The sequence below is a fragment of the Neobacillus sp. 114 genome, from assembly GCF_030127045.1.
Taxonomy (GTDB): Bacteria; Bacillota; Bacilli; order Bacillales; family Cytobacillaceae; genus Neobacillus; species Neobacillus rhizophilus.
On record NZ_CP126144.1, the window covers coordinates 3,043,014 to 3,100,684 of the forward strand.

The 57,671-nt window shown below is 41.9% G+C and carries 50 protein-coding genes (2 of these 50 cut by a window edge); 6 read left to right on the forward strand and 44 right to left on the reverse strand.

The window, feature by feature from the left end; translation table 11 throughout:
* The 4 genes from QNN06_RS14920 to QNN06_RS14935 all read right to left on the reverse strand — a co-directional run.
* Window positions 1-37 carry the start of an amidohydrolase gene (locus QNN06_RS14920; RefSeq protein WP_284037804.1) on the reverse strand. It extends 1,553 nt beyond the left edge of the window, so only the first 37 of its 1,590 coding nucleotides appear in the window; the start codon lies at window positions 35-37; its stop codon lies off the left edge, out of view.
* A gap of 126 nt (window positions 38-163) precedes the next feature.
* Window positions 164-940 carry a DODA-type extradiol aromatic ring-opening family dioxygenase gene (locus tag QNN06_RS14925; RefSeq protein ID WP_284037805.1) on the reverse strand — a complete coding sequence of 259 codons (777 nt, stop codon included), beginning with the start codon at window positions 938-940 and terminating at the stop codon, window positions 164-166.
* A gap of 17 nt (window positions 941-957) precedes the next feature.
* Window positions 958-1,389, reverse strand: coding sequence for a DoxX family protein (locus QNN06_RS14930; protein WP_284037806.1), 432 nt, complete (start codon window positions 1,387-1,389; stop codon window positions 958-960).
* Between the two features lie 24 nt (window positions 1,390-1,413).
* Window positions 1,414-2,067 carry an alpha/beta hydrolase gene (locus QNN06_RS14935; protein WP_349654938.1) on the reverse strand — a complete coding sequence of 218 codons (654 nt, stop codon included), beginning with the start codon at window positions 2,065-2,067 and terminating at the stop codon, window positions 1,414-1,416.
* Window positions 2,068-2,324: 257 nt separating this feature from the next.
* On the opposite strand from QNN06_RS14935, the gene QNN06_RS14940 reads away from it, so the two are divergent.
* On the forward strand, window positions 2,325-2,864 hold the full coding sequence (locus QNN06_RS14940) for a helix-turn-helix domain-containing protein (RefSeq protein WP_213115608.1): 540 nt from the start codon (window positions 2,325-2,327) through the stop codon (window positions 2,862-2,864).
* A gap of 58 nt (window positions 2,865-2,922) precedes the next feature.
* Here the strand turns inward: QNN06_RS14940 and QNN06_RS14945 are convergent, their stop codons facing one another.
* The 10 genes from QNN06_RS14945 to proB form a co-directional block, all read right to left on the reverse strand.
* Window positions 2,923-3,774 (reverse strand): fumarylacetoacetate hydrolase family protein, encoded by an 852-nt coding sequence (locus QNN06_RS14945; RefSeq protein WP_284037808.1) that lies wholly within the window; start codon window positions 3,772-3,774, stop codon window positions 2,923-2,925.
* 65 nt (window positions 3,775-3,839) lie between these two features.
* Complete coding sequence (locus tag QNN06_RS14950) at window positions 3,840-4,616, reverse strand: alpha/beta fold hydrolase (RefSeq protein ID WP_284037809.1); 777 nt, start codon at window positions 4,614-4,616, stop codon at window positions 3,840-3,842.
* A gap of 109 nt (window positions 4,617-4,725) precedes the next feature.
* Window positions 4,726-4,977: a hypothetical protein gene (locus tag QNN06_RS14955; RefSeq protein WP_217034653.1), complete on the reverse strand. Its 252-nt coding sequence runs from the start codon at window positions 4,975-4,977 to the stop codon at window positions 4,726-4,728.
* 237 nt (window positions 4,978-5,214) lie between these two features.
* Window positions 5,215-5,496, reverse strand: coding sequence for a DUF1292 domain-containing protein (locus QNN06_RS14960; RefSeq protein ID WP_213115604.1), 282 nt, complete (start codon window positions 5,494-5,496; stop codon window positions 5,215-5,217).
* Window positions 5,497-5,565: 69 nt separating this feature from the next.
* Window positions 5,566-6,939: a nucleoside recognition domain-containing protein gene (locus tag QNN06_RS14965; RefSeq protein WP_284037810.1), complete on the reverse strand. Its 1,374-nt coding sequence runs from the start codon at window positions 6,937-6,939 to the stop codon at window positions 5,566-5,568.
* Window positions 6,940-7,632 carry a FeoB small GTPase domain-containing protein gene (locus tag QNN06_RS14970; protein WP_213115602.1) on the reverse strand — a complete coding sequence of 231 codons (693 nt, stop codon included), beginning with the start codon at window positions 7,630-7,632 and terminating at the stop codon, window positions 6,940-6,942.
* Complete coding sequence (locus QNN06_RS14975) at window positions 7,622-7,876, reverse strand: FeoA family protein (RefSeq protein ID WP_213115601.1); 255 nt, start codon at window positions 7,874-7,876, stop codon at window positions 7,622-7,624. The genes QNN06_RS14970 and QNN06_RS14975 overlap by 11 nt, the downstream gene beginning before the upstream one ends.
* Window positions 7,877-8,014: 138 nt before the next feature.
* Window positions 8,015-10,282 carry an ATP-dependent DNA helicase gene (locus tag QNN06_RS14980; protein WP_284037811.1) on the reverse strand — a complete coding sequence of 756 codons (2,268 nt, stop codon included), beginning with the start codon at window positions 10,280-10,282 and terminating at the stop codon, window positions 8,015-8,017.
* Between the two features lie 1,263 nt (window positions 10,283-11,545).
* Window positions 11,546-12,787, reverse strand: a complete 1,242-nt coding sequence (locus tag QNN06_RS14985; protein ID WP_284037812.1) for a glutamate-5-semialdehyde dehydrogenase — start codon at window positions 12,785-12,787, stop codon at window positions 11,546-11,548.
* Between the two features lie 5 nt (window positions 12,788-12,792).
* Complete coding sequence (gene proB / locus QNN06_RS14990) at window positions 12,793-13,905, reverse strand: glutamate 5-kinase (protein WP_284037813.1); 1,113 nt, start codon at window positions 13,903-13,905, stop codon at window positions 12,793-12,795.
* 448 nt (window positions 13,906-14,353) lie between these two features.
* Between proB and QNN06_RS14995 the strand changes: the two genes are divergently transcribed.
* Window positions 14,354-15,592 (forward strand): MFS transporter, encoded by a 1,239-nt coding sequence (locus tag QNN06_RS14995; protein WP_284037814.1) that lies wholly within the window; start codon window positions 14,354-14,356, stop codon window positions 15,590-15,592.
* Between the two features lie 37 nt (window positions 15,593-15,629).
* Here the strand turns inward: QNN06_RS14995 and QNN06_RS15000 are convergent, their stop codons facing one another.
* The 11 genes from QNN06_RS15000 to QNN06_RS15050 all read right to left on the reverse strand — a co-directional run bounded on the left by QNN06_RS15000 (window position 15,630) and on the right by QNN06_RS15050 (window position 29,672).
* A complete protein-coding gene (locus QNN06_RS15000) occupies window positions 15,630-17,360 on the reverse strand; it encodes an AMP-binding protein (protein WP_284037815.1) in 1,731 nt (576 codons plus the stop codon).
* 43 nt (window positions 17,361-17,403) lie between these two features.
* Entirely contained in the window at window positions 17,404-18,960 is a 1,557-nt protein-coding gene (locus QNN06_RS15005) for an acyl-CoA carboxylase subunit beta (RefSeq protein ID WP_284037816.1), read from the reverse strand.
* Window positions 18,961-19,088: 128 nt separating this feature from the next.
* A complete protein-coding gene (locus QNN06_RS15010; RefSeq protein ID WP_284037817.1) occupies window positions 19,089-20,663 on the reverse strand; it encodes an ABC transporter substrate-binding protein in 1,575 nt (524 codons plus the stop codon).
* Window positions 20,664-20,729: 66 nt separating this feature from the next.
* Window positions 20,730-22,217, reverse strand: a complete 1,488-nt coding sequence (locus QNN06_RS15015) for an acyl-CoA carboxylase subunit beta (RefSeq protein ID WP_284037928.1) — start codon at window positions 22,215-22,217, stop codon at window positions 20,730-20,732.
* A gap of 120 nt (window positions 22,218-22,337) precedes the next feature.
* Complete coding sequence (locus QNN06_RS15020; protein WP_284037818.1) at window positions 22,338-23,951, reverse strand: AMP-binding protein; 1,614 nt, start codon at window positions 23,949-23,951, stop codon at window positions 22,338-22,340.
* 60 nt (window positions 23,952-24,011) lie between these two features.
* Complete coding sequence (locus QNN06_RS15025; protein ID WP_284037819.1) at window positions 24,012-24,980, reverse strand: ABC transporter ATP-binding protein; 969 nt, start codon at window positions 24,978-24,980, stop codon at window positions 24,012-24,014.
* Window positions 24,973-25,986, reverse strand: a complete 1,014-nt coding sequence (locus QNN06_RS15030) for an ABC transporter ATP-binding protein (protein WP_284037820.1) — start codon at window positions 25,984-25,986, stop codon at window positions 24,973-24,975. Before QNN06_RS15030 ends, QNN06_RS15025 begins: the two co-directional genes overlap by 8 nt.
* Window positions 25,987-25,998: 12 nt before the next feature.
* Window positions 25,999-26,838, reverse strand: a complete 840-nt coding sequence (locus tag QNN06_RS15035) for an ABC transporter permease (RefSeq protein ID WP_284037821.1) — start codon at window positions 26,836-26,838, stop codon at window positions 25,999-26,001.
* Between the two features lie 15 nt (window positions 26,839-26,853).
* Window positions 26,854-27,801 carry an ABC transporter permease gene (locus QNN06_RS15040; RefSeq protein ID WP_284037822.1) on the reverse strand — a complete coding sequence of 316 codons (948 nt, stop codon included), beginning with the start codon at window positions 27,799-27,801 and terminating at the stop codon, window positions 26,854-26,856.
* Window positions 27,802-27,825: 24 nt separating this feature from the next.
* Window positions 27,826-29,388, reverse strand: coding sequence for an ABC transporter substrate-binding protein (locus QNN06_RS15045; RefSeq protein ID WP_284037823.1), 1,563 nt, complete (start codon window positions 29,386-29,388; stop codon window positions 27,826-27,828).
* A 71-nt stretch (window positions 29,389-29,459) separates the two neighbouring features.
* Window positions 29,460-29,672 carry an acetyl-CoA carboxylase biotin carboxyl carrier protein subunit gene (locus tag QNN06_RS15050; RefSeq protein ID WP_213115590.1) on the reverse strand — a complete coding sequence of 71 codons (213 nt, stop codon included), beginning with the start codon at window positions 29,670-29,672 and terminating at the stop codon, window positions 29,460-29,462.
* A 260-nt stretch (window positions 29,673-29,932) separates the two neighbouring features.
* Here QNN06_RS15050 and QNN06_RS15055 point away from each other — a divergent pair, with 260 nt between their 5' ends.
* Together QNN06_RS15055 and QNN06_RS15060 are read left to right on the forward strand one after the other, a co-directional pair.
* On the forward strand, window positions 29,933-31,891 hold the full coding sequence (locus QNN06_RS15055; protein ID WP_284037824.1) for a helix-turn-helix domain-containing protein: 1,959 nt from the start codon (window positions 29,933-29,935) through the stop codon (window positions 31,889-31,891).
* A 92-nt stretch (window positions 31,892-31,983) separates the two neighbouring features.
* On the forward strand, window positions 31,984-32,421 hold the full coding sequence (locus QNN06_RS15060; protein WP_213115588.1) for an Rrf2 family transcriptional regulator: 438 nt from the start codon (window positions 31,984-31,986) through the stop codon (window positions 32,419-32,421).
* Between the two features lie 43 nt (window positions 32,422-32,464).
* Here QNN06_RS15060 and QNN06_RS15065 read toward each other — a convergent pair whose 3' ends face one another.
* The 11 genes from QNN06_RS15065 to QNN06_RS15115 all read right to left on the reverse strand — a co-directional run bounded on the left by QNN06_RS15065 (window position 32,465) and on the right by QNN06_RS15115 (window position 46,782).
* On the reverse strand, window positions 32,465-33,820 hold the full coding sequence (locus QNN06_RS15065; RefSeq protein ID WP_217034672.1) for an aspartate aminotransferase family protein: 1,356 nt from the start codon (window positions 33,818-33,820) through the stop codon (window positions 32,465-32,467).
* 34 nt (window positions 33,821-33,854) lie between these two features.
* Complete coding sequence (locus tag QNN06_RS15070; protein ID WP_213115586.1) at window positions 33,855-35,321, reverse strand: CoA-acylating methylmalonate-semialdehyde dehydrogenase; 1,467 nt, start codon at window positions 35,319-35,321, stop codon at window positions 33,855-33,857.
* A gap of 154 nt (window positions 35,322-35,475) precedes the next feature.
* Window positions 35,476-37,092, reverse strand: coding sequence for a PucR family transcriptional regulator (locus QNN06_RS15075; RefSeq protein WP_284037825.1), 1,617 nt, complete (start codon window positions 37,090-37,092; stop codon window positions 35,476-35,478).
* Between the two features lie 76 nt (window positions 37,093-37,168).
* Window positions 37,169-37,387, reverse strand: a complete 219-nt coding sequence (locus tag QNN06_RS15080) for a hypothetical protein (protein WP_284037826.1) — start codon at window positions 37,385-37,387, stop codon at window positions 37,169-37,171.
* A gap of 11 nt (window positions 37,388-37,398) precedes the next feature.
* Window positions 37,399-38,874, reverse strand: a complete 1,476-nt coding sequence (locus QNN06_RS15085) for an NCS1 family transporter (protein ID WP_284037827.1) — start codon at window positions 38,872-38,874, stop codon at window positions 37,399-37,401.
* A 125-nt stretch (window positions 38,875-38,999) separates the two neighbouring features.
* On the reverse strand, window positions 39,000-40,418 hold the full coding sequence (hydA, locus tag QNN06_RS15090) for a dihydropyrimidinase (protein ID WP_284037828.1): 1,419 nt from the start codon (window positions 40,416-40,418) through the stop codon (window positions 39,000-39,002).
* 22 nt (window positions 40,419-40,440) lie between these two features.
* Window positions 40,441-41,727 carry an NAD-dependent dihydropyrimidine dehydrogenase subunit PreA gene (gene preA / locus QNN06_RS15095; RefSeq protein WP_284037829.1) on the reverse strand — a complete coding sequence of 429 codons (1,287 nt, stop codon included), beginning with the start codon at window positions 41,725-41,727 and terminating at the stop codon, window positions 40,441-40,443.
* Window positions 41,728-41,772: 45 nt separating this feature from the next.
* Window positions 41,773-43,140 carry an NAD(P)-dependent oxidoreductase gene (locus tag QNN06_RS15100; RefSeq protein ID WP_284037830.1) on the reverse strand — a complete coding sequence of 456 codons (1,368 nt, stop codon included), beginning with the start codon at window positions 43,138-43,140 and terminating at the stop codon, window positions 41,773-41,775.
* A gap of 377 nt (window positions 43,141-43,517) precedes the next feature.
* The gene (locus tag QNN06_RS15105) at window positions 43,518-44,327 is read right to left on the reverse strand and encodes a uroporphyrinogen-III synthase (RefSeq protein ID WP_217034682.1); all 810 of its coding nucleotides are present in this window, start codon (window positions 44,325-44,327) and stop codon (window positions 43,518-43,520) included.
* A 13-nt stretch (window positions 44,328-44,340) separates the two neighbouring features.
* Window positions 44,341-45,108: a cobalamin-binding protein gene (locus QNN06_RS15110; protein ID WP_213115580.1), complete on the reverse strand. Its 768-nt coding sequence runs from the start codon at window positions 45,106-45,108 to the stop codon at window positions 44,341-44,343.
* A gap of 93 nt (window positions 45,109-45,201) precedes the next feature.
* Window positions 45,202-46,782: a DHA2 family efflux MFS transporter permease subunit gene (locus QNN06_RS15115; RefSeq protein WP_213115579.1), complete on the reverse strand. Its 1,581-nt coding sequence runs from the start codon at window positions 46,780-46,782 to the stop codon at window positions 45,202-45,204.
* Between the two features lie 187 nt (window positions 46,783-46,969).
* Here QNN06_RS15115 and QNN06_RS15120 point away from each other — a divergent pair, with 187 nt between their 5' ends.
* Complete coding sequence (locus tag QNN06_RS15120) at window positions 46,970-47,869, forward strand: TetR/AcrR family transcriptional regulator (RefSeq protein ID WP_213115578.1); 900 nt, start codon at window positions 46,970-46,972, stop codon at window positions 47,867-47,869.
* Window positions 47,870-47,923: 54 nt separating this feature from the next.
* Here QNN06_RS15120 and QNN06_RS15125 read toward each other — a convergent pair whose 3' ends face one another.
* The 4 genes from QNN06_RS15125 to QNN06_RS15140 all read right to left on the reverse strand — a co-directional run bounded on the left by QNN06_RS15125 (window position 47,924) and on the right by QNN06_RS15140 (window position 50,838).
* Window positions 47,924-48,412: a PaaI family thioesterase gene (locus QNN06_RS15125; protein WP_213115577.1), complete on the reverse strand. Its 489-nt coding sequence runs from the start codon at window positions 48,410-48,412 to the stop codon at window positions 47,924-47,926.
* A 12-nt stretch (window positions 48,413-48,424) separates the two neighbouring features.
* Complete coding sequence (locus QNN06_RS15130; RefSeq protein ID WP_284037831.1) at window positions 48,425-49,576, reverse strand: lactate 2-monooxygenase; 1,152 nt, start codon at window positions 49,574-49,576, stop codon at window positions 48,425-48,427.
* Window positions 49,577-49,787: 211 nt separating this feature from the next.
* Window positions 49,788-50,477, reverse strand: coding sequence for an LrgB family protein (locus QNN06_RS15135; RefSeq protein ID WP_213115575.1), 690 nt, complete (start codon window positions 50,475-50,477; stop codon window positions 49,788-49,790).
* The gene (locus QNN06_RS15140; RefSeq protein WP_213115574.1) at window positions 50,461-50,838 is read right to left on the reverse strand and encodes a CidA/LrgA family protein; all 378 of its coding nucleotides are present in this window, start codon (window positions 50,836-50,838) and stop codon (window positions 50,461-50,463) included. Before QNN06_RS15140 ends, QNN06_RS15135 begins: the two co-directional genes overlap by 17 nt.
* A 251-nt stretch (window positions 50,839-51,089) precedes the next feature.
* Between QNN06_RS15140 and pepF the strand changes: the two genes are divergently transcribed.
* On the forward strand, window positions 51,090-52,907 hold the full coding sequence (gene pepF / locus QNN06_RS15145; protein WP_284037832.1) for an oligoendopeptidase F: 1,818 nt from the start codon (window positions 51,090-51,092) through the stop codon (window positions 52,905-52,907).
* A 347-nt stretch (window positions 52,908-53,254) separates the two neighbouring features.
* Here the strand turns inward: pepF and QNN06_RS15150 are convergent, their stop codons facing one another.
* The 4 genes from QNN06_RS15150 to QNN06_RS15165 form a co-directional block, all read right to left on the reverse strand.
* Complete coding sequence (locus QNN06_RS15150) at window positions 53,255-55,006, reverse strand: bifunctional metallophosphatase/5'-nucleotidase (RefSeq protein WP_284037833.1); 1,752 nt, start codon at window positions 55,004-55,006, stop codon at window positions 53,255-53,257.
* A 147-nt stretch (window positions 55,007-55,153) separates the two neighbouring features.
* Complete coding sequence (locus QNN06_RS15155) at window positions 55,154-56,149, reverse strand: VanW family protein (RefSeq protein ID WP_284037834.1); 996 nt, start codon at window positions 56,147-56,149, stop codon at window positions 55,154-55,156.
* Window positions 56,150-56,464: 315 nt separating this feature from the next.
* Window positions 56,465-57,394: a thermonuclease family protein gene (locus QNN06_RS15160; protein ID WP_249366380.1), complete on the reverse strand. Its 930-nt coding sequence runs from the start codon at window positions 57,392-57,394 to the stop codon at window positions 56,465-56,467.
* Window positions 57,395-57,551: 157 nt separating this feature from the next.
* Window positions 57,552-57,671, reverse strand: the 3' portion of a protein-coding gene (locus QNN06_RS15165; protein WP_213115570.1) for a proline dehydrogenase family protein. 867 nt of this gene lie beyond the right edge of the window; 120 of the gene's 987 nt are visible here — the last part of the coding sequence; its start codon lies beyond the right edge, outside the window — the gene reads right to left on this strand; the stop codon is at window positions 57,552-57,554.

Consider the following 57,671-nt stretch of genomic DNA (forward strand, 5'->3'; position numbering starts at 1 on the left):
TATAGATTTTTCCGTTCGTGAAAATTGTCTTCGCCATACAGACACTCCTCCAAAAAACTGATATGTATACCTTTCTATATAATACCAAAGCCGACAGTGCAATGGACTAAATGTATAGTCATTTCACTGTCGGCTTGTTAAATGTATTTGAATCTATAAATAATTATCCAAATTGCCAAACACTATGTGTCAAGTTTCCATATCGGAAGCTGCGGTGCAGCAAGGCTGCTTTTTTCGCATTGTCGGCGGCACCCATCGCGTAAAACAGCGGGATAAAGTGTTCTCTTCCATATGGGGGAACGGCATATTCCGCATTTGGAGCTAAGGTATCATATTGGAATAATGAGTCTAGGTCCCAATGGTTCAGATGGTAGGCAAGCCAGTCTTCAAATTCGAGCGCCCATTGGTCCACTCCGCTATCGGCCCAATTGACGGCTCTTAAGTTATGCGATGTTCCCCCGCTGGCAATGATTAAGATATCTTTTTCTCTTAACCCGGTCAAGGTTTTGCCGATTTTATACTGTTCTTCAGGCAACAGTTGTGAATTGACCGACATCGCAATAACTGGAATATCAGCGTCCGGATACAGCATCCGAAGGACAACCCATGAACCATGATCGAGACCGCGCTGCATTTCAGTTTCAAACGGTACCTCATTTGCAGCAAACAAATCCATTATTTCTTTCGAAAGTACATGATTTCCCTGTGCAGGATATTGAATCGTATATAATTCAGGAGGAAATCCTCCAAAATCATAAATGGTACTGTATTGTTCAACATCGCTTACTTTTTGCAGACGGGATTCCCAATGGGCTGAAAAAATGACAATAGCTTTAGGACGAGGAAGATTTTTTCCTAATTGATTTAAAAACTGTGTGTATTCATTGTTTTCAATCGCCAATAATGGCGCGCCATGTGCGATAAATAATGATGGAAGCATTATTATTCCTCCTTTAATTAAGCAGCTTTACTAATATTATTGTCTTTCTTTTCTTTATTGAATAATAATTGGTCGAGAGCGAACAACTTGCTGTTATTGATGGCAATTAATAAAGACATGGCCAGAAAAGCAAGTTCTAATTCATAACCGGCACCTTGACCATTTCCCAAAAAGCCACCTGCTAATTTTACTTTAAAAATGGCACCAGCCATTAACAATACAAATAATGCGGAAACGATTCTGCTTCCAAATCCGACAATTAAGGCGATACCCCCAACTATTTCAATAAGACCAACCGCATAGGCCATGAAACCTGGCAGCCCGATACTTGCAAACCAACCTGCAATATTTTCGATTCCGCCTTGAAATTTAACAAATCCATGGATAAAGAACGTCACACCTAAAACTATACGTAAGATCAATGTACTTACTTCATATTTTTTCAACATTTTCTCATCTCTCCTATTATTTTTTTATTTTTCTAGTTTGTTGATTAACCATTGTGTAAAGTCTTGTTGATTCTTTAATGAAACAGTATGTCCTGCTGGATACGAATGGAAAGCAACTTTTGCACCCAGACTTCTAAAGTATTCATCGTTTTCAACACCCCATTGGTATGGAAGAATCTGGTCGAATTCACCGTGGGAAATAAAAAGCGATAGTTCCTCTACCGGGTTCTTTTCATATTCTTCTTTCACAAATCTAGGAATGTACCCACTTAAAGCGGCAATGCCTTTAATACGGTTTCCCAGTTTAATTGCGAGGGACATCGAAAGAATTGCTCCCTGACTAAAACCGGCCAAATAGAGTTGATTTGGATCTACCGGATATTCCGCCAAAACATCATCAATAAAATTGGAGATCATCCCTACTGTCTCATCAAAAACATGGCGGTCCGGTTTTCCAAAGCCTTCAATCGTAAAAAACGCGAAGCCAGGTGGCTGCACTAGCGGACCACGGATACTAAAAATGAAAAATTTCTCTTCCAAACCGGCAACCAATGGCAGTAAATCTTGTTCATTACTGCCCATTCCATGCATCAAAAATAAGGCAGGATAGGATTTATCGGGATCAACTTGCTCAGGCTTAAGAAGTGAGTAAGTCAATGATGATTTCAATGCTATCACCCTTTCTATAAAAATAAATTATTGATATCTATAGGTTATCTATAGACGTAAATACTAATCCCAAAGAATTGAGAGTCGTGGTATTTAAATAATAAACAAAGATTCATATTAGAAAACTTTAATACAAAAAAATAAACGTGTTTCTTAATATGAACTTTTGTTATTTATAAGATAACAACGGATGTGTGGATTGTCAATTAATTTTTTGCTAATATATAAATAAGTTCTATATAAGAGAACATTAGAGGTGAAAAAATTTGGATATTGGATCGAAAATACGCGCCATCCGAAACAGGAAAAAAATAACGATTGCCCAAATGTGTGATGGCACTGGTCTTTCAAAAGGATTTATTAGCAATGTTGAAAATAATAACACCTCTCCATCGATCAATACTTTGCAAACGATTGCTAATTATCTAGAGGTCCCATTACCGTATTTATTGTTAGAAAAAAAACAGCACATGCGGGTTGTCAAAAAAAGTGAGCGTACCTATTCCACTTTTAATGAGTTGAAAATTGAGCATATCGCGTCCATTGGAGGGTTAAGGCTAATGAGTGTGGAGTTTCCACCCGGAGCGTCTATGGGGGAGGCGAATGCCCATGAGGGTGAAGAGTCTCATCTAGTCTTGGAAGGCAAGGTCCTTGCTGAACAAGGCGAAGATTCCTACATGTTAGAGGAAGGCGATTCCTTTAGCTGGAATGCGAGTGTCCCGCATTTTGTTAAAAATATAGGAGAGCAAAAAGCAGTCATCCTGATTGCAACTTATACTGACTCTGAACATAATCGCATTTTTTAAAAAAGAAACCTCAGGATCATAAAATCTTGAGGTTTGCTTTTTCTGTAATATAAATGGATTAAGCTATGACGTTCCTTAATGTCCCAATATTCTCAATCGTGACTTCCATTTCATCACCAGGTTTCAACCATATCTGCTCATTCTCCGGCAAACCTAAAATGACTCCTTCAGGTGTTCCAGTGAAAATTAAATCTCCAGGTTTCAAGGTCATATGCTTGGATATGTAACTTACAATTTTCGCACAATTAAATATCATATGTTTTGTATTGGATGATTGGCGGACTTCACCGTTTACCTTACATTCAATGTTTAAATTGAATGGATCAATCTCTTCAGCTGGGACAACATACGGTCCTATCGGAGCAAATCCGTCTGGCGATTTCCCAATCAGCCACTGGCCGGTTAAAAATTGCAGGTCACGGACAGATAGATCATTTCCTGCTGTATAGCCGAAAACATAGGATAGAGCTTCCTCTTCTGATACATCCTTTGCCTCTTTCCCTATCACCATAACAAGCTCAGCTTCGAAATCAAATTTTTCCCCAACTTTAGGCAGTGGGATATTTTCACTGTGTGCTGCTAAAGCATTGTTAAATTTACTAAATAAAACAGGGTTCTCAGGTACATTTACCAGCTTTGCTTCCTCTACGTGACTTTGATAATTCAGGCCCACACATATAATTTTTTCCGGGTTCAGTAATGGCGGTAGAAATTCGATTTCTGCCTCACTTAAGTAGTTTTCTGAGCCCGTGTTATTAATGATTTCTTTTACAAGTGACAGTCCGTTTTCATTTTTCACTAATTCTTCGAGATTTAAATCAAGCCCAGCTTTATTCAGGTCAAGGATGCCCTTGTCTGTCTTCACACCAAGCCTGACTTCATTGTCTTTTTTAAAGGTTAGTAATTTCATACGTAACTCCTCTCTCCTGAAAAAATATATATCTAACTTTAAGTATTAACGAATTGTCGAAATTGTCAAGAAAATGTCGTGATAACTTTTATAAGCTCATTTGGAGTTTCGTACATACTCATATGTCCGGCGTTTTGTATTTCAGCGTGCTTGATGTTTGTTCTTGTAACCGAAAAAGTTTTTTCAACTGGGATTATTTGATCCTGTTCTCCCGCAATTAATAGGACAGGTACCTCGGTATTTTGTAATACATGATTGCGGTCTGGGCGATTTCTCATTGCTAAAAGTGTATCCATTGCCCCTTGTGGTGAAGTGGTGTAGCCAATTTGTTTTGCTTTTTCTACATAGCTTTCATTTAGATTTTTCGGTGAGAAAAGCTTCGGAACCAACCCATCAATAAAAGTACGAATGCCTTCGTCCTTTATTTTTGCAACGCCTGCCTCTCTTCCCTTTTTCGCTTCATCTGAATCCGGAAAGGCAGTAGAGTGTACAAGGGAGAATCCATTTAAATAGGAATTAAATTTTTCCGCAAAGGCAACGGTTATGTATCCGCCTAGGGAGTGGCCGAACATCGATACCTTCTCAATGTTTAACGTATCTAATAATTCTTTTATTTTTTCTGCGAGGTCGTCTATTGAAAATCCAGGCCTTAGTGGTGAAGATTGCCCATGCCCTGGCAAATCAGGAGCGATGACACGATTATGGTTGGCCAACTCAGGAATTACTTTTTCCCAATACTGAGAACTACCGCAGAAACCGTGCAGAAGTACAACAGGATTCCCAGCGCCTTCGTCTATGTATGCTAGTGTGGAATCATTTAATTGATGCTTTTTTATATTCATTATTTTCACCTGTCCTTTTTGTATTTTTATACCATTAAATATTCTGGATTGTCAGCTAATTTCCTACCCATGTAAAATAAAAAAGAGAGAGATTTTATCCCTCTCCATTCTAGCTAATATGTTCTTCAGTACCTTCACTTGGACTTAATAAAGCTCTTTTATTTTGAATTTTTGTCAGGTTTGATCTTTTAAGAAGATAGTTCATATGGTCAACGGGCATCGCCCCATAACCCTTTCCTTCCCCCAGTGTAAATTGAACGGTTACTCCATTATTTGAAATGACCGTTAATAAATCTGCGGAGTTAAAGAAACCTTGTGCACTTTGAGAAATTTGAAACTTGGCACCTTCTTCAATAGGCATTTCGTCTCTCCTTTGAATCTTAATCTCCCTAACATTATGCCAAGTATTTTTTTATTCATACATATATTTTCCAAAAACAGATACTGTCTTTGGATATGTATTTATTTGTACGGAACTATTAGTTTAATTCTTGATTCGGGGAGTTATAACCATTTCATAACGACTGAACAAAGCATAAAACCTTGCTAAGGTCGTTATAAACTAAGATAACTACCTAACAAGGCTTTTACTCAAAAATTACTCTTCATCTTCTTCCGCTTCCATCATTTCCTCAAAAGCGGCGACAACCTTATCAAATTCCTCGTCACTCTCAATGGCTGAAAAATCGCCATCTTCATCAACCTTTAAGAAAAAGATATCAATATCTTCTTCACCAGCCTCAAGGATATCCTCTACAAATCCAACAGCCACATAATCGGTTCCCTCAAGCGTCATGACTCCGAGAACTTCAACTTCCTGCCCCTCTTCATTTTCATCATCACTGATTGTAAAAATTTCGCCTACTTCAACTTTAGTCATCGTAAATTCCTCCCAATAGAAAAATCCATCCTTATTCATTATCTCATTAAGGATGGATTTTAAACAGCATTATATTAAGCCAAGCATTCTGACAGTTTGTGTAATAACGAATGGGACAAAAATAGCAATAACTGTTGGGATAAGAAACGATAAGAAAGTCCATTTTTTACTTTTCGTTTCCTTATATACATTTAACAGCGTTGTACCGCAAGGATAATGCAGTAAAGAGAATAACATCATATTTAAAGCCGTCAGCCAGGTCCAGCCGTGGTCCACTAAAATCTTTTTTAAAGCAACTAGACTATCAACCTCTGTTAAGGAACCGGTGGATAAATAGCCCATCAGTAAAATTGGAAAGACAATTTCATTGGCCGGCAGTCCGAGGATAAAGGCCATCATGATATAGCCATCAAGTCCAAGCAGCTTTCCAAATGGATCTAAAAACTGTACGGCATACATTAAGATGCTGGTGTCACCTATATAAATATTGGCAAAAACCCAGGTTAGGATTGCTGCTGGAGCGGCTACTTTCACTGCTCTTACCAAAACTGCCCAGGATTTTGTCACCGAGGAACGAATAACTGTATCAAAAATTTTCGGCTTGCGGTATGGTGGCAGCTCCAATGTGTAATGTGTTGGAACCCCCTTTAAAGCCGTTTTGGATAAAACCCAAGAGACAAAAAAAGTAACAATAACCCCAAACATAACAATTCCTATCAGGACCCCAGTTGTTACAAGGGATTTCACTCCTCCCGTATAACTGGCTGCCATAAACAAGGAGGACAGAACAATCAGCGTTCCCCAGCGCCCATTACAAGGAACAAAATTATTAGTCAGGATAGCGAGCATCCGCTCCCGGGGAGATTCTATGATTCTCGTAGAAATAACCGCTGCCGCGTTACAGCCGAATCCCATTGCCATTGTAAGTGACTGTTTTCCATGCGCCCCAACACTTTTAAATAACCGATCCATATTAAAGGCAACGCGCGGCAGGTAGCCGTAATTCTCCAGTAAAGCAAACGTTGGAAAGAAAATGGCCATCGGCGGCAGCATTACGCTGATTACCCAAGTTGTGCCTCGGTATAAGCCAAGTACCAGAACCCCATTCACCCATGCAGGGGCATGAATAAGTGTAAAAAAGCTAGTTATATATTTTTCAAGCGAGCCAAAAAACTCTGCCAGCATCGCAGAAGGTATGTTGGCCCCTGCTATCGTGATATAAAAAACCAGACCAAGCATGGCAATCATGATCGGAAACCCAAGGATCGGGGAGGTGAAAATGGCATCCAATTTTTCAGTCCTAAGGTCTCGATCGGATTTGGTATAAGAAACACCTTCCCGGCATAATTGATGGCTTCGATCATAAAGCCGCTGAACAATATCGTCCCTCATTTTTGCCGTCGACAGCTGCTGAGCCTCGCTATAAAGCTCTTGAATACCCATTTACCTCACCCCTTCTGGTACAAAACGTTTATTTAGTTCGTTCAATAGGGCCTCATCCCCATCAAGCAAACGTAATGACACCCAGCGCGACGAAATGCGGTCGCCAACCATCTCCCGGACTTTTGGTTCAATTTTTCGAATTTGTTCCTCGATTTCGTCCGAGTACTTCATTTGTGCCGGATGGCATTCAATTGCACCAGTAATAATGCGGTCAATTGTATCCAAAAGCAGCGGAAAACCGATTTTATTACGGGCAGAAATTTTTATCACTGGTACTCCCAAACGGTTCATCAGCAATTTTTCATTAATCTTGATGCCTTGTTTTTCCGCTTCATCAATCAAATTAATACAAATAACTACATTCTTGGTCATTTCCAATACCTGCAGGGCGAGATTCAAATTCCTCTCAAGTGAAGTGGCATCTAAGACTACCAGAGTAACATCCGGCTTTTCAAAGACGATGAAATTTCTGGCCACTTCTTCATCCTTGGAATTGGAAAAAAGCGAATACGTTCCCGGCAAGTCAACCAATTGAAACACTTTATCCTTAAACGGGACACTTCCCTGTGCCATTGAGACAGTTTTCCCAGCCCAGTTTCCTGTATGCTGTCTAAGACCAGTCAAGGCATTGAACAATGTGCTTTTACCAGTATTCGGATTACCGGCCAAAGCAATTCGGTATTCATTTCCCACTGGAAACCAACTCCCCTTCAATTTTCGCACTTTCCTCTTTGCGAAGGGCAATGGTCGTTTGACTGACTCGAAAAGCAATCGGGTCGCCTAACGGGCTTTTCCGAACAACCTCAACCAATGCACCCGCAACAAACCCTAAATCTAATAATCTTCTTCGCATGACACCATCTAGATTTATAGAAGTAATTTTTATAATATTCCCTTTTTCACCATTAACCAACTTTACAAGTTTTGGCTCATCCATCACTCTTGCACCGCCTTCAAAGTTTTTACCTCGTGCAACTTTTTGTTAATTATATGATAAAGATTCTAATTTTGTCATCAAATTTGCAAAAATTCCGCAATAAAAAAAGCACCTCTTCCATTACTGGCAAAAAGTGCTTTAAATAATCGTATACGTAAGCCATTCTTCCGGCATGAGAGCTTGATATTTCCGCTGAAGAAACCGGTCATCAACAAGGACGATGGTACCCTGGTCCGTTTCTGAGCGAATCAGCCTGCCGCCTGCCTGCAAGACCTTGTTCATCCCAGGGATAACATAGGCATAATCATAGCCATTTTTATTTTTTTTGAAAAAATGATCCTTGATGAGATTCCGTTCAAAACATAGCTGCGGCAGCCCAACACCTACAACGACCACCCCATTTAACCGGTCTCCTTTTAAATCAATGCCTTCGGAAAAAATACCGCCAAGGACTGCAAAGCCTACTAATGTTTGCTGTAAATCTGGTTTAAATTCAGCTAAGAATTCTTCTTTTTGTGCTTCCGTCATCCCCGTTGACTGCAGAAGTAATTTTGCTTCTTCATTGAGCTGTCCAAACTGTTCATAAACCGTCATCATGTATTGATAGGAAGGAAAGAAAATTAGATAATTCCCCTGTTGGTTTCGTGTTAATGAATGTATTAATGAAGCAATTTCACCCGCCGTTTGTTCCCGGTCGTTGTATCTTGTCGATAAAGGTTTAACATAAACCTCAGACTGTTCCTTGGAAAATGGGGATTTGACTGACAGCTTATAGTCCTCTGCTTCGCCACCAAGTATGTCCTGATAATAGGACATGGGTTCAAGTGTTGCCGAAAAGAATACTTTTGAGCGAAATCCTTTTCCCATTTGCTTAAGTAAGTTTGAAGGGTCGATGCAAAAAAGCTTGACCATTATGTCGTTTTTATTCTTCTCCCCATAGATGATATAATTTTCATCCAGTAGGTTTAGGATTTTCAGGAAAGATTGAACTTGAAAGTATGCATCTAATAACGTTGGGTTGCTTCCTGCTGCCAAAACCTTTTCCGCTTCTGATACGAATAATTCCAGTAGTTCTGAAAGAGGTTCTTCCAGCTTTTCCAACACAAATTCAGTCTTATTTTCTTTTTTCAAAGCAATAAACCAGGCATTTATTTTATGGGCTATTTCATAGACAGGTCTATTCAGTTCTTTGAATTCACGTTTTAGTTGCAGAAACATGTCCTTATTAATAGAAGCCGAAAACATTTCCCGGCCGCGGTCAACCAAATTATGGGCCTCGTCCACCAATATTGCCGTGGATTTCTTTTGCTCTTCATACAATCTTTTTAAAGACACTTGGGGATCAAAGATATAATTATAGTCGCAAATGATGGCATCTGCTGCATAGGCAAGGTCAATCGAAAACTCAAATGGACAAACCGTATGTTTGCGAGCATATGCTTCAATAACATTGCGGGTCATTTCGTTTTCATTCATTAAAATATCGAGAATGGCACCATTAATCCGGTCATAATAGCCATTGGCAAACTCGCAATATTCCTTCTGGCAGTTGGTTTCTTCTTTAAAACAAACTTTGTCCTTCGCGGTAATCGTGACATTTTTCATACATAGTCCACATGAGTGCATTTGTGCGAACGCCTCTTCTGCCGTCGTTCGGGTAATCGTTTTTGCCGTTAAATAGAATATCCGGTCAGTATGTCTTTCACTAATAGCCTTTATGGCTGGAAAAAGTGTTGAAATGGTTTTGCCGATTCCGGTGGGAGCCTTGGCAAATAGATTTTTCCTTTCTGCAATGGTTTTGTAAACAGCACCAGCTAATTTCCGCTGGCCATCCCGGTAAGATGGGAATGGGAACCGCAACTCTTTGCTGGTTTCATTCCTCTTTGAACTGTGTTTTGCCTGCCAACTTGCAAAGGGTGCATAGCTTTTTATAACGTCGAAGACAAATGTCTCTAGATCCTCTGCCGAGTACTTTTGTTTAATATGTTTCTTTTCTTCGGTATCAACCTGGACATATGTAAGCTGAACATCAATTTCCGTTAGCTGGTGATCCTTCGCATACATATAGGCATACATTTTAGCCTGTGCCCAGTGGACTGGATACCCATCATCTTCAAGTTCATTAATGGGATGGGAAAATGATTTAATTTCATCGATGGTTACCTGTTCGCCATAGAAAAGCAGCCCATCGCAGCGTCCATCAATAACATAATAAAGTCCTTCGAAAGGAATCTCGGCCCGAAGATAGACTTCCTTCTGGTCACCTTCCTTATAGGTCTTTTGTATTTTTTGATGGGCTCTCGTCCCCTCTAAAAGCGTTGATGTCGAACGAAACCGCGAATCAATGCTACCGCTGCGAAAGACATATTCAACGAGGGTTCTAACTGATATACGGATTTCTTCCACGGAATCACCGGCCTTTAAATAACAGAATGTACGTTTGTACTTCCAATTATAACAAAAGTGGTTTCATGTAAACATTGTTGGTTTGTAACATAGGATTAATAATTTGAAATATGGAAGAGTTGAGGGAATATAAACACTTGAGTGAAATAATAAATTGAAGGGTCTATTATCAAGAAAGGTTAGCATACTTCTTTTGGATAAAAATTTTATAAGTTCAGTTGCTTTAAAAAGTTATATACGAAACCTGTATTGATGCCCGAAACCAGGAATCTAATAAGGTTAGGGTCGCCAAAAACCTGTATTGGCAACCAAACTCAGTGATTCCCACAAGTTAGGGTCGCCAATAGCTTGTATTGGTGCCCGAAACCAAGAATCCAATCAAGTTAGGTCGCCAATAATTTGTATTGGCGACCGAAACCAGTGATTCTATCAAGTTAGGGTCGCCAATAGCTTATATTGGAGACCAAAATCAAGAATCTAATCAGGTTAGGGTCGCCAATAACCTGTATTGGCGACCGAAACCAGTGATTCTATCAAGTTAGGGTCGCCAATAACCAATATTGATGCCCGAAACCAGGAATCCAATCAAGTTAGGGTCACCAATAACCTGTATTGGCGCCCGAAACCAGGAATCTAATCAAGTTAGGGTCGCCAATAACCTGTATTGGCGACCGAAACCAGGAATCCAATCAAGTTAGGGTCACCAATAACCTGTATTGGCCCCCGAAACCAGGAATCCAATCAAGTTAGGGTCGCCAATAACCTGTATTGGCGACCGAAACCAGGAATCTAATCAAGTTAGGGTCGCCAATAACCTGTATTGGCGACCGAAACCAGGAATCTAATCAAGTTAGGGTCGCCAATAACCTGTATTGGCGACCGAAACCAGGAATCTAATCAAGTTAGGGTCGCCAATAACCTGTATTGGCGACCGAAACCAGGAATCTAATCAGGTTAGGGTCGCCAATACCCTGTATTGGCGACCGAAACCAGAAATCCAATCAAGTTAGGGTCGCCAATAACCTTTATTGATGCCCGAAACCAGGAATCCAATCAAGTTAGGGTCGCCAATAACCTGTATTGGCCCCCGAAACCAGTGATTCTATCAAGTTAGGGTCGCCAATAACCTGTATTGGCGACCCTAACCAGCGATTCTATCAAGTTTGAGTTTCCCAATAGTCAGTCATTAGTGCCCGAAACCAGGGTTTTTCCACAAGGTCTGAGAATTTGTCTAGTTCGGTTTCTTATTGTAAAAAATGCATTTTAGGATCGAATCTGCCCATTTCCGCGTACAATTGCTTTTGATGTTGTGATTGCTTTAAGCCCCATCGGGCCGCGGGCATGCAACTTTTGCGTGCTGATGCCGATTTCGGCGCCATAGCCAAATTGCTCACCATCAGTAAAACGAGTTGAAGCGTTATGATACAGCACAGCGGCATCAACAGCCCGGAAAAATAAACTAACGTTATCTTCATTTTCGCTAATGATCGCTTCCGAATGCTTCGTTCCATATTGATCAATATGGTTAATCGCTTCTCGCACATCACCGACTAGTTTTACAGCTGCAATTGGAGCTAAAAATTCAGTATACCAATCGTTTTCCTCAGCTGGCTTCACAAAAGCATTCGCTCCCGCTAATATCTCATCCCCTCGCAGCTCTACTCCTTGGCCATGAAGAGCGGATAGTAATTCAGAAGCATAAGGCCATTTCTCATGAATAAGAATCGTTTCTGCTGCGTTGCAAACGGATGGGCGGTGCAATTTTGCGTTTATGGCAATTTGGATGGCCATTTCCCGCTCAGCCGATTCATCAATAAATACATGGCAGTTGCCGACGCCTGTTTCCAACACAGGTACAGTTGCATTTTGAATGACAGATTGAATAAGGCCGGCCCCGCCGCGCGGGATGAGCACATCCAAATACTGATTCAGCCTAAACATTTGCGAGGCGGTTTCCCTGCTCGTATCCTCCAATAACTGTACGGCATCCGATGGAATCGCTGTTTCGGCCAAGGCAGCACGCATGACGTGAACAAGTGCCTTATTTGAATTCAGTGCGGATGAACTTCCTCTCAACAAGACAGCATTCCCTGACTTCAAACAAAGACTGGCCGCATCGACCGTTACATTTGGCCGTGCTTCATAAACCATCCCAATAACACCAAGCGGAACACGGACTGTTTCAATTTGCAAACCGTTTGGCCGGTCCCAAGATTCAATCACTTCCCCGACAGGGTCGTCAAGCCCGATCACCTGGAAGACACCATCAACGATTTGATCGATTCTCTCAGAAGTCAGGAGCAGGCGATCTAAAAGGGAATCAGATAGACCATTACTCTTGCCTACTAAAATATCCTTTTCATTTTCCTGAAGAATCCATTCCTTTTCCTCAGTAATGCGAGCAGCCATTTGCCCTAATGCATCATTTTTCTCACTAGTTGACAGCATCCCTAATCTTTTTGAGGCAGCCTTTAGCAGCTTTGCCTTTTCGATTAATTCGCTCATTCCATTCACTCCTCCCGTAAAATAACCCAATTATCTCGATGAATCACTTCTGCACGCTTATTGATGGAATAAATCTTCGATTGTTCGCTTGGCAGCCCTTTTACCTTTTGTAAATCCTGTGAGGAAAAATAAATTTGCCCTTTTCCGATGGTTTTCCCCTTTTTGTTCCGGACCTCAACCACATCCATAGCATTAAATTCACCAATGACGTTTGTAACTCCAACCGGAAGCAGGCTTTTCCCCTTTTGCACGATTGCTTGTTCTGCCCCGTCATCCACTTCAATGATTCCGCCAACTTGTGAATGATAGGCAATCCATTGTTTTCTCATTTGCATCTGTGTTTGGAATGGTCCGCCGAGATACGTTCCATCCCCTTTTCCAGCTAGAATGTCTAACAATTTTTCCCGCCCCGACCCAGTTCCGACAAACACACTAACACCAAGAGACAATGCTTTTTTTGCAGCCAGAAGCTTGGATTTCATCCCGCCAGTCCCCAAAGAAGAACCGCTGCCGCCTGCCGCTTCCAGCATTTTCTCCGATACCTCAGGGATGAAATGATATTTCTTGGCATCCTTGGAAACTTTCGGATTCCCGTCATATATTCCATTTACATCCGTTAAAATAATCAGGGCATTGGCATGAAGAAAACCACTTACCAGCGCGGAAAGCATATCATTATCACCAAATGTCAGCTCCTCAATAGATACCGAATCATTCTCATTAATAATTGGCAGCATGCCCCGGTGAAGCAGCTCGGTCATCGTGGAATAAAGGTTTTGAAACCGGACCTGGCTGTAAAAATCCTCTCTGGTTAATAACATCTGTGCCGGCACTATTTGAAATTGTTGAAAAAGCTGGATATACTGCTGCATTAACAGCCCCTGCCCAACGGCTGCTGCGGCCTGCTTGCCAGCCACTGTTTTTGGACGAGCAGGATAACCAAGCGAACCAAAACCGGCTGCTATTGCACCGGATGAAATAAGGATGACGTCATGCCCTTGTTTTTTTAACAGGGCCAGTGCTTCCACATGGTCGCTCATTTTTTCTTCAGAAATTGTCCCAGCCGGTGCCGTTAAAGAACTGCTCCCAATTTTCACTACCACTAATTGTTTCTTCATTTTCAAACCCTTCTTTTTGAAAAAATAAAAAAACGATTCTTCTGCCCTTATACAAAGGACGGAAAAATCGTTTCCGCGGTACCACCTTATTTGATGCCATGCACCCACTTGAAACCTTAACGCGGACTAGACGGCTTATGTTTGCATAAGCAGCATTCATTAGGGCAGGTTCAACCTCTTCCCGTGAGAAACCTTCCAGCCTTTAGGGTTTCACTCTCTTGCACGTTCCAAAAATTTACTAGTCCCTTGCTTTTAATATAATTTCTTTGATTATCATAGGAAAAATAGGAAAAGTCAATAGAATTTTTTGAAAATTTGAAGTAATATTAAAATGAAGTAAAAATTAAGAAAATTTATAATTTTTAATCTATAATAATACTTCTATTCTCGAAATAATGTTAAAATAAAAACTACAATACGTTGTTAAAAATGTAAAGGAGCGTACTAAATGGAGCATAAGAACCAAAATAATCTGTTTACATATGCCTTGATTGGAATGTTAACAACCGCTGTCGTACTGGCTTTCGCAAGACTTTCATATGGGGTGATACTGCCATTTATGCGGGATGGATTAAACTTATCATATAAAGAGGCAGGCTTTCTAGGAACAACTACCTCGTTTGGATATTTAAGCACACTCATCTTCGCTGGCATTCTTGCGTCTAAATGGGGCAGTAAAAGGACCGTTTTACTCGGTATTTCATTGGTTACAGCTGGACTCGCAGGACTTTCTTTAGGCAACTCATATTTGTTAGCCTTTTTGTTTATGCTTTTATTGGGGATTGGTACTTCCTTTACCTTTACACCGTTTATCACCTTGCTCGTTTCCTGGTTTCCACTGAAAAAAGGATTTGTCATTGGTTTAACAACTAGTGGAGCGGGAATTGGTATCCTTTTTGCCGGTATGATTGTTCCGTATCTTAGCAGTATTAATAGCGAAAATGGCTGGAGATGGGCATGGGGGATTTATGCGGCTATCGGCCTTTTGGTTGTCATATTAACGATGATTTTCATTAAAAACCCGCCTGCTGAGCCTGTATCTGAAAAGCAGCAGCAAAAGACACCGGCAAAGGAAATCTATAAAAATCCAAAGGTCATTAATATTGGCTTGCTTTACGGTGTAGTAGGGCTCACCTATATTGTTCAGGTAATTTTTATTATGAGTTATATGATAGATGCGGGAATAAGTGTAAAATTTGCGGGTCAGCTAATGGCTTTAAACGGGGTATTATCCATCTTTGGCGGGCCGTTTTGGGGATTTGTTTCTGATAGGTTCGGCCGGAGAAAATCGTTAATCCTCACTATGGGACTAACCATGTTCTCGATGCTCCTACCGGTATTATTTCCTTCGCAGCTTGGCTTCACATTGCACATCATTTTAATGAGCAGCACCTCTACCGGCCTTTTCACTTTGACACAGGCAGCGAGTATGGACCATGTTAAGCCTTCTGAAATGCCGATTGCTTTTAGCTATGTCACTTTCTATTTCGCTGTCGGCCAATTGGTTGGGCCTGCCATTGCAGGCTGGTTGATTGAAGATTTGGGCGGCTTTAGAACGGCGTTCATTTTCTCAACCATTTGCCTCGCTTTTGGGATCATATTAACGTTGAAGGTTAGAAATGCTGCACAGAATGAACAGGTGTTAACAACTTTAAATACAGATTTAAAAGAACATGTTAGTCCATAATAAAAAAGCATCGATTGATGCTTTTTTATTTGTAACCTTATACAGTCTCTTTTTCTAGTTCCATCATTAATTCTTGACGTATTTTATATTTTTCAATTTTGTTTGTCGGTGTTCTAGGTATATCCAGGGTGAAGCGGATATGCTTCGGCCACATATACTTTGGCATTTTATCCTTCACCCAGATCCTTAATTCCTCTTCATCGATTTCCGCACCATTTTTCTTCACCACATAAATAGCGACGTCATCTTCATCACCGACTTCAGCCGGTACAGGAAAAGCGGCACACAAATCAATATCAGGATGGCTGTTGATAATATCCTCCAATTGATAGGAAGAAATTTTTTCACCGCGGCAGCGGATCACACCGCCAAGGCGGTCGACGAAATAGTAAAATCCGTCTTCACCTAGATATGCGGCATCACCACTGTGGAACCAAAGATTTTGAAAAGCCTTTTTGGTCGACTCTGGCTTGTTGAAATATTCGGATAATACTAAATGTGGCAGACGTGGGCGGAAGGCAATTTGTCCTACCTGTCCGACAGGAACTTCTTCATCTTTTTCATTCAACACCATGACCTCAAAAAATCGGTTAGGTTTTCCCATGAAACCTTTATTTAATTCTTTTTTGCCGTCAATGACTGGAACTTGCTCTTTTTCGCAAATGGCAATAATCTCCTGCCTAGAAAGCCCTTTATAAAGGTGCTTTGGGGTCCCGTCCCCTTCTTTTGTTTCAAGGATAATACTCGACAGCGGCGCTCCGGCTTCCGTCTGTCCAAATCCGGCCGTGACGATATCAAATCCAAATCGTTTAGCTACCTCATTGTGATATTTTGGCAGCGGCTGCATGTGAACTTTATTTAGGGTATTGAACCTGTCATTTTCTGATGGTTTTGCGTTCATCAGCCAAGGTGTCATGACATCAAGCAAAATTGCCACACTAGCCCCTGCTTTTTCAATCCGTTTCCAGAATTGATTTGGACTGAATTTATCCCAAATCGCGACCGTACACCCTGCGTAACAGGCTCTGGCAATATTGGCAAAGGCACCGCCGACATGGTACAGCGGAAGATCGTTATAAACAACATCCTCTTGCGTCAAACAAGAGCGTAATCTTAATGTATAGCCATTCACCCATCGATGGGACTGAACGACTCCTTTAGCCGGTCCTGTTGTTCCGGATGTATAAATGATATTGGCGATGTCATAATAGTTTAACTCGATATTGAGATTATGTGTTTCAGCTTGCAGCATTCGGTCGAAGGATATTTCATTGAAAACTAGATTTAACGGGATATCCGCCATTTCCGCTATATAATCATGGTCTCCTTCTTGGGGATTGAAGACAACGGTTGACAATTGTTCAACTTCGGAAGCAATTTCGTTTAAAATTGGTACCATTGAACGCTCGGTAAAAAGTACTTTTGGCTGGGTATCGTTTAACTGATAACTGAGCAACCTTCCACGGTAGTTAAAATTAATGGGGCTGAAAACACCCCCGCATTTCCAAATTCCAAACATTACCATGGTAGTAACAAGAGGGTTTCTCAAAAAGACCGAGATCCGATCCCCCTTTTGGACTCCCCTGGCTTTTAAAGAATGGCCAATGCTATTGGCAATCTGATTAAATTTTTGATACGAAATTTTTTTATGTGATTCCCCGTAATAAATAAAGGTATTATCCCCTGCTGTTTCCGCCCAATATTCAAGACATTTGGGCACCACTTCCTCACGGGAAGATAATTCATTTAATAATTCTGTCTGATTCATCTCCTCAAACCTCCTCCATTATGCCAGCTTTTCTATTTATAAATTATGGTCTCATTCCGTGACTGGAAGGACCCAATTGCTGCGGAAGCAGCTCATAGGCATCACGGACCCATTCACAGAGTAATGGACGGGTGTCTCTCGGGTCGATGATTTCCTCCACGCCAAAGGCTTCCGCTGTACGAAGCGGAGATCGTACTGATTCCATTCGATCTAACAAATCTTTCAATAATGCTTCAGGATTATCGCTCGCTTCAAGCTCGCGTCGGTAGGCTACATGAACACCACCTTCAACAGGAAGTGATCCCCAGTCACCGGAAGGCCAGGCATATCTTAAGTTTAAACCGTGGCCATTTGACATCCCTGCCCCCCCGACACCAAATACTCTTCTGAGGATAATTTCCATCATCGGAACAGTAGCCTGATAGATAGCTGAAATAGCTCGGACCCCTTTACGAATCGTTCCTTTCTTCTCAGAAGGAAGGCCGATTATCATGCCTGGCTGGTCGACTAAGTTCACAATAGGTAAATGGAATGTTTGACAAAGGTCGACGAACCGTTCTATTTTTTCTGAGCTTTCGGCTGTCAATCCGCCTCCATTGACAAACTGATCGTTGGCCATTACTCCAACCGGATATCCATCAAGTCGCGCGAAACAAGTGAGAGTACCACCGCCATAGTACCGACCCATTTCAAAAATGGAATCCTTGTCAAAAATCATTGGCAGGATTTCACGGATTTTATAAGGAACTCGGCGATTTTTCGGAATCACGGAAATTAACCGCTCCTCCCGGCGTTCTGGGTCATCATTTGATGGCAGAACCGGCGGAAGCTGCCATACACTGGATGGCAAATAGGATAAGAACGTACGAATCTGTTCGAAGGCATCTTCCTCAGACTTTGCCATATTGTCAACAGCGCCGCTTGTTTTATGGACTTGTACACCGCCAAGTTCTTCTTTCGTTAAATCTTGTCCCATGCCAAATTTGACAACTGGCGGGCCGGCAACGAATAACTGTGAAGTTTCCTCCACCATGACGGAGAAATGTGAAGCGGCAACTCTTGCTGCTCCGAGTCCGGCAACTGAGCCTAAGCAGGCAGCAACAACTGGCACGCGCTCCATGTTGCCTACAACTAAATCCCAAGCAGGATTAACAGGAACATAGGTATGCCCCTCCATATCCAAGAACTTCACGCTTCCCCCGCCCCCTGTTCCGTCTACCAACCGAATAATAGGTAGCTGCAGATCATGTGCCAGACGTTCCGCATATACCTGTTTGCCGCGGATGGCGCCATCTGCAGCGCCCCCTCTAACGGTGAAGTCATCTGCACCAACAACCACCTTCCGGCCATTGATCCTTCCAGTGCCCACGAGAAAATTCGCTGGTGTAAAGTCTGTTAAATTGCCATTCTCATCATATTTGCCTTTTCCGGCAATCGCTCCGGTTTCATGGAATGAACCAGAATCAAGCAAACTATCAATTCTTTCTCGTACCGTCAGTTTCCCTTGCGCTTTATGTTTTGCGACACGCTCTTCGCCGCCCATCTGACGAGCTAGCTCTTCACGGCGCCGTAGTTCTTTAATTTCTGGCTCCCATGTCATCTTGTTCTTCTCCTCCTATGCAAAGATCCCAACCGAGAAGGGATTTTTTTTTATTTTGTTTAGCTAATAAGACATTCAACAACGCCTCTGTTTTAGTCTTTCGGACTTGCCAATCGGAGAGTTTTCATTTATTTCTCCAGCCATAAGAACGGGAATCTTGGCTTTCCGTACTGATGCGGTTCGTAACCTTTTACCTTGTCTGACATAGCCACAATCATCGGTTCAAAAAATAATGGAATCGCAGCAGCATCTTCCTGCATGATCTTTACTGTTGCTTCTGCAAGGAGTTTATTACGTTCTGTATTATCGGATTTGCCTGCAGCTTGCTGAATTAGAGATTCAAATTCAGGGTTATTATTTTTTCCAGGATTATAGTAGCTAGATTTTCCATAATACAAGTTTAATAATGATAAAGGGTCGGGTCTTGCTGCCGCCCTCGCGACCGTTGCAGGATACTGAGGCTGGCCAAAAGCGAGCTGTACAAGTTTTGTAACCTCAGTCGGTTTTAAATTGACATTTATTCCGACTTCTTTTAATTGAAGTGCAACAGCTTCACCAACTCTTACACTAAACGCATCCGGTTTAACCAGCATATCGAAGGAAAGATCTTTTACTCCAGAATCTTTCAATAGTTGTTTTGCTTTGGCAACATCATGTGGAATCACACTATTGGCCGTGTAAACTGGATGGTCCTTTGAAAAAGGACTATAGGCAGGTTCGCCTTTGCCAAATTGAATTGCTTTAACGAGTTGCTCCCGATCAATCGCATACTGAATCGCCAGTCGAACATCTTTATTGTCCAAAGGAGCCATTGATGTGTTGATAAATATATTTTGGTAATTTAAGGATGAACTTGCATCAATCGAAATATTAGGTGATTTTTCCAATGCAGGCAGGTTTGCTGCAGAGATTGGAGCAATGATTTGAACTTCACCAGATTTTAATGCGTTAATCATCGTGTTTTCTTGAAGTAAAACTTTAACATTTATCTTATCCAGGTATGGCTTACCCTCGTCCCAATACTCATTAAAGCGTTCAAATTGAATATCGCTGTTCGGTGTCCGTTTTGTCATTTTGAAAGGGCCTGTGCCAACTGGATGCAATGCGTATTCGTCTCCATATTTTTTGACTGCATCAATACTTACCATCATCCCGGATGGCCCCATTAAAACTTCAAGCAATCCCGTATAAGGTGTACTCAAGTGCAAACCAACAGTATGCTCATCAATGACCTCTACTGTTTCTATTATTTTTAAATCAGCCTTATTGGACTTATCTGAGTTGATTCGTTCAATATTGAATTTAACTGCTTCAGCATTAAAAGGTGTTCCGTCATGAAAGGTAACCCCTTTGCGAAGGTGAAGAATGAGCGTTTGATTATCTTTTTGTTCCCAGGATTCTGCAAGTGCCGGTAACGGCTCAAAATTTGGCCCGTAATTAATCAGCCTGTCATAGACGAAATATAATAGGGATTCATCACCGCCCGATGATGCGAGAATTGGGTCAAAGCTGCTAGCATCTGCATAATAGCCAACACTCAATTCTCCACCTTGTTTCGGGGTATTCTTCGTTTCTTTTGTATCAGATGTTTTTTTGCCTTCAGGTTGATTTCCAGTAGAAGTTGAAACTGAGCTACATCCACCTAAAATAATCATCAAAGCTGCAATTAAGTAAAAAAACGTAAATCGTTTTCCTATCCCCATCCCTAATCCCCCTTTTAACGCCATTTACTAACCTTCGAAACACAAAATTATTTTCTATCAGCTTTTCTAGTATAGTGAGGGCCAGGTTGCCAATAAACGCTCGCTTTTCGAGCCATTTTTTAAACATGCGTATTCTAGTGATTGACACAGAAATTTACGGGTATCACGTGGGTCAATCACATCGTCAATAAGATGTTTAGCTGCTGCTTTATACGGCGAACTGTCAAAAGTCCATTGGTTCAGCAGTTCTTTCCGTTCTTCCGAAGCATTCTTAGAATCTACCAATTGATTGCCATATACAACATTTATTCCAACTTCTGGCCCGGTGAAATTTATTTCAGCAGTAGGCCATGCTACTACAAAGTCTGCTCCAAGGCCCGGTCCGCACATATTAGAATAAGCCATCCCGATGCTTTTGCGGACAATAACAGATAGCTTGGGAACCGTTGAGTAAGCAAGTGCCTGATTCCATGCCATAATTTTTGACGGGATTCTCTGTTCTTCGCCTTTACTGCCAATTCGAAATCCTGGAATATCATGCAAAAATATTAACGGAAAATGAAACGAATCACATAAACTAATAAATTCGATTGCCTTGTCGCACTCATCTGGACCGGCTGCACCTCCAAACCTCATTGGCTGGTTAGCGATTATTCCGACAGCCCTTTTGTTGAGATGTGCAAATCCTGTAATCAAAGCCCTGCCGAATAAAGGTTTTATTTCAAAAAATTTCCCATCGTCCACGATTGTTTTGATTAATTTTGTCATGTCATAGGCCCTGTTTCGTTTGGTTGGTACGATTTCAAGTACCTCATCTACCATACGGTGTGGGTCATCATTCGTAGGCCTAAAAGGCGGTTCTTCGGTAGCATTCAACGGCATATAGGAAAAAAATTCTTTCATCTTGTCCATACACTCATCTTCGTTTTCAGCAACTTCGTCAATCTGCGCTGTTTTTTCAGAATGCAGTTTCCAGCCGCCCAAATCCTCTTTGGATATTTTTTCCCCAGTTGCTATTTCCAGCATTCTAGGGCCTCCAACCGCCATACATGTTCCTTTTACTTGGACAGCAAAATCTGAAGTCACTGCGTGCCATGTGGGGCCGCCAAAGCTATCACCCATGATTCCCACGATATGTGGCACCTGCCGGCCATGACGCAAACCTTCCCGTGAAGGGAGACTTGAGCTGATCCCGTCTGCCCCCATCCCATCTGGCATGCGTAGTCCTCCTCCCTCAGCTAGTTCAAAGATGGGGATTCCTCGCTTGACCGCGTATTCCTTTAACGACCGTGCTTTTCTGATATAAACTTGGCCTTCAGCACCAGCAAAGACCGTTTTATCCGCTGCCTGTACAAGCACGGGTCTTCCTTCAATTTTTGCAAGGCCGCATATATAGCCGTCAGCTGGACTTTTTACTTCAGCACCAGGCTGATCAGAGTGATTTAAGATCCCCAGTTCCATAAACGTGCCTGGATCAACGAATTTTTCAATTCGTTCTCTTGCGGTATATTTTCCAAGATTATGCTCGCGCTCTATTTTTTTAGGGCCACCCATCAATTTAGCTTTTGCTTTTCTTCTTGCCAAATCGGCAATTAGTTCTTCCACCAATGATAACCTCCTTGAGCCAAACCATTCCGATTGATCTCAAATTTCTTCTGAAGAAATTAAACTTTCTTATTTAATCTTTACTTTCGCTTTTTCTTCATCTGCCAGCACTCTACGCAGCAATTTTCCCGTCCCTGTCTTTGGCAGGGTTTCACGGAATTCAATATGACGGGGGTACTTATAAGCTGCCATTTTTTCTTTGCTCCATAATATGAGTTCTTCTGGAGTGATACTGTCTTGATAGTCTGGATGAAGAACAACGAATGCCTTAACGGTCTCACCGCGGATTGGGTCCGGTACACCGATTACAGCCGACTCAGAAACAGCCGAATGTTTGTTCAATAATAATTCGACATCTTCCGGAAACACACTATAACCCGAACATTTAATCATTTCTTTAACGCGCCCTAAAAAGTAGAGGTAGCCTTCATCGTCAAACTTTCCTATATCTCCGGTATACACCCAGCCATCACGCAGTGTTTTGGCGGTTGCTTCGGGTTTATTCAAATAGCCTTTAAATACCCCAGGGCTGTTGACCACAATTTCGCCCTGTTCACCGATGGGAACTTCTTGACGTGGTTCATCCAGGGAAAGGATTTTAATCTTCGTTCCCGGAATGGGTTTCCCAGTCGTCCCGAATTTAACAGCTTCTGGTGACATCAACGAATCTCCAGTATGTGTTTCGCTTAAGCCATAAGCGGATTCAAATAATCCGATGCCTGTCAGCGCCTTCCATTGATTCGATATTTCTTCGGTCAATTGGATCCCAAAGCTGGTACAGGAATTGACCCTAAGCGAACTGAAATCGACTTGAGCTGCTTGAGGATGATTTATTATGGCCACATTCATTGGTACAACAGTTTGTGCCACTGTTATTCGATGCCGTTCGATGACATCCATCACGGCTTCAGGTGTAAATCGATTAAGCAGAACGATTGTTCCACCTGTGTAAAAACTTACATTCATAAACAACATGCCAGCAATATGGCAAATTGGCATAATCGATAAGGCAACATCGTCGGCATGAAATCCCCTTGCTTCTGCAACACCTTGAGATTTGTAAAGTGCGTTCCGGTAAGTGAGCATCGCACCTTTAGGCAGACCAGTCGAACCGGATGTGTACACGATAAGGCATACATCTTCATCAATATCTAAATCGACATTCGGACAATCTGCACTCCCTGTACGAAGGATGTTGCTTAAATCAGTTGCATCAGGATAATATTTCTTTTCCTGCAGTTCCTCAGGGAATTCAGGAATCGGTTTCTCCGGGAGGAAGTCTATGTAGCTAGTTGTAATCACCAATTGGAGCGTGGTATTTGGCTTTGCCTTTACGACAATTGGATACAATTGATCCAGAGTCACAATTGCCTTTGCCTCAAGGTCATTGACTTCATATTCCAGCTCCCATTCCTTAAACATCGGGTTACATGGCCCTACAATCGCACCAATCTTTTGGATTCCAAAATGGCAAATGATATATTGTGGACAGTTTGGCAAAAATAGAGCTACCTTATCACCCTTGCGAATCCCTTGGGAATGCAAATAATGGGCAAAGCGATCCGATAAGTCATCAAGTTCCTCGTATGTCATGGTTCTTCCATAAAAGATGACGGCTGGTTTATTTGGGTTCACTTTTGCGTGGTTTCTTAGGTACTCGTGTAACGGCTTTCCACTATTCAAGGAACACACCCCTTTCGTATACAGAATAACTTTCTATCTTTTTAATTCTAAAACTATGAATTACCCGTGATAAAAACAAGCAACCCATCTGCCCTCGGAGACCTGTTCAAGCGGCGGCTCTTCACGCCTGCAGCGCTCATCCGCAAGCGGACACCGAGTAGAAAATCTGCAGCCTACCGGCGGATTCGCCGGATTTGGAAGATCGCCGCTTAACAGAATGCGTTCACGGTTCCTAACAGTTGGATCAGGCTCCGGCACCGCAGAAATCAATGCCTCTGTATAAGGATGAAGCGGCTGCTCGAAGAGTTGATCCGTTTCTGAAATTTCCATGACCTTTCCTAAATACATCACCACAATCCGATCACTGATATGCTTGACTGCCTGCAACCCATGGGCAATGAATATATAGGAGAGACCCATATCTTCTTGGATTTCTTTTAATAGATTTAAAATTTGAGCTTGAATCGACACATCTAATGCTGAAACTGGTTCATCACAAACAATCAAACTCGGATTAAGGGCCAATGCTCTGGCAATGCCAATTCGCTGCCGCTGCCCGCCGGAGAACTCTTCCGGATAACGGCTTCCATGTGCCGATGTCAACCCTACCTTTTCAAGCAGTTCATCCACACGTTTTTTTCTCTCGCTGCTGGTACCAATTTTATGAAGCACTAATGGCTCGGCAATAATGTTGGCCACATTCATTCTCGGGTTCAGCGAAGAATATGGGTCCTGGAAGACCATTTGAATTTTTTGCCCCAAATCACGCTTATTTCGTCCTTTGGATAAAAGCGAATTTCCCTCAAATACGACTTCACCTGAAGTCGGCTCCAAGAGTCCGACAACCATCCTGCCAAGTGTCGATTTTCCGCAGCCTGATTCTCCAACCAGACCAACTGTCTCACCACGGTGGACATCAAGACTTATTCCATCCACGGCCTTTAACCATTTTCCTTTTTTGCTAAATAAACCGCTTCCAATTGGATAGTGTTTTTTGACGTCTTTAATCGATATCAATGGTTCAGGCATGTACTGTCACCTCTTCCGTTTGCAAATCTACAATATGCCAGCATGCTGCTCTCCGGTCTTTCCCTGTCTCCACCAGGTTTGGAGCCTCAGTGAGACATTTTTCCGTGGCATAACTGCACCGCCCGGAAAAATTACAGCCCTTCGGCAGCTCAAGCGGATTCGGTACAGCGCCTGGAATTGTGTGAAGAAGCTTTTCCGATGCCCCCCTGAGTTTTGGGACGCTTGCCAGCAGCCCCTTTGTATACGGATGCTGGGGATTTTTGAACAGTGAATAGACATCTCCCTCTTCGACAATTTCCCCGCAATACATGACGAGGACGCGATCAGCCATTTCAGCCACAACACCTAAATCATGCGTAATAATCAGGATGGAAATTCCCGTATCTTTTTGCAAATCTCTCATCACATTTAGGATCTGCGCCTGGATTGTTACATCAAGTGCTGTTGTTGGTTCATCGGCAATCAGCAATGATGGATTACAGGCTAAAGCCATTGCAATCATAATCCGCTGCCGCATTCCCCCGGACAGTTGATGGGGATAATCATTAAGGCGATTTTCTGGATCAGGAATACCGACCTTTGCCAGTAAATTGACGACAATTTCCTTTGCTTTTTGATAGCTGATACCCTGATGAAGCTGAATCGGCTCGGCAATTTGTTTACCAATCGGATGCAATGGATTTAACGATGACATCGGGTCCTGAAAGATCATCGAAATCTCATTTCCCCTAATCTTTTTCATTTGCCTTTTTTTCATTTTTAGCAAATTTTCACCTTTAAATGAAATCACACTTTCCTTCTCATATTTAATTGATGGTGAATTCAAACCCATAATGGACAATGCTGTTACGCTTTTGCCGCTTCCTGATTCTCCAACCAAAGCAACAATTTCGCCCGCCCCGATTGAAAAAGAAATATTATTGACTGGTTTTATGACTCCCCGGGATGTGGGGATATATGAACATAGATTTTTTACCTCTAAAACAGGTTCATTCGGACCTCTCAATTCAATACCCCCCTAAGATCTCTTCATTTTTGGATCAATAGCCACTCGTAATCCGTCTCCAAAAAAGTTGCCTGCCAATACGGAAATCAGGATGGCTAGACCTGGGAAAAGCATCATGTATGGATTCACAAATATCATGCTGTATGCCTGATGCAGCATTCCGCCCCAGCTGACTTGAGGCGACTGCGCCCCCATGCCGAGAAAGCTTAATGAGGCTTCCACTAAAATGGCAAGACTGAAGCTAAAGGACGCCTGAACAATGATTGGAGATAATATATTTGGAAGGATATGTTTCATCATAATCCACAAAGGACCTGCACCTGATATTTTGGCCGCTTCCACATAGGGTTCCCTTCTGACTTGAAGGGTCTGCCCTCTTGCTAGGCGGGCAAATTGCGGCGTAAAGATAATGCCGATTGCAATCATCGCATTCCATAAACTAACACCTAATGCGCCGGTAATTCCCAGGGCAAGAAGAATAGCGGGAAACGATAATATGGCATCGACAATTCTCATGAAAATATCATCGACAATTCCGCCTAGATATCCCGAGATAATGCCAAGCGGAACTCCAACAAAAAGAGGAATTAAAATCGCCACAACGCCAGCTTGAATCGCTGCCTGCGCCCCCATCAGTACACGTGAAAACACATCACGGCCCAATTCATCCGTTCCAAACCAATACGTTCCGTCAGGTGGCAGCATGACTTTGGTTAAATCTTGCTTATTTGGATCAAAAGGAACAATCCAAGATGCAAATAGTGATAAGAATACTAAAACCAGCAAAAAAATCATACTTACGAATGCCAGCTTTTCGTTGAATAATCGTTGAAACATCAAACGGAATTGCATCAAGCCGCCTCCTTCTTATTTAAATTCAATCCTCGGATCCAAAACACTATATAATACATCGGTCACGAAATTGATAATCAATACCAAAATAACCATGACTAACACAACGCCCTGCAGCATCGGAAAGTCCCTCTGTAAAATGGAATTTACAGCGAGCTGTCCCATTCCCGGGATGGCGAATACTGTTTCGATGACGACGGTTGCCCCTAACATGTTCCCAAACAACAGTCCAGTTGTCGTGATAACTGGGAGCAGGGAATTCCGCAGTGCATGCTTCCAAATCACCGGCCAAAGCAATAAGCCTTTTGAATAGGCTGTGCGGATATAGTCCGATTCCAACACTTCAAGAAGCGATGATCGTAATTGCCTAGTGATTTGGGCTGCACCAAAAGCCCCTAAACAGATTGCTGGCAGGATGATGCTCTGGAAAAAGCCGCCTAGATTATCGGAAATACTTGTAAATCCTGTTGCTGGAAGCCAGCCAAGGTTTACACTAAATACAACGATAAGGAGCATTGCCAACCAAAAGTTAGGGATGGCCGTGCCGATTGTTCCCATAAATCTTGAAATATAATCCATCCAGCTATTCGGTTTAATGACCGATCCAATCGCAAAAATCATTCCAAATATAAACGAAAAGACGATGGAAGCGACGACAAGCTGAAAGGTAATACCAAGTCTTGAATAGACAGCATCACTCACAATCTCACCTGTAAAGAGAGAACGTCCCAAATCACCTTGAACCGCATTGGTAAGCCAATTCCAATACTGAATCAGTACGGGCTGATCCAGCCCAAGCTGACTTCTTAACAATGCTAATTTCTCTTCCGTCGCATTGTCTCCTAGAAGCGCCAGAGCAGGATCTCCCGGAATGATCAAGATGAGGGAAAAGACGATCAAAGTCGTTACAATTAGCATCGGGATAACATACATTAAACGCCGCAGTAAAAACTTAAAGAACATGGATCTCTTCCCCTCTCTACAATTCTATTGATCTAACCATAAGGTTGAGAATTTCGGTTTTCCAAGCAATGTCCCTTCAAAGCCTTTCACTTTCGTTGTCATGGCAGCGGTTGAAGGCTGGAACAAAATTGGCACTTGCATGGCTTCGTCTAATATAGAGATCTTGTTAATTTCTGCATACAATTTTGCCCGTTCCTTTTGATCGTAAGAAGCAGCGGCTTTTGAAATTAGTTCTTCCTTTTCCGATGTTGATTCACCGCCAGCATTATAGAAACCCTTTTGGCTTAGGAATAAATTGACGGTTTGCTGCGGGTCTGGCCGGCCAGTCCAAGACGTTAAGTTAGCAGCAATTTGCTTTTCGTTGAAATACAGCGCTACACCTTTTGTTAATTCCATTGGCTGGATATTAATATTAAATCCTGCTTCCTTTACCTGACCTTTTATTGCTTCTGCCAACCTTGTATAGAATGTGCTCGTAGGTACAAACATATCAAAGGTTACGCTGTCAACACCGGCTTGTTTTAATAGTTCCTTTGCTTTTTTCGGATCATATGAAATTTTTACATCTGGAGATGCTGCCCAATAGTCTTTTGGAAAGGTTTGATAGGCCGCTTCTCCTTCACCGAATGTTAACGCTTTAACCAATGCTTCCCGGTCAATGGCATATTCCAATGCCTGTCTGACTTCCTTTTTGTCAAATGGAGCCATTTTCGTATTGATGTACATATTATAGAAAGCAACCTTCATTTTCGTATCTAAAACGATATTCTTATCACTCTTTAATACCTGGCTGTTATCAGGCGAAACATTCCAATAGAATTGAATCTGGCCTGATTTAAGAGCATTTAAACGCGTATTTTCATCTGGCATAATCTTGGCTGTAATTTTATCCAAATATGGAAGCCCTTTTTGCCAATAATCTTTATTTGCTTCAAAGTCAATTTCCCCATTGCGGACCCATTTGACCATTTTATACGGGCCCGTACCTACCGGATTTTGGGCATAATCTGCACCGAATTTTTGAACAGCGGCAGGTGATACCATCATCCCCGAACGATCGGATAAGGCAAGAATGATAGAAGAATCTGGCTGTTTAAGATGTAATTTAACGGTATACTCATCTACTGCCTCTACAGATTCCACATTGGATAGATCGGAAACCTTTGAATCTTTGGAATTGATTCGTTCAATATTAAACTTCACTGCTTCTGCATTAAATTTGGTGCCGTCGTGGAATAAGACATTTTCTTGGAGGTGCAGGACAATCGTTTTATCGTCCGGTGTATCCCAGGATTTTGCAAGTCCTGGCTCAGCCTCTAAATTTGCGTTGTAGTTTACCAGTGTGTCATAAACAGGATAAAGAAGTGCGTGGTCATTACCGGAATTACCTAAAATCGGGTCATAGTTACTTATATCAGAATCATAAGCAACAACAATACTTCCACCCTTTTTCGGTTCGGCTTTCGTTGTCTCCCCCGACGTTTTTCCTGAAGTTTGATTAGTCGTTGAATTCTTTTGTGAGCATCCAGCGACAAGCAGAAGAATTGCTAAAAATAGGGCAACAAATAGTTTACTAGATTTCATCATATGAAACCTCCTTAATAAGTGGGGTTTGACGGGCAAGTAAGCGCAAATATTCGTGTTAGGGCTGGATGGTGCTAATCAAACTTAATTAGGACATCTCCTTCGTTTACAAAATCTCCTTCATTTACCGATACTTCACTAACTGTCCCCTGCGCTTCTGCTGTAATGGGTATTTCCATTTTCATGGATTCCAAAATGACGACATCTTCACCAGGAGAAATCGTATCCCCTTCTTTTACTAGGACTTTAAAAACGTTGCCTGCCATATACGATGTGATGGAACTCATCTTATTTGCCACCTCCTTCTAAACAATCGCTTAAAGAAAGCGATTTCAAAAATTGTCGATTTGTGTCTGAATATTCAGTATTTACTTAAAGTATATAAAATTGGTAGAATTGACACAATGTAGGTTCATTTACATTTTAGGTAATATAAATAGAGTTTTTTACATTGAGGTGTTGTAAAGTGCTTAACCATTCTTTTCTAAGGACATTTCTAAAAAGGAAATTTTCCTTATCTTCCTATCAAATTTGGATTTATTCTCCCATGGAACACAAATGGGAGCTAATCGACAGCTATGCTTCTGATATTGAAAATAACGATTCCTCCGCACAGGAACTATCGCCTTTAAAACTGGCTCATCAAACCATTATTATGCTAGATTACCCACAGGGCTATAAAGTATATCTTTTATCCTCTGAAGAAAATATCACCCAAGAAAAAGAAAATATTGATATTTTTTATCATCTTTTATACCCCATATATACACAGTACGCTTTGAAATCGAAAAATTTAGAAATGGAAAAGCTGATTGAAGGAGTACAAAACATCACCTCCTCGCTCGACTTAGATGTGCTGCTGACAAAAATTCTTGATAATGTAGCCAGCATCATCCCTGGTGCTGACACAGCGGCCTTTTGGCTTTATAATCCAGTCATCGACCGGCTCGTTTGCAAGGCTTATAGGGGCTGGAAAATGGAAATTGAACAAGTAAAATATAGAGTTGGAGAATCAGTGACCGGGAAAATATTTTTAGATGGCAAACCGCGCATCTATAACTCCTTTCGCGAGGCAAATGAAGCTATGAAAGGGACTTCCAAGAAAAATGATGAACTTTTGAAAAAAGCTTTTCACGGAGGGAACGTAAACGCAACCATCTCAGTTCCCGTTAGTTTTCACAATGAAATTATTGGAGTTTTAGGAATACATCGGGTTAATCTTGAACATGAAATTACTGACTGGGATCTTAAACTATTAAAGGGACTGACTGCTCAAATTGCCATTGCCATCGAGAATGCCCGCCTTTTTACGGAAATAAACAGGAAAAATCAGGTCCTCATTAAACAGAATGAAGTGCATGCCACACTGACTCAGTTATCCATCCAAAATAAAGGGATTGATGCAATAGTCAAAGAGTTGACCCGAATGCTAGGAATGTCTTTAATTTTTGTCGATCTTTTAAAGAACGAATATTTCCCTGGCAGAGCTTTTTTATCCTTCAGTATGGAGGAATTAACACAGATTATCGGCGCAAAAAACTATCCGATATATGTAGATCTTTATGACCATGATGAGAAATATTTTTTTATCTATCCAATTATTACTGACAGCACTTGTACTGGCTGCCTAATAGTTTCTGCCGAGCGCTCAATTACTCAGCTCGAACACATGATTATTGAACGTGGCGGATCCGTATTGGCACTAGAATTGGCAAAACGGCAGTCCCTTACAGAATTCTACTTTAAAAAAACAAGTGATTTTTATCAAAATCTATTAAGAAAAGAAGCACCACGTCTTCTCTATAAACAAGGGCTTGATATAGGAATTGATTTAAATAATTACCTTTGCACAACGATCATCGAACTAACCAATTTTATTGACCATCATGTTTTGCAAACAAGTATTCACCGATTAGTTTCCAGGATCAAATCCAAGCTTACCGGGCTGGAAAAGATCGTTTTCGGAAATAGCAACAAAGTAATGCTTCTATTAACGTTTAAAACCATTAATGCTTTTCCGAGAGTCCTGAATAATATTAAAGAAATATTAAAAGAGTGGGAACAAAATGAAGGTGTGGCACTAAGGGCAGGAGTTGGCGGGGTGTATAAGGGTATAGAATCTGTCTATAAAACCCATAATGAAGCAGCTAGAGCCATTGCCTATTTAAGCTCCAGACATCGTTCTGGATTAATGGAATTTTCGGATATCGGCATTAACCGCCTCTTTTTAAATCAATCCAAAGAGGAAATCGAGAGATTTTTAGAAGAAATCTTTGGACCGCTAAATTCTAATAAACTGAGAAATAATGATTTGGAAAAAACATTAATCACTTATGTTCAAACGAATCAATCGGCGGTGAAAACGGCCGAGCTCCTTCATGTTCACATCAATACTTTGTATCAGCGGCTGAAAAAAATTGAGGATCTGTTAAGTGTTTCTCTTGAGGAACCTGAAAACAGATTGAAAATTCAGCTTGCCTGTCATTTAAAGGAGTCATTTTTTTAAATGTCCACTAGATTGTTTTCCGATTTATTCATTATCATTGTGTTATACTGAATGATAGATGATTGGAAAGAAGAAAAAGGAAGGCGAAGGGTATGTCCATCAGTAGTCGTTTTTCTGTAGGAATTCATATATTATCCTTGTTGGAAGTTAATAAAAATGAAGTCAATACTTCTGAATTTATTGCTAAGAGTGTTAACACAAATCCTGTAGTGATTCGAAAAATCATTGGGATGTTGAAGAACGCCGGTTTGGTCCATGTTAGGCCCGGTGTTGCCGGCGCAGACTTGGCAAAGGGCTTATCAGAAATAACATTATTGGATGTTTACAAGGCAGTTAATGTTGTATCAGATAATGAGTTGTTTAGCATCCATGAGGAGCCAAATCCGGCATGTATGGTCGGGAGAAATATTCAAGATACAATTGGTCCACTTTTCTCCACTGCGCAATTGGCTATGGAAAAAGTTCTGGCTAATGTAACGATCGAGGATGTTGTAAAAGGAATTTTGGAGAAGGAAAACCAAGCTCAATAAAAAAGAGCACTTTGTGAAACATCACGAGTGCTCTTTTTTTCACCTATTTTATCTTATCCAGAGCTTCTACCAGTGTTTTTACTAAAAAATTCAAATCCTTTTGTTCAATACTTAATGGCGGTGCCATGGTAAGAACGTTGTTATATCCGGCTACTGTTGCCCCGTTTTTACCAATGATAATGCCTTTTTCCTTGCAGCCGGCAATCACCTGGTTAACAAGGCTGACGTCCAGAGGCTCTTTTGTGCCCTTATCTTTTACTAGCTCGATACCAACTAATAGGCCTTTTCCACGGACATTGCCTACATACGGGTGGTCTTTGAGAAGGCCATTTAAATCATTTAACAATTGTTCTCCTAAATCCCGGGACCTATCAAAAAGCTTTTCTTTTTCCAAAATTTCGAGGTTTTTCAAAGCTAAAGCGCATGCTGCCGGATTTCCTCCAAATGTGTTGACATGACGGAAATAGTCGTATTCCTCGGTTCCTTTAAACGCTTCATATATATCTTTGCGTACAGCGGTTGCCGAAAGCGGCAGATACGCACTTGTTATACCCTTTGCCATCGTAATAATGTCAGGTTTGACTCCATAATTCATAAAACCAAACGGCTTGCCTGTACGGCCAAATCCACAAATGACCTCATCGACAATGAGAAGCGCTCCATGTTTTTTGCATACTTCATGGGCTGCCTTCATATATCCATCTGGTGGTACGAGAACGCCGCCGCCTGTAATAATTGGTTCCATGATCATTGCAGCGATCGTTTCACTTAACTCCCAGGTCATCGTTTTATCGATTTCCTGAACGGAGGATAATTTCATTGGATCCGTAACATTCGTATTATCACGGTAGGAATCCGGAGGCGAGACATGAATGAAACCAGGTGCAAGCGGTTCATATTTATATTTCCTTTGCGCCTGACCGGTAGCTGCAAGCGTACCAATTGTGTTTCCGTGGTACCCACGGTATCTTGAAACAATCTTGTAGCGATTATGTTCACCTTTTTGCTGGTGGTATTGGCGCACGATTTTAAACGCAGTTTCATTTGCTTCGGAGCCGCTGTTCGAGAAGAAAATTACATATTCGTCTCCGAGCATTTCGTTTAACTTTTCAGCCAGTTTTATTGCTGGAACATGGCTTTGTGATAAGGGAAAATAGGCCAATTCCTTTAATTGTTCATACGCTGCATCGGCCAGCTCCGTTCTTCCGTAGCCAATATTTACACACCAGAGGCCAGACATCGCATCCAAATAACGTTTTCCGTCTACATCAGTCACCCACGAGCCTTCTGCCTTCTCGACAACAATCGTCGCATCTGGGCTGTAAGGCCGCATCGCATGCCAAACATATTTATCATCTTTGTCTAACAACTTTTCCTGCGAACGATCCGTATGAACCATAAAATCCCCTCCAATTCTTACAGTTATTTTATAGTTATGCTTCAAACCGAGAAGTGATCATTTTCTTCCTAGTATAGAAATTTAGCCCGTCTTTTCCATTAACGTGTAGGTCACCATAGAAGGAGTCCTTCCATCCGGAGAATGGGAAGAAAGCCATCGTGGCTGGCACTCCTACATTGATTCCCAGCATGCCTGCATCTGCCTCTTCACGAAACTTTCGGACGGCTTTGGCGCTGTTTGTGTATATGGTCGCTCCATTTCCATAACGGGACCTGCGAATAAATTCCAAGCCTTCATCCAAATCTTTGGCACGGAGCAAACTTAAAACAGGTGCAAAAATTTCATCCTTGGCAATCGTCATTTCAGGATCGACATGGTCAAAGATAGTCGGTCCTAAAAAGTTGCCCTTTGGATGGTCACTCATTTCCTTGCGTCCATCCCTGATTAGATCAGCACCTTCGGATAATCCTTTTTCAATATAACTAAGCACTTTATCACGGTGTTCCTTGCGAATAACCGGGGTTAATAAAACTTCTTCATCCATGCCGTTACCGATATTTAACTTGTCTGCTTCTCTCTTTAATGCTGCAACAAACGCGTCATTATCTCCGACGACAACGACTGCACTGCAGGCCATACAACGCTGTCCGGCGCTGCCAAAGGTTGCACTCATTACATGCTGAACAGCCCTATCGATATCCGCATCTGGCATGACAATATGATGGTTTTTTGCACCGGAAAGGGCTTGAACCCGTTTGCCTTCCCCAGCAGTCCGCTCATATACATACTTCGCTACCGGCTGAGATCCGACAAACGAAATGGCCGCAACGTCCTTATGTTCAATTAATCCATTTACCACATCATGCGCTCCGTGAACGACATTTAAAACCCCCTTCGGTGCTCCCGCCTCCGTAAATAACTCTACTAATCTATTGGCTAAAATAGGAGTACGTTCAGATGGCTTTAACACAAACGTGTTTCCGCAAGCGATGGCGAGTGGGAACATCCACATTGGCACCATCATCGGAAAGTTAAATGGTGTGATTCCTCCGACGACCCCTAATGGATAGCGGAACATTTCCGAATCAATGTCTTCGGCGATTCCTGACAAAGTCTCGCCCATCATTAATGTTGGCGCCCCGCACGCGAACTCAACACACTCAATTCCGCGCTGCACCTCGCCATACGCTTCGTTGTAAGCCTTGCCATTTTCTTGGACAATTAAGCGGGCCAATTCCTCGTGGTTCTCTGTTAATAGATGATGATATTTGTAGAAAACACGGGCTCTTTTCGGTACAGGAACGTTCTTCCATTTCTTAAAAGCCTCTTTCGCTGCTGCAACTGCCAAATCCACATCATCCTTTGTTGAAACCGGCACCTTGATTAATAGTTCATTTGTCGCCGGATTCGGTACATCCAGCGTCACTTCGCTGCTTGAATTGACCCATTCACCATTAATATAATTTTTTAAAACGGTTGTATCATTTTTTGTTACGCTCATCCTAGATCCTCCATTTTTTAAAATTTATTTATAAGTTGATTATCTCTTATCCATAAAAAGCAATCATTAGACATTTTGTAAAACGACTAAGTGCATTTCTTCGACAGTGTGAACATCCTCATCAAAAAATAGAATAGCCCTCTGAATCTCCCCTTCAACGGACCCGATTGAGTTTACTCGGCTGGGAAGCTGCTAGATAATCATGTACGAGCAGCATAAATTCAATCGCCACCCGCTTCTCGCGTTCCATAAAATCCTCACCAAGAAGGTTTTCCAGCTTTTGCAGGCGATGATAAAGCGTCTGCCTCACTATATATAATTTATTGGCTGTCTCTTGTTTGGAGCCGTTACATTCTAAATAAGCCTTCAAGGTTTCTAACAGCTTTGCATTATATTTTTGGTCGTATTGAATGACAGGCTGCAGGTACTCTGAGGCCAATTCCTGCAAGTCGGTTTGCTTGCTAAGCTGGGAAATAAGTCTATATAAATGCAAATCTTCATAAAAATGATAGATTTGCTGATGTGACATATTTTTTTGAATCCGCAGTGTTTCCTTGGCAGTTTGATAGCTTTTATGTACCTCGCATAATGAATCTGAAAACTTCCCTGCAGCGGCAGTAAACCGAGCTGATGTTTGCTTACGGAAAAATTCGGAATTTCGGATAGAGTCAATTGAATTTTTAACCCGATCCTTCAAATTCTTCTTGTCCCGGTTATTGATAAGGATAAAGATCAGTTCATTCCTTTTTTCAACGATAAAAACAGTGAAGCCGTTTTGTTCAAAAACCGAGCGAAATAATAGCTTCAGATAGGTTGCGTCATGACTAGATTTATCTTTTACCGGGAAAAGCCTCGAAATGACCACTACCGCTTTATTTGTTTTTACCGTCAACCCATTTTCAACGAGGTATTCCTGAATATCTTCGAGTGAATGCTCACCTTCAAGCCAGCCGTGCAGCCATTCGAATTCCTCTGCCCGCTTCTTTTCCTCCACATATAAATCCCTTAATAAATGCTGGGCTAAAGCTGTCGCGGTTCGGTCCAGAATTAATAAATCGTATTCGCTGATCGGAATATCTGCTGAATAGATCGCTAATTCTGCGTATGACTGCCCGAATAAAAATACAGGTACAGAAGCGATGCGATCGCTTCCCTGTTCTTTTGTAGTTTGCATCTGCTCCAGAATATGGGCTTGTTCTTTCGAGGAGATATCCGGAACAAATTCATAACCCTGATTTTTTAGACGAAAAATAATTTGAACATCTAATGCTGAAAAGATAAATTGCAAAATGTCCTCATACGCTTCAATGGTCAGAAGCCGTTTATTTAGGCTTTGCGAATAATTTTCTAAATCGGAAATTTTTTTGTACTGCTGGCTGATAATCACGGAATGAATGTCCTGGGTGATTTCAACAAACGGGACCTCCTCTTGAAAAATGATAATTGGGAATTGGTGTTCATTGGCAAGTGAAATGACTTCTTCGGGAATTTCCGAAATATAAGTATCCATTTCAATGCATAATCCTGCTGCCTGGTTTTCAATAAACTCTTTCACCATGGAAATAAAAAGACTGGGCTGATCCTTCCAAGCAACACCCGTTGATAAAATCAGTTCTTGGCCTTTTAAGAGATTCCGAATACTGATCACTTCTACTACATGCACCCATTTGACAATTCGGGTCACCCCCTCCTGTCCGGCAATGATACGTGTATTGTCAAAGTGCTTTCTTTCTAAAATATCTAACACTTTAAGCTGGAATTGTTCTTTCATCCCGCAGTTCTCCCCTAAAAATGTCAGCTATATTTCGGAAAAGGACTGGCTCGAGGCCAATCCATTTCCGAAACCATTATTTGCCCATTGAGTTCTGTTTGATCAAAAGGCTGGAAAAATATTTTCGGGCATTTGCATTGCTAATCAACAAAGTTTCAGTAACGTTACCATTTGGATGAACAAATTCAACAGTAGCCCCATCCAAATGCTCATTTACAGAATGTATTCGATATCCCTTTTGCATGAAAAAGTCTATTTTGTCCCTTTCCGCAAGAAATTGTTGATGCTCAGACATGTCCCGCCTCCTTAAAATAAATCTAGATTTTCAGGGATTTCTTCGGTAACAGTTTCATGAATGGAATCTTCCTCAATCACCCAGTCCCTTCCGACAGATATTCCTAAATATTTTTCATCCCTTGGCTCTTCAATCTCAGCCTGGCGGTAAAGTTTAAACCACCAATATTTAGCAAGAACATAATAAACGGCTGCACCTGCAAGAAAGCCTACGAGAAAGCCATATTCCGGAACAAAATAAGATGCTACTGCCCCAATAATCCAAGCAATAAAACCGGCAGCGTTTACTCCGCCAAGGTATTTAAATTGCCCATGATCTTCATATAGTTCCGGAACATTGACCCTTCTTTTTCGAATCAGATAGTAATCGGCAAACAAAATACCAACTATAGCCGAAAGGATTCCCCCTACAAATAAAAGAATCGGGATAATAACACCAAACAGCTCCCACGGCTGGACGACCGTTCCGACGATGCCAGCTGTAATTACACCTGCCCAAAACGGAAACTTAGGACCGCCCACGTTGGAAAAAATGGTCGCAGCTGGGACAACATTGGCGGCTGTATTGGTTGACCATTGAGCCAACACAATCATTAATAGTAAAATAGCAAGAATGAAACCGCCGGCAGCCTTCTGCAGAGCCACCACAGGATCATAATTTAGTACCGCAATATATGAAACTGCACCGATAATAATCATAAAAGTCTGTGTTAATGGCATCGCAACAAGGTTACCAATCAACGAGCCTTTATTCCGCTTAAACCAGTTCTTTTCATTGGCAGGTGCCTTGATAAACCGAGATATCGTTGGAATATCAGCGCTTAAGGTCGCCCAAAAGCCCATGTTAGAAAAAATAACGACTAAAAACGCCGTAAAAGCAGCTCCGCCCGTAACTGGTGATTCGACCCAGCTCCAAATCTCCCTTCCGGCTGCTGAGGCCTGGTCTGATAACGACACATACATCCAAAGAGAGATAATAAGAATAATCGGCGCTGCCAAATCGGCAAACCGCTCAATCGATTTAATTCCCAAAGCGGTGTTGACCAACTGAACAATTGCAAAAATAAGGAAGCAAATAAACCAGTTATCAAAGTCAAATAAAATATTTAAAATACCGTTCATTGCCGTTGCCCCAAAATAGGTGTTAATCCCAAACCACATTGACGCAGTCACACCACGGGTAACTGAAGGAATATGCGTTCCGATGGTGCCGAATGGCGCCCTCATATAGACCGGAAAGGATAACCCATGTTCAATCCCAATGTCCGCAATTAAAGAGATGAAGAAACCGATAGCAAGACTACCGATAATCGTTGCAAGGATTACCCAAGGCAGCGACAGGGTCATGACCCCCGCTCCGCCAATGGCGAAGGTGGCAAGAACGACGACCATCCCCACCCACATAAAGGAGTAGCCTAAATTGGTGATTTTCCGGTCCTTTTGCTGGATGGGCAATAAATCGGGTGATTTTAAATGGCTTTTTTTCATATGAACACTCCAATTCGGTTAATTTTTTTAAAAAAAATTAATGAAAACAACCGACATGAACAATTCATTTAAGGTGCAATCACTCGAGCACGCCCGAGCAATTGCAGGAGTGTAAGATAGGTTTGCTAGATTGATAGTGTTTCATTCTGATTTAACGGTGTGGTTGAACTATATTTCGCCCTTTTCAAGTATTGACCAGAGCCTGGCTTGCCTACGAATTGCTTGTCGCGGACCACGTATTCGCCGCGGACTAGAACGGAAACTGGCTCTCCAGTGACTTTCATTCCTTCAAAGGCATTGTAATCAACTGCCATATGATGGGTTTCAGCTGAAATCACCCGCTCTATGTTCGGGTCAAAAATGACAATGTCGGCATCCGCACCGACAGCAATTGTTCCCTTTTTCGGGAAGAGACCAAAAAGCTTGGCAATCCGCGTCGAGGTAATGTCAACAAACTGATTTAGACTGATTCTTCCCTTCTTTACCCCCTCCGAAAATAAAATGGTAAGACGATCTTCAATCATTGGTCCCCCATTTGGAATCTTCGTAAAATCGCCACGTCCCAGGTCCTTTTGGCCATTGAAATCAAATGAGCATTGGTCAGATCCCAATGTTTGCAGCTGGCCGCTTTTTAATGCATTCCAAAGGACATCTTGATTCCATTTTTCACGGAGTGGCGGTGACCAGACGTATTTCGCACCTTCGAAATTCGGTTTTTCCAAATAGCTTTGATCAAGAACTAGATATTGCGGGCAGGTTTCACCCCAAACCTCATACCCTTTAGCCCTCGCTTCCGCAATTTTTTCAACCGCATCCGCACAGGAAACATGGACGACATATAATTGAGAATTGGCCAGACCGGTAAAGCGGGCAGCGCGGCCAGTCGCTTCACCCTCCAACTCCGGCGGTCTTGTTAAGGCATGATAAATCGGATCCGTTTTCCCTTCTGCGAGGGCCTTTTTCGTTAAGTAATCAATAACATCCCCGTTCTCGGCATGGACCATGACCAGTGCGCCTAGTTCCTTTGCCGTCACAAGCGTCTTAAATAAGGTCTCATCATCTGCTTGGAAGACGTTTTTATACGCCATAAACACTTTAAAGGAGGTGATTCCTTCCTCATTTATGACTTGAGGTAATTCATTAAGTACTTGATCATTGATTTCGCTAATCATGAGGTGGAAGCTATAATCAATGACGGCTTTATTATTGGATTTGTTATGCCAGGTTTGAATCGCATTTTTCAAGGGTTCACCCTTATTGGTCAGGCAAAAATCGATGATCGAGGTTGTGCCTCCGAAGGCAGCTGCGATCGTTCCCGATTCAAAGTCATCCCTCGTTACAGTACCGCCAAATGGCATGTCTAGATGGGTGTGTGGGTCAATTCCTCCGGGAAAGACGAGGCAGCCTTTTGCGTCAATCACTTCTGCTCCAACAGCCGAAAGATTGGCGCCAATTTGTGTGATTTTGCCGTCTTCAATTAAAATTTCTCCTTTAAACGTATCTGCCGCTGTAACAATCGTTCCGTTTTTAACGATTTTTTTCATTGGTTTGGCCCCTCCTAATCTATCATTTAGTTGTATCCACTTTGCAAGTTACGGCTGCGTTAATAGCAGCCTGACGTTCATTCCAAGTCATGGGCGGCATTTCATTCGGGACTTCAATCATATCAATTGCCCCATCTACCGGACAGACAATCGCGCATAAGTTGCAGCCGACACAATCCTCTTCCCGCACTTTCAGATAGTTTTTTCCTGATGTATCAGAAAGCATTTCAATACATTGATGCGATGTATCCTCACAGGCTATATAACATTTGTTACAGTTAATGCAAACATCCGTATTGATTTTCGCTACGATATTGTAGTTCAGATCAAGATTTCCCCAATCCGAGTATTTCGGCACTGATTTGCCGATAATGTCGGAAACAGCAGCAATGCCCTTGCCGTCTAAGTAATGATTCAGCCCCTCAATCATATCCTCGACAATCCGGAAGCCGTGATGCATTGCGGCGGTACAGATTTGAACTCCGGTTGCCCCCATCAGCATAAATTCAACCGCATCTCGCCAGTTGGAGATGCCGCCGATTCCGGAAATCGGGACATTGATTTGTGGATGTCTGGCGCACTCTGCCACCATATTTAAGGCAATTGGCTTTACGGCAGGACCGCAATAACCGCCATGGGCACCCTTCCCAGCGACATGCGGGATCGTATTCCAAGTATCAAGGTCCACGCCCATAAGGCTGTTTATCGTGTTAATCATACTAATCGCATCGGCACCGCCGTTACAAGCCGCTTCCGCAGTTGCTGTAATATCGGTAATATTAGGAGTTAGCTTAACGATAACTGGCGTTTTTGCCACTTCTTTTACCCATAAGGTTTGTTTTTCTACAAGGGCCGGCACCTGGCCTGAGGCTGAACCCATGCCCCGCTCTGCCATGCCGTGCGGACATCCGAAATTCAGCTCAAGTCCATCGACCCCGACATCCTCCACACGTTTGACAATTTCGTGCCATTTTTCCTGCTTTGGCTCAACCATAAGAGAGGCGATGATGGCATGATTCGGGAATTTCTTTTTCGTTTCATAGATTTCCTTTAAATTTACATCGAGCGGCCGGTCGGTAATTAATTCAATATTGTTAAAGCCTGCGACCCGCTGGCCGTTAAAACTGATGGCAGCAAAGCGGGAGCTTGTATTCAGTATGGGATCCCCTAGCGTTTTCCAGACAGCCCCTCCCCACCCTGCCTCAAAGGCCCGTTGAACCTGATAGCCTGAATTTGTCGGTGGTGCAGACGCCAGCCAAAATGGATTTGGCGATTTGATCCCTGCGAGGTTAATCCGTAAATCAGCCATCAAATTTCCCCCTTTAAAGTTTTTCACGAGATTAATAAACTCGGGTCAAGTAGTTCCCACCGTAGTAAATTGTTTGTGAATGGCATAAGCAACTTCTTTCCCTTGCTGGGCAGCCGTCACAACCATGGCTTCCCCTTGTCCTTTGCCAAAAATCACATCGCCGCAGGCAAATACCTTTGGATTTGATGTCTGCAATGTAACCGGGTCAACCTTAACCACACCTCCGTCGTGCTTCAGTCCAAACTGGTCAATTAAGGAGAGATGCCTTGTTTGTCCGATAGCTTTTACCACAGCATCAACCGGAATGACATGTTCTGAGCCGGCAACCGCAACAGGACGGCGCCGTCCATCCGCCTCAGGTTCACCTAGCTTCATCTTTAAACACTCAATTCCTGTCACCTTGCCGTTCTCATTTCCAATAATCCTTTGCGGTGCAGTCAGCCAGCGGAATTCGACACCATCCTGTTTGGCAAACTCATATTCAAAATCGTAGGCTGTCATTTCATCCGCCGTTCTCCGATAGAGGATTTTCACGTTTTCAGCCCCTAGCCGAATGGAACAGGTCGCACCGTCAATGGCTGTATTCCCTGCGCCAATTACAACAATGCGTTTACCTACAAAATCATTCGACATTACTCCATCCTTGGTTTTTTTGACAAATTCAATGGCATCATAAACCCCATCCAGCTCCTCGCCTTCTATGCCAAGGTCTGGCACATGACCCATCCCAGCCGCAAGGACGACATGATTGAACCCTTCCATTAATTCTTCAACCGAAATGTCCCTTCCAACCACCGTATTGGTTCGAATGGTGACATCTAATTTTTCCACCTGCTCAACTTCCCAGAAGGAAATCCGCTGCGGTAACCGGAACGAAACAATACCATACGTATTTAGTCCACCCGCCTTTTCAGCTGCTTCAAAAACAGTCACCTCATAACCTAGCCGAGCAAGCTCACTTGCCGCTGACAATCCGGCTGGACCTCCACCAATTATGGCAACCTTCCTTCCGTTTGCTTCACCTTTTGCAAATAGAGTTGTATTATTGTGGATAGCCCAATCTGTTGAATAGCGCTGTAGATTGCCAATCATGATCGATTTTGTGGAGTGATTCAGGACACATGCACCCTCACAGAGTTCCTCTGTCGGGCATACTCTTGCGCAGCTTGCTCCTACTGGGTTAGCAGACATAATCGCTTTTGCAGATCCAAGCAAGTTTCCTGAGGCAATTTTTTTAATAAAGGCAGGAATATTGATGCCTGTGGGACAGGCTTTGATACATGGGGCATCATAACAGTAGAGGCAGCGATTAGATTCTTCGATCGCTTCTTGATTCGTAAGTCCCGGCTCAACCTCTCGAAAGTTTTTTTGAAGATTCGTTAAGGAAATTCGTTGTATTTTTTCGATTGCCAAGTAAAAGCCCTCCCTTTTTGTTCATAGAGACAACATTAATGAAAGCGCTTTAATATATAAATTTTTTTAACCCCCTTTTTCAATATATATTTTACAAAACTGTGCATACTCCATTTATTTTACAGTTTGTAAATCGGCATTACACCTTACATCCTGTTAAATAGTTCTACCTATTCTTTAATCACTATGTAAAAAGAATCCTATCAGATACACAAATATTATTAGCTGTACTTTTTTCTGAATACTTTTTCAATTTAACACAATTCATCTGAAAATATTGTAAAAAAATGACGTATGGTCAATTTTCCTTACAAACTTTTTTATCGACACTTTTTTCAAGCCAAAAAAAGTGCTCCAAAAGGAGCACATACATACTGTTAGGCGTTGAAATATTTGACAAGTTCGATAATCATTGCACCCATTCTTTCATTTTCGGGAACTACGAGACGGTTTACACCTTCTTCTCTTAAGGCTTCAGCGGTCACTTTTCCCACTGCCGCGGCTACTATGTTTTTATTCAAAGAATGTACTATACGATCATAAATATTTTGCTCCCTAGCATAATCAAAAAGCGAGTGAACCTGTGTTGCCGTAGTAAAACATACAGCATCACACTCAATAATCATTAATTCTTGAGACAATTTTTCAACAATCTCCTGCTCAGGCGCGATGTGCTGATAAGGGAGGATTTTTTGGACCGCCCCGCCTCGGCTTTCAAAAAACGCCGTTAACGTCGGTGCTAATTCCCCGTGCAGCTGTATCATAATCTTTTTATTGGAAAAATCGTAGGACTCAAGTGCTTGAGCTAATCCCTTTGTAGTGCCATCCTCTGCTGTGACAACCGGTTGTACCGCTAATTTTTTTAGCGCCGAAATCGTTTTATAGCCTCTTACCGCCACCTTAGCCTCACGCAGTCTTTTTAAGAAAAGCTCCTCTAAACCGAGCTTTCCCGCTAAGCTAACAAGTGTTTCGGTTCCAATTCCGGTTGTAAGGATTACCCAATCAGCCCCATTTTCTACAAATTTCACTAAGTCAGGCTCCACTTCCTTTTCAGCTAAAAAAACTGTCCCTTGGAGGGGCCGGATAATTGGAATTCCGCCTTGTTTCTCAATGATCGTACTAATCTCTTCGATTTTTCTTGAACCACAAACAACTATCTTCTTTCCTTGCAACCCTTTTTCGTTCATATTTAACACCTTCTTATTTATGTATAAGCTCATATAATTTTTCCAAGCCATCTAATAGTCTTGGTGATGGACGGCAGTATAGTTCTTCCTCGAGGATGAGAATATGATCATCTGTCAAATAGTTTAAGCGTTCATAACCGGGCCGCTTCTTGACAACATTCTTTTGAACCTTCTCCCTACGGACTCCGACCCAGGCGAGACAAATAAAGTCAGGCTCCCGGTTTAAAACATCCTCCCAATCGGTCTGAACACTTGCCAATTCCACATCTGCATAAACGTTCTTTGCACCTGCAGCCACTGAAATTTCAGTCAGCCAATTTATTTTTCCCGGCGTGAAAATCGGTTTTGGCCACCATTCCCAATATAATGTAGGACGATTCGTTACCTTGGCGGCTAAGGATTTAATAGCTTCAAGCCTTTCGCAAAATTTCTTCGCAGCCGTCGTCCCCCGTTCCGGCATTCCAAGTATTTCAGCGGTTATAATTAAGTCCCGCTCAATATCGTTTAATGATTGCGGGTTTAAAACAATATGAGGAATCCCCCGCTCCTTAAGGGCCTCTACATTTTTCTCCATTCCGGGTACACTTAGTGAAGCCAGAACCATATCTGGCTGCAGCTCTTCAACTAAGTCCATATTTATTGATAAATCGGGCCCCAATTTAGGCAGACCTGAAACAGATGCAGGCCAATCTGAAAAATCGTCAACACCCGCTAAAAGGTGTGTCAATCCCAGGTACTCCATCAGTTCTGTATTACTCGGACATAACGAAATCACTCGCAAAGCTTACATCTCCTTCCGAAACATCTCTTCTTTTCATTATATATAAAAACCAGGCATCCGAAAGGAATACCTGGTAAAAAGTTTGGTGGAGGATTAATTTCCTGCTAATTTTGTTGTTGCCTTGGTACCTGCCGGCTTTGTTTCACCAGGATCTTCCGCCTGCTTTGCCCGCTTAATAAAGAAGGCGAGAACGAGTGCAACCGCCGAAATGGCTGTCGCAAAGACGAAGGAGTAATTAATTCCATCTAACATGGCTTTCATCATAATTTCTTGTTTCATTTGCGAGATAACTTCCGGTGTCGGTGCCTGTGCAGCGTTCTTCAATGTTGCCTGAGCAGCCGCTCCAAGTTCTTCTGCCTTTGAAGTTGTCCGGTTGGTCATTACCGTTACTAACAAGGCTGTACCAATCGCGCCAGCCACCTGGTTTAAAGTATTGTTCATTGCTGTACCATGTGGATATAAGCGGGCTGGTAATTGGTTTAAGCCATTAGTTGATACCGGCATCATGACCATCGACATGCCAAACATGCGGACGGAATATAGAATAATCAAGTGTGTATACGAAGTATGCAGCTCAAGTTTAGTAAACATAAAAGTTGTTACTGTCAATATAGTTAAACCGGTAAGAGCCAAGATACGGCCGCCAAACTTATCAAACAGTTTTCCTGTGATTGGCGACATGATTGACATCAAAATTGCTCCAGGGAGCAGCATTAAACCGGCATCCATAGGTGATATACCGCGAATGGTCTGGACATAAATCGGCAGTAAAATCATTCCTGAAAACAATGCCATATTGACAACCATGGCGATTGCAGAAGATAAAGCAAACATTGGGTATTTATAAACACGGAAATTCAGTAAAGGACTTTCTTGTTTTAATTGTCGCAAAATAAACACGATCAAGCAGACAACCCCAATAATAATTGAGCCATAGACAATCGGGTCATCCCAGCCTCCTTGGCCCCATGTACTGCCGCCTGTATCGCCTGAAGTATTTCGCTTTCCAGCGGAACTAAATCCATAAAGGATTCCGCCAAAGCCAAGACTAGATAGCGCAAGTGAAATTAAATCAATACGCATATTCATTTTTTCTTTTTTATCCTTCAGTAAGAAAAAGCCGATTAATACAACAACGACTGCTATTGGTGTAATAAAGTGGAAGAGCATTCTCCAATCATAATGTTCAATAATCCAGCCTGAAAGTGTAGGCCCGATGGCTGGTGCGGACATTAAGATAAGACCGAACACCCCCATTGCAGTTCCCCTTTTTTCAACAGGAAAGCTTACTAACATAACATTCATCAACAGCGGCATTAAGATTGCAGAACCTGAGGCCTGCAGCATCCGCCCGCCTAATAATATAGGAAAAACGTGGGCAGTTCCTGCGAGAATTGTTCCAGCCAAAAATAATAGCATTGCCGATAAGAACAATCGTCGAACAGAATATTTTTGAATTAAATAAGCCGTGGAAGGAATTAAAATTCCGTTAACTAGCATAAAGCCAGTGGTCAACCACTGCACAGTTGATGCTTCCACATCTAAGTCCTTCATAATCGAAGGCAAAGCAATATTTAATAATGTATTATTTAAGAACGCAATAAAAGCACCGACCATTAAAACCGCTATAATGCCATATGGCGGCCGGCCGGACTTATTTATGGTTTGATCCATTCTATTTCCCCCTATAAACTAGTTGTTCATTTTTTTATACCCCTGTTTCATACTTACATAATAATATACGCGCTGTTCAATTTTTGCAATAAAAAAATCTGCGCGTTTTATTGGTTTGTAAACTAGTAAAAATTCAGGTACTATGATTTTATACACTCAGTACAAAAAAAAATCAAGGTGATAAATGATGAATGATCGAAAAAAGCATGTTGTCAAAATGGCACATCAGCTATTTATTGATAAAGGGTTTCAGTCAACATCGATTCAGGATATTTTAGAGTACAGCGGCATTTCCAAAGGGACCTTTTATAATTACTTTTCCTCAAAAAATGAATTATTACTTGCAATATTTAATTCAGTCTATTCTGAGTTAGAAACAAGACGAAATGAATTATTAATTGGCCAGGACCGTTCAGATATTGAAATTTTCATACATCAGATTGAATTTCACTTAAAGGGAAATCGGAAAAACAAGTTAATCACCCTTTTTGAAGAAGTTTTGGTTTCGAATGATACTGAACTTAAACAGCATATTGAACGTGGCCGGGTGAAGAACATTCATTGGATTTACCATCGGCTTATTGACATATTTGGCGAAAAAAAGAAAGAATATTTATTAGATTGCGCTATTATGTTTATGGGAATTCTTAGAGAAAACCTTAAATTTTCGATGATGGCGCAGCAATCGAATGCTAATCTCAGTCGAGTAGTGCGATATTCAGTAAATCGGCTGGTCAATATGGTGAATGATGTGGCTGAAAATGACGAGCAGCTAATTCAGCCGCAAGCTTTGGAAAGCTGGTTCCCTAACTGCAAAAAGACACAACATGATTTTCAAAAGCGGCTTCACCATTCCATATTCACCTTAAAGAACAAAATGGACCAAAATGAACAATCTCCCTTTATGAATCTTTTGGATTTTATCGAAGAAGAGTTGCTGGATGCGAAAAATCCACGTAAATTCTTAATTGATAGCGCTCTAATCTCGTTAAAAACACAGCAAGGCGAAATATTGAAGGAATGCCTCAATAAATTGGAGACTTTAGTTGAAGATTTTTTTAACAGTCTCGAGAACTCTGATGAATAGATAGAAAAAAGCAGTCCTATCAACCCTGTTTGGTCAATGGACTGCTTTTCTTCATTATTCTCCCTTTTGTACAAACGTGCTTGGCATGACAACTGCGACAACTTCTCCTTTTGCGCAAAGAGTCTCAGCCGCATACACTTCGGTTGTCACTTTAAATTTTTTAGGGTGAATTTCCTCCACTATGCCTACCGCTTTTAATGGTATGCCATGGGGAGTTGGCTTCATAAAATTGACATTTAAGGATGCTGTGACAAAACGAGGCGGTTCAGCCCCTTCCCCAGGTTCATGACCATTTTTCCGGTGCAGGACCAGAGCCGCTGAACCCGTACCATGACAATCTATTAAGGAAGCAACAAGCCCTCCATAAACAAAACCCGGCAGCGCTAAATGATCAGGTTTGGGGGTATAGATGGTGACTGTTTTTTCTCCGTTCCAGCCGGTCCGAAAGTGATGACCTGCTTCATTTAATCTTCCGCAGCCATAGCACCAGGCAAAATCAGCCGGATATTCGTCTTGAATTGCGTTTAACACCAATTCCTCCATTTTACTTGCCCCCTAAGCTCTTTTTAACAAATCTCTATTTAATTCGGAAACAGTGCGTTTACCAGATAAAGCAAGTGTGAGGTCAAAATCAGCAAGCAGATTTCTTAAAACTTGTTTAACCCCTTCTTCACCCGCCAAGGCCAATCCGTACATATATGGACGCCCGACCAGCACTGCTTTCGCTCCTATTGCCAAAGCTTTTAAAATATCTGAGCCTCGTCGAATTCCGCTATCCATCAGGATAGGAATGTCTCCCTTTACAGCATCGACAATTTCCGGTAACGCCTCGATTGCCGCAATGGCACCGTCGACCTGCCGTCCGCCGTGATTGCTGACGATGATTCCATCTACTCCATGTTCTACTGCAAGCCTTGCGTCCTCAGGATGTAATATTCCTTTTAGTAGAATTGGTAAGGAGGTTTGAGCTTTAATAAATTCAAGGTCCTCCCATGTTAAAGTCGGATTGCCGAAAACCCTTGCCCACAGCATGATAGCCGCTTGTAAATCCTCTTGTGGAGATTTGTCTAGTCTTGAACAGAATACGGGGTCTTCTAAATAATTGCCGATTCCCTGAGCTTCCAGGAATGGCAGATAGGCATTCTCAATATCCTTTTCGCGCCATGCCATCATCGGTGTGTCCAAGGTGATGACGATCGCATCATAACCAGCTGCTTCCGCCCTTTTCACCATACTCGCTGCAATTTCCCTATCTTTACTCCAATATAATTGATACCAGCGGGGAGCTTGTCCCATCTCGCCAGCTATTTTTTCCAAACTGTATGTAGAGGCTGTACTTGCAATGAACGGAACATCCATTGCCGCCGCTGCACGTGCGGTTGCGAGTTCACCTTCCGGATGGACAATAGACTGTACTCCAACCGGAGCCAATAAAACGGGATAGGCGTATTTTCTTCCAAAAAGCTCAATGCTTAAATTCCTGGAGGATGTATCGCAAAGCATTCTAGGGACAATTTGCCACTTTTCAAACGCCTTGTTATTTTGCTTTGCAGTGATTTCGGCACCTGCTGAAGCAGCCACATAATAATACGGCTTATTTTCTAGCTTTTCCTTAGCCTTTGCCTCTAGCTCTTCGTAGGATACTGGAATGATATTTTTCTCGTGCTGCTGATAAACCTTAAATTGGACATGATTACCGAAACTCATTTTTACTTCCTCCCCTATGAATTTTTTCTTAAATACTTTTTTTAAATAATGTTTATCGAAAACGTTTACAATGTCATGATATCATTGGAAAAATAGCTTGGTCAACGAGTTGACAAAATATTATAAAAACATTTTTTTATTTTTAATGGAAATAGAAAAAGAAGGAAGTTGAGTATCTTCCTTCTTTAATATTACAAAGTGTCAATCTTTTTCAGTAAATATAAAGGATTAAAGGGGCGAATACAGACATAATGATGGCAGCGGTAATCATAGCAATGCTTCCCATAGCACCTTCGAGTTCTCCCCACTCAAATGCCCTCTTGGCCCCGATTGCTTGCGCAGAAGTTCCCAATGCCAAGCCTTTGGCAATTCCACTTTTGATACGTGCGTACTTTAACATAGAAGGCCCAATAGTAAGGGATAAAATACCGGAAAACAGAACAAACATCAATGTTAGTGAAGAGCTTGCTCCAACCGATTGCGAAATAGAAAGTGCAATGGGTGCAGTAACTGATTTTGGAATGAGGGTAATCATTATTTCCCTATTTACATGGAGCAATTTGGTCAAAAACACAACCGTCGCCACACCCGTTATTGTACCTGACAGGACCGCCCAAAGAATGACCAAAAAATATTTTTTTATTAGCTTGATATGTTTGTATAAAGGAACAGCCAATGAAACAGTGGCTGTTCCCAAAAGCAGGGAGAACACCCCAGAACCAGAAGTATAATCCTTCATATTTAAGTGGAACAACGAAATCATCGAAATGATGAAAACTGTAACGGTATATAAAGGGTTTAACCACGGCTTTTGATATCTCTTAAAAACTTTCAATCCGATTAGGTAGCTGATTACCGTGACAGCGGTACATAAAAGGATGCTTTCAATCATTTTTTCCATTTTGCCTCCCCTTCTTTGTTTTGATTTCGAAAAACTCTGCCATTCCCGCCGTAACAAGCAATACTGAGATGCTGCTGGCTGCGAGTATAGCAGTCAGTTTTAATCCTTCGATCCGAAAGATACCAGTATAGTGCCACACCCCGACAGCAAAAGGAATAAAAAGAAGTGTAATATGTTTGATATGGAGCTGTGCTATAGCTTCGACCCACTTGAGTTTACAGACCTTTAATGTCAAACCGAGGAATAAAAGGGCCATTCCGACTATGCTTCCAGGAACAGGAAGATCAAGCCAGCGCACCAATCCATTTCCAATCAGATAAATCAAAAGGATTGTGATGAATTGAACAAAATATCTAACCATCGGTTCCCACCCTCCTGTCAGCTCATTTTTATGTTTAACGAGCAGGAATCGTTTTAATAATGCTAGTATGGCATACAGTGAAGGAACATTCTGCAAATTTGTAAGGTTTTCTAACACTGAAATTTAAATCAAAGCTGATGTTTGTGAGATATCCTAACTTTTTCTATAAAATAAAGTTGACTAAATTTTTAGGTAAATCAAATCATATGATAAAATTTAGGGAAGCTAAATATTTTAGGGGGAATACATGTATGGATAAAACAATCGAAAAACGGCTAAGCAGGTCCGAAGTACCCGAGGATTTCACTTGGAATCTCATTGATTTATTCCCATCTTTAGAGGCATGGGAAGCAGAGTTAGACATAATAGATAAAGAGATTGCCTTCTTCGATCAGTATAAGGGTACTTTACATACAAGTTCTAAAGCCTTGCTGGATTGCCTGTCGGCACAGGAACAGCATTCGATGCGGATTATCAAAGCTTGGACATATGTGAACTTAAAGCAATCGGCAGACGGCTCAGATCCGGAAAACCAAGCCAACTCCGCAAAATTTGCTTTATTACGGACAAAGAGTATTGCTGCTCTATCGTTTATCAATTCGGAAATCCTTGATTTTGAAGAAGGAACCCTTGAAAAGTTTTTTCAGGAAGAGCCTAGGTTAGAACCATTCACGAAGAATTTAGATGAGCTTTTAAATACAAAAAAACATCGGCTTTCCCCTGAAACAGAAGAAGCACTTGCCGCACTTGGGGACGTTCATGGTGCCCCCTACCAAATCTATCAAATGACAAAATTGGCGGATATGGACTTTGCGGCAATTCAAGATTCAAACGGAAAGGAACTGCCGGTCTCCTTTGCCCTTTTTGAAAGCCGTTATGAGTTTTCGGAAGATACTGATGTTCGTCGTAAAGCCTATAAGTCTTTTGTTTCGACGCTTAAACAGTACACGAATACAATGGCAGCTACCTATTCGACAGAGGTGAAAAAGCAAGTTACACTTGCCCGCTTACGCAATTATGAATCTGTCACTCACATGCTCCTGGAGCCTCAGCAGGTTTCACTTGGAATGTATAACAATCAGATTGATATCATTTTTAAAGAATTGGCTCCGCACATGCGCAGATTTGCCCTTTTGAAGAAGAAAGTCTTGGGTCTTGATGAAATGCTTTTCTGTAATTTGAAAGCACCTCTTGATCCGGATTTCAATCCAAGTACCACCTTTGAAGAAGCCAGCCAGGTAATCTTGGAATCTTTGAAAGTCATGGGACCTGAATACTGTGAAGTAATTGAAAAAGGTTTTAAAGAAAGATGGGTCGACCGGGCGGACAATAAAGGCAAATCAACCGGGGCCTTCTGTTCAAGTCCTTACGGGGCACATCCGTATATCCTGATTACTTGGCAGGATAACATGCGCGGCTGTTTTACCCTCGCCCATGAGTTCGGCCATGCGGGACATTTCTATTTGGCGAATAAGAATCAACGAATCATGAATGTCCGTCCTTCGATGTACTTTGTTGAGGCTCCTTCAACCATGAATGAAATGCTGTTGGGTCAGCATTTACTGGCTAAGTACAAGGATGATAAGCAGATGCGCCGCTGGGTTATTTTGCAGTTATTAGGAACCTACTATCATAATTTTGTCACTCACCTGCTCGAGGCTGAGTATCAACGTAGAGTGTATGACTTGGCCGAAGAAGGCAAGGCATTGACTGCGAAAACATTAACAGAAGTAACTGGCACTGTTCTTTCCGAGTTCTGGGGAGACACGGTGGTGATTGATGAAGGTGCCCGCATGACCTGGATGCGCCAGCCGCACTATTATATGGGCTTATATCCGTACACCTACTCCGCGGGTCTGACTGTTTCCACGGCCATGGCGCAGATTATCCAGGAAGAAGGCCAGCCTGCAGTCGACAGATGGCTCGAAGTCCTTCGCGCTGGCGGAACCATGAAACCGTTAGAACTGATTAAACACGCTGGCATCGACATGTCTAGCCCGGAACCAATCAAGAAAGCGGTAGCTTATGTTGGGTCACTAATCGAGGAACTTGAGCGGTCTTACGAATAAAAGGTAGGTGTCAGGCTCTGCATAAAGACAAAAAGGCAAAATGTCCAAAAGGCCATTCCCCAGAATTGCGGGTCATAGTTTAGTGGCTCACGGTGATATAAATGCTTCCATACCATCAAAATTGCTCCTTTCCGGTGATGCCCTACTCGAACCAATCGGTGCCGGTCTTCAGGTAATGATGCCCGTGCATTAACGATCCATTTTGGCAATAATAACGTGATGAGATCAAATTTGAGTAAAATGGTTCTTAAAGTTTAAGAAACGGTTTTCAAGATAACGACTATTATGATTATGAAAGAAGGGCTTTGATTTTTAAATCAAAGCCCTTCTTAAACTGCAAGATTGTATTACTTTACCTTCTGAATCCTATTTTGGATGTTGTAGGTGAATGGTTTTGGCTGAGCTTGAATGTAATTCACCAGAACATCTAAATCAACCGGACCAATCTCTTTATTGGTAGCCCTAGTGAATTCAGTGAAACCGTCTCCTCCGCCAGATAGGAAGACGTTGGCCGCTACCGTATAGGAAGCATTAGGATCAAGTTCAGTTCCATCGGCATGCTTGATGCTTCCTACCCTTTGGCCTACAGGTTTCGCAGAATCCCAAGTATAGGTTAACCCGGAAATCTGCAGAATGGTCATTTTCGAGTCTGTCCATTGCTGGTTAAGCAAATTGCGAATTTGCTGCCCTGTCATTTCCATTTTCACCATATCATTATTAAATGGCTGAACAGTATAAACTTCGCCCCATGTGATATCTCCCGAATCAAAATCTGCGCGAATCCCGCCTGGATTCATAAATGCCATTTGCGTTCCTAGGGCCTGCTTTTGTGCATCGGCAATGAAATCACCTAGAACTGATTCACCATTTTCGTTTTGCTTGGCTGTTAGTGGTTCTGTCGTAGAACCAACGACACGGTTTACAATTGGTTCAATTTTTGATTCATATCCTTCAATCATTTGCTTTATTTCAGGATCTGGGTCAATCCCCTCCTGGAACGTTGTCACAATTTCAGCTCTTTTTGTGACAATATCCTTCGTCTTTGGATCAATCTCGATATCGACATCAGAAAAAGCCGTTCCATAAGAGTAGGCTTGAACTATTAACTTATTATCTATTGTGGCATTCATATATGCATGGTTATGTCCGCCAAAAATCACATCCACTTCGTCATCAACACGGTTTGCGATATCAACTAACTGGCCAGTTGGGTTTTCCCCATTTGGACCGGAAGTACCCGGATTATGTGCTAAAACAACGATTGCTTTGACACCTTGCTTTTTCAATTCTGCAACGTTTTTATTAATGGCTTCGACCTCATCAGTAAATTGCAAACCTGCTACACCGCTTGGTACCACAATGGTTGGAGTTTCCGTTGTGACAACGCCGATAAAGCCGATTGGCATTCCATTTACTTTCATGACTTGGTAAGGCGGCAAGATCGTTTTGCCTGTTTCTTTATTAATGACATTGGCGACTACCCAAGGGAATTTGGATCCTGCAAAATTGCCTGTTTTCGGATGAGTTCCCCCATGGATAAGACGAAGCAGTTCATTTACTCCTTCATCAAATTCATGGTTTCCAACAGTCCCAATATCAAAGCCCATTCGGTTTAAAAACTCAATTGTCGGTTCATCCTGTAAAAGCGCGGAAACGGGCGGGCTAGCTCCGACCATATCTCCTGCCTGGACAAGCAGGGTGTTTTTGTTTTCTGCCGCACGCTGCTTTAAATATGCTGCTAGATAATCAGCCCGTCCGACAGGTTTCCCGTTTACCTTACGGGTTACGTTTAACTGGCCATGCAAATCATTGATTCCTAAAAGCTGAATGGGAATATAGCGCTGACTCGGAGCAGGTGGCTTCGTTTTTTTCTGTTTTGTTTCCGGACGGTCTGAAATATGTCCATGATACTTTTCAGATAATCCTTGGTCGCCGTTTCCTCCTTGATTCTGTCTCGCTGTTTCAACACTATGTGTTTCAGAAATCAGTTCATGATGCTGGTGACCCTCCGTCCCTTGAGCGGAGACCTGTAAGTTTCCCGCCCAGCCTATCAAGGAAAGAACAATTACAAAAACGAACATTTTATTTATCCATTTCATTCCTTTCCCTCCTATATTTTACTAACAAACCATAGCTATTTTTCGCTTTGTATAGAAGGAATATGCATTTAAAAATTAACCAAATAAAAAAGTGGTGTCATACATCAATATCCAATATTGGATATAGATGTATGACACCACAAACACCTAATGTCCCTGTGCATAAATGGTTTGATAGGCTGCGGATGTTCTTATTTCAATGGTTAATTTTCCTTTTCCGTAAAGGGTTTTGATTAATAACGGCACTCCTGTAGTGTTTTGAAATTGAAAGTCTTTACCACCGTAGGAGACAGTGGCATCACGGCCAGGAGGGACATAGCCAACCGAAAGTGAATGGTGATTCCATTCAATATATTGCACACCTACTTTGTCAATTGCATTAAACAATGTTGAAGACGTTTGGCAGATACCACCGCCAATCCCATCGACCAGCTTTTTATTGACGATCTCCTTGGCGGGCTGATAGCCATGCGCAGCATCACTTGGCCCGACAGTTGTATTAAAGGAAAAAACATCTCCAGTACCAACAATCACATTATCAATTGCTTGACCTGATAGCTCGATATTCTTGGAGCGCCCCGCCACCCTACTGTCAAAGTAAGTCGAATAGGATGCCAATACTACTTCTCCCAAACCAGCAATTTCTTCAGGTTTATAGCCGCTTTCTGTCACATAAATCGGCAGATCCACATCCCCGCCTGCAACAGATGCAGTCATTATTTTTTCTACTAATTCTGATTCTTCAAGGATAATACGAGGTTTTCCTTTAATTAATTGACCATTAGCATCGATTTTATCGAGGACCATCTTCTGATCATATCCCGGTTTCGCTTCAGTTCCTCTTGCCAATTCCTTCGCCCATTTTTCAAGTTCTTTTTGATAGGCTTCTTTATTTGTTTCAAAGCCCATATCATTCGGCGAAAACGTTCTAATAATGGCCTTAGTATTTGGATCAATAACATTGACTGTAATAGGCTTTGGTTCTTCCTTCTGAGGTTTATCTTCTCCTGTTTTAGCAGGCTGTTTGGCCGGTTCTGTCACCTTTGGCCCAGTAGTCTCTTTGACCGATTTTTCAGAACAAGCGGCCAATCCTAGTAAACTACCAATTAAACAAATTGGCAAGACCCATTTCCACTTTCCCATTACGCAACTTCTCCCCTTGTCCTTTATCTAGTTGTCCTATCAACACCATACTTGAGACCCACTCAACTATCCTATTCAGGATTACATGTCAAAATGACTAGGTATTTCCATATCTGCTTCAAATGACCATAATAACCGAAAAAAATATGTAATCATAAAACAGGGATTATTATCCAGTCCTTTTTTATTATATATCAAAGGCATTGTCGATTTTTGTCCGTTTGTCTACTTAAAAATAAAAAAAGCCATCAAACGATGACTTTCATAATGAAACAGTTTTTATTTGGTAAACATGTATAATAATTAGAGCGAATCTTATTGCTCACACGCATAATTATCTTTATCCCGATCCATTTTCGCCTGATAGGCTGGATGGCCGGCAGGAACACCGTTTGGATACACCTTCCTCAATTCAGTGCAATTTTGGAAAACCTCAGATTTAGTCCCGGCTGAGGTGCTTGCATCCGTTCCACTCGATGAAGAACCTGAAGACGTGCTGCTCCCTGTTGAATAGGAACCGCTGCTTTTTGAAGTGGAACTTCCATCCAGATCACCCTTCGTCGTTCCATCTGCGCCATATGACCAAAGACCTTTATTTGCTTCCCGAGCTTCGCGGGCAAATTTTACAAAAAACTCGCTGTATTTAACATCCGGCGGATATGTGGATGGTTCCGCATATCCATTTAAGACCAAATCCGCGTTGAACATTTTGCTGCGAATTTCCGCTTCATCCATATCATTTGTTGGTACATCCATCCAGATAATCCGCAAATAGCGCCCATAGCGGTCGGTTGAGGATACATCCTTTTGCAGCCAAACCTGTTTTCCAGCTAGCTTTGATTTCGTATAATCACTGGCTTCTTTCCCGTAAACTTCATGTCTGGTCGTCGATTCCGGGGTGTTAACCCCAACAAAGCGAACTTTTCTTCCGTCTGAAGTGACTATTGTATCACCGTCCACGACCCTGCCGACAGTGACAAGTTCTAAGCCTAGACTTTTGGCAAGCTCCTCCTGACTTTGCTTAGGCTCAGCAACAGGCTCGCTATTATTCCCGGCTTCTGCTGGTTGCGCCGACTCTTTTACATCAGCTTCTGCTTTCTTTTCCGTTGTTTCCTTTGAAACCGTATCTACCTTTGTATTGTTGGTTTCCTTTGATGTAGGTTCGTTCGAACATGCTCCCAACAGCAATGAAGTGATGAGGGAAATGACAATAACCCAACTTGGGTTTCGTAAAAATCTTTCCAAAGCTTTTCTCTCCTTAATAAAAATTAACCGAACTATTCAACTAGATTACTATATCATTTTTCGTGATTAATTTCTTTGATTTTACTTATATTTACCATGTAAATACATGTATTAGCAAAAAAAACTCCCATTCGTGAAAATGGGAGTTTGAGGTTCATTATTTACGTTTATTATTATTGCCTCTTGTCACACGTCCTAAAATAAAGGCTCCAGCCGCAACACCAAGAATCGTGTTTGTTTTCTTATTGAATACTTGCTTCGCCACAAGATTTAAATT

Coding starts and splice junctions, on each gene's coding strand:
- QNN06_RS14925 (WP_284037805.1), bottom strand. CDS start 940: ATGCTTCCATCATTATTTATCGCACATGGCGCGCCATTATTGGCGATT.
- QNN06_RS14930 (WP_284037806.1), bottom strand. CDS start 1,389: ATGTTGAAAAAATATGAAGTAAGTACATTGATCTTACGTATAGTTTTA.
- QNN06_RS14945 (WP_284037808.1), bottom strand. CDS start 3,774: ATGAAATTACTAACCTTTAAAAAAGACAATGAAGTCAGGCTTGGTGTG.
- QNN06_RS14950 (WP_284037809.1), bottom strand. CDS start 4,616: ATGAATATAAAAAAGCATCAATTAAATGATTCCACACTAGCATACATA.
- QNN06_RS14955 (WP_217034653.1), bottom strand. CDS start 4,977: ATGCCTATTGAAGAAGGTGCCAAGTTTCAAATTTCTCAAAGTGCACAA.
- QNN06_RS14960 (WP_213115604.1), bottom strand. CDS start 5,496: ATGACTAAAGTTGAAGTAGGCGAAATTTTTACAATCAGTGATGATGAA.
- QNN06_RS14965 (WP_284037810.1), bottom strand. CDS start 6,939: ATGGGTATTCAAGAGCTTTATAGCGAGGCTCAGCAGCTGTCGACGGCA.
- QNN06_RS14975 (WP_213115601.1), bottom strand. CDS start 7,876: ATGGATGAGCCAAAACTTGTAAAGTTGGTTAATGGTGAAAAAGGGAAT.
- QNN06_RS14985 (WP_284037812.1), bottom strand. CDS start 12,787: ATGAGCGAATTAATCGAAAAGGCAAAGCTGCTAAAGGCTGCCTCAAAA.
- proB (WP_284037813.1), bottom strand. CDS start 13,905: ATGAAGAAACAATTAGTGGTAGTGAAAATTGGGAGCAGTTCTTTAACG.
- QNN06_RS14995 (WP_284037814.1), top strand. CDS start 14,354: ATGGAGCATAAGAACCAAAATAATCTGTTTACATATGCCTTGATTGGA.
- QNN06_RS15000 (WP_284037815.1), bottom strand. CDS start 17,360: ATGAATCAGACAGAATTATTAAATGAATTATCTTCCCGTGAGGAAGTG.
- QNN06_RS15005 (WP_284037816.1), bottom strand. CDS start 18,960: ATGACATGGGAGCCAGAAATTAAAGAACTACGGCGCCGTGAAGAGCTA.
- QNN06_RS15010 (WP_284037817.1), bottom strand. CDS start 20,663: ATGGGGATAGGAAAACGATTTACGTTTTTTTACTTAATTGCAGCTTTG.
- QNN06_RS15015 (WP_284037928.1), bottom strand. CDS start 22,217: ATGGGTGGCCCTAAAAAAATAGAGCGCGAGCATAATCTTGGAAAATAT.
- QNN06_RS15025 (WP_284037819.1), bottom strand. CDS start 24,980: ATGCCTGAACCATTGATATCGATTAAAGACGTCAAAAAACACTATCCA.
- QNN06_RS15035 (WP_284037821.1), bottom strand. CDS start 26,838: ATGCAATTCCGTTTGATGTTTCAACGATTATTCAACGAAAAGCTGGCA.
- QNN06_RS15040 (WP_284037822.1), bottom strand. CDS start 27,801: ATGTTCTTTAAGTTTTTACTGCGGCGTTTAATGTATGTTATCCCGATG.
- QNN06_RS15045 (WP_284037823.1), bottom strand. CDS start 29,388: ATGATGAAATCTAGTAAACTATTTGTTGCCCTATTTTTAGCAATTCTT.
- QNN06_RS15050 (WP_213115590.1), bottom strand. CDS start 29,672: ATGAGTTCCATCACATCGTATATGGCAGGCAACGTTTTTAAAGTCCTA.
- QNN06_RS15055 (WP_284037824.1), top strand. CDS start 29,933: ATGGAACACAAATGGGAGCTAATCGACAGCTATGCTTCTGATATTGAA.
- QNN06_RS15060 (WP_213115588.1), top strand. CDS start 31,984: ATGTCCATCAGTAGTCGTTTTTCTGTAGGAATTCATATATTATCCTTG.
- QNN06_RS15065 (WP_217034672.1), bottom strand. CDS start 33,820: ATGGTTCATACGGATCGTTCGCAGGAAAAGTTGTTAGACAAAGATGAT.
- QNN06_RS15070 (WP_213115586.1), bottom strand. CDS start 35,321: ATGAGCGTAACAAAAAATGATACAACCGTTTTAAAAAATTATATTAAT.
- QNN06_RS15075 (WP_284037825.1), bottom strand. CDS start 37,092: ATGAAAGAACAATTCCAGCTTAAAGTGTTAGATATTTTAGAAAGAAAG.
- QNN06_RS15080 (WP_284037826.1), bottom strand. CDS start 37,387: ATGTCTGAGCATCAACAATTTCTTGCGGAAAGGGACAAAATAGACTTT.
- QNN06_RS15085 (WP_284037827.1), bottom strand. CDS start 38,874: ATGAAAAAAAGCCATTTAAAATCACCCGATTTATTGCCCATCCAGCAA.
- hydA (WP_284037828.1), bottom strand. CDS start 40,418: ATGAAAAAAATCGTTAAAAACGGAACGATTGTTACAGCGGCAGATACG.
- preA (WP_284037829.1), bottom strand. CDS start 41,727: ATGGCTGATTTACGGATTAACCTCGCAGGGATCAAATCGCCAAATCCA.
- QNN06_RS15105 (WP_217034682.1), bottom strand. CDS start 44,327: ATGAACGAAAAAGGGTTGCAAGGAAAGAAGATAGTTGTTTGTGGTTCA.
- QNN06_RS15115 (WP_213115579.1), bottom strand. CDS start 46,782: ATGGATCAAACCATAAATAAGTCCGGCCGGCCGCCATATGGCATTATA.
- QNN06_RS15120 (WP_213115578.1), top strand. CDS start 46,970: ATGAATGATCGAAAAAAGCATGTTGTCAAAATGGCACATCAGCTATTT.
- QNN06_RS15125 (WP_213115577.1), bottom strand. CDS start 48,412: ATGGAGGAATTGGTGTTAAACGCAATTCAAGACGAATATCCGGCTGAT.
- QNN06_RS15130 (WP_284037831.1), bottom strand. CDS start 49,576: ATGAGTTTCGGTAATCATGTCCAATTTAAGGTTTATCAGCAGCACGAG.
- QNN06_RS15135 (WP_213115575.1), bottom strand. CDS start 50,477: ATGGAAAAAATGATTGAAAGCATCCTTTTATGTACCGCTGTCACGGTA.
- QNN06_RS15140 (WP_213115574.1), bottom strand. CDS start 50,838: ATGGTTAGATATTTTGTTCAATTCATCACAATCCTTTTGATTTATCTG.
- pepF (WP_284037832.1), top strand. CDS start 51,090: ATGGATAAAACAATCGAAAAACGGCTAAGCAGGTCCGAAGTACCCGAG.
- QNN06_RS15150 (WP_284037833.1), bottom strand. CDS start 55,006: ATGAAATGGATAAATAAAATGTTCGTTTTTGTAATTGTTCTTTCCTTG.
- QNN06_RS15155 (WP_284037834.1), bottom strand. CDS start 56,149: ATGGGAAAGTGGAAATGGGTCTTGCCAATTTGTTTAATTGGTAGTTTA.